The organism is Mycobacterium sp. NTMscope_MAC_269 (assembly GCF_976985695.1).
In genome coordinates this window covers 2321363-2379033 of record NZ_OZ335668.1, presented here as the reverse complement: position 1 = coordinate 2379033, position 57671 = coordinate 2321363, and the positions used below count along the sequence as shown (strand labels likewise).

Sequence of the window (57671 nt, the reverse complement as noted above, 5' to 3'; positions counted from 1 at the left end):
TCGCGAACCAACTGTGTCTGGCTGACACCGTCATTGAGATAGCGGATCGGATTGCGGTCGTCGTCGCTGCCCGGCGCGCACGGCCACTGCACCGGGGTCCGACGCAGCCGCTCGTAGCTGACCCCGCGTAGGTCGTAACCGCTCTTCGGGTTCGAGAACTGCTTGATCTCCTCGAAGACCTCTTCGGCGCAGGTGTAGCTGAACGCCTCCGAAAAGCCCATCTCGCAGGCGATCCGGGCGATGATCTGCCAGTCCGGCATCGCGTCGCCGGGGGCGGGGACCGCCGGCTGGAACAGCGTCATGTTGCGCTCGGAGTTGACCATCACCCCCTCGGACTCCGCCCACAGCGCCGCCGGCAGCAGTACGTCGGCGTATTCGTTGGTCTCCGTCTCGAGGAACGCGTCCTGGACCATCACCAGTTCGGCGCGCTCCAATCCGGCCAGCACCGTCTTGCGATTGGCGACGGAGGCAACGGGGTTGGTGCAGACGATCCAGCATGCCTTGATCTGTCCGTCGGCCATCCGGGAGAACATGTCGATGGTGCCGGTGCCGACCTCGGTGCGCAGCGTTCCGTGCGGGATACCCCACAGGTCTTCGACGAACTCGCGGTCGTCGGCCGAGGCTACCGACCGCTGGCCGGGCAGACCCGGTCCCATGTAACCCATTTCGCGGCCACCCATCGCGTTGGGCTGCCCGGTGAGAGAGAAGGGTCCGCTGCCGGGCTTGCAGATGGCCCCGGTGGCCAGATGTAGGTTGCAGATGGCGTTGGTATTCCAGGTGCCGTGTGTGCTCTGGTTGAGGCCCATCGTCCAGCAGCTCACGAAATTATCGGCCTCGCCGATCATCTGGGCCGCGGCGCGAATGTCGTCCTCGGGGAGGCCGGTCATTTCGCTGACCCTGTCGGGGGTGTACTGCTCCAGGAAGCTGGGCATCACCTCCCAGCCCTCGGTGAACTCGGCGATGAAATGCGGATCCGTTTGCCCGCTTTCGACGATCAGGTGCAAAAGGCCGTTCAGCAGCGCGAGATCCGAACCCGGGGCGATCTGCAGGAAGAGGTCGGCCTTCTCGGCGGTCGCCGTGCGGCGGGGGTCCACGACGATCAGTTTTGCGCCGGCCTTGACGCGGTCCATCATGCGCAGGAACAGGATCGGGTGGCAGTCGGCCATGTTGGCCCCGATGACGAAGAAGACGTCGGCGTGTTCGAAGTCCTGATATGAACCCGGCGGGCCGTCAGCACCCAGCGAGAGCTTGTAGCCAGAACCCGCACTGGCCATGCACAGTCGCGAGTTCGACTCGATCTGGTTGGTGCCGATGAAGCCTTTGGTCAGCTTGTTCGCCAGGTATTGCGCCTCGATGGACATCTGACCGGACACGTACATCGCGAACGCGTCCGCGCCGTGTTCGTCGATGATCGCCCGTAACCTTCTCGCGCACTGGGTGATTGCTTGATCAGTCTCGATAGGTTCCATCGGTTCACCGCGGTCGACTCGCGCGTACGCCGAGTCCATGCGGCCGGGTGCGCCGAGCATGTCCGCGGTGGTGGCGCCCTTCGTGCACAGCCGGCCGAAGTTCGCCGGATGTTCTTTATTGCCAACCGACTTGGTGACGTGAGCGCGACCCGTTTCCGGATCCGTTGTGATCTGCAACACCATGCCGCAGCCGACGCCGCAATACGCGCACATGGTGTTCACGGCGTTCTCCTCCGCCATGGACTCCGTGGCCACGCTCACGTCCCTCCGTCGATTGCGTACGGGTTAGCTCCGTATCGAGTGAGTTCATTGTGGAGCAGGCATGTTTCGGCACCGCTCCCCGAAATTTCCCCCCGTTTACTTTCTTCTCTCAACGGCCGACACGCCGGTGTGAAATTGCGGGGGTAATTCGCGGCGGGGGATCTTATTCCCGCAGGTCACCATTGACCATCCGCCCGGATCGAGGTTACGTCGTGCGCCCCGCACGACGCTGCTCAGAACGGGCTTTCCGACCAAACCAACGGAACATTCACAGTCTTCGCTAAGCTCACCGCGTGCGTCGGCTCATTGTGATCCTGCTGGTTTTGCTGGCCTGCGGTTGCGGCGGGAGGCCGACGGCGCCGCCGCAGGCCAAACCCGACACCTGCAAGGCATCCGACGGGCCGAACGCCGACACCGTGCGGCAGGCGATCACCGCGGTGCCCGTCGTGATACCCGGCACCATCTGGGTTGAGATCGGGCGCGGCCATACCCGCAACTGCCGGTTGTCCTGGGTGCAGATCATCCCGACGATCGCCAGCGAGTCGACTCCCCAGCAGCTGCTCTTCTTCGACCACAACAGGCCGCTCGGGACCGCCACCCCCAACGCCAAGCCATACATCACTGTGCTGGCGCCCTCGGATGACACCGTGACCGTTCAGTACCGGTGGCAGAAGGGAAATGATCAGCTGTGCTGCCCGAGCGGGATCGGGACGGTGAAGTTTCGCATCGGCCCGGACGGCAAGCTGCAAACCGTCGGGACGGTTCCGAATCAATAACGTTCCGCGCCAACGGTTTCAGCCTGAGGATCGTTGGGTGTCAAGCGATCGCGGCTTCGGGGAGATGGCAGCGCCCGCATGTCAGCGCAGATGAAAACCGCCGATCGCGAAGCCATTCCGGCCGGGCCGCCACGACGAAGCCTCACGGTGGCTCGTTGCCCCGGAACGCTTCATTCAGCGAAAATTCGTGCCGTGAGGTGCTTGATTCTGTGAAAAGCAATGTCATCCTGAAAGATCGGTGCCCGCTGGAGCACGTGGCCAATCCACCGCCTCATCACATCCGCGCCGAAACGTTTGAACCGGAGATTCCTGGCCATTGAGCGCGGCTGACGGCGTGGCACAGGGACAATCGGATAATCCAATACGAGGCACTCGGCGCGGAAGGCAGGTTTGATGGGGCGATCACGGCGCATCTCGCACTGGGACCCCGAAGACGACGTGGCGTGGGAAGCCGGTAACAAGGTCATCGCCCGGCGCAATCTGATCTGGTCCATTGCGACCATGCACGTTGCCTTTTCCATCTGGTACCTGTGGTCGGTGATGGTGCTGTTCATGCCGCAGTCCATCTACGGGTTTTCCACGGGCGACAAGCTGTTGGTGGGCGCCACCGCCGCATTGATGGGCGCGCTGGTGCGCATCCCGTACGCGATGGCCACGGCCAGGTTCGGCGGCCGCAATTGGGCTGTCCTGTCGTCGTTGGTGCTTGTGATTCCCACCGTGGCCGCCATCGTGTTGCTGGCGCATCCCGGTCTGCCGTTGTGGCCGTATTTGGTATGTGCGGCGCTGACGGGACTGGGCGGCGGAAACTACGCCGCGTCGCTGGCCAACGTCGAATCCTTCTTCCCTCAGCGTCGCAAGGGCTTCGCCCTGGGGCTCACCGGCGGGATCGGCAACCTGGGCGCGGCGAGCATCCAGGCGGTCGGGCTGTTCGTGTTGGCGGCGGCGGGCAACCGGGCGCCGTACTGGGTATGCGCGGTCTACCTGGTGCTGTTGGCGGTCGTTGGGGTGGGCGCTGCGGTGTTCATGGATAACCTCGACCATTTCATCGAGGTCGCTCACGTGCGTTCGGTGCTTGCGGTGCCCGACACGTGGGCAATTTCGTTTCTCTACATGTGCGCGTCGGGCTCGTTCATCGGCTTTGCGTTTGCCTTCGGCCAGGTGATTGCGCACAACTTGATGGCCGGCGGGCAGAGCCATGGGCAGGCGGCGCTGCACGCCGCGGAGATCGCCTTCACGGGTCCGCTGCTCGGATCGGTGGCGCGGGTGATCGGCGGCAGGTTGGGGGATCGTTTCGATGGTGGCCGCGTCACGCTCGCGGTGCTGATCGCTATGGTCGTCGCCGGGGGTTCGCTGGTCGCGGTGAGCACTCACGACGACCTGACTCGTGGCCATGCGGGACCGGTGTCGAGCTACACGACCATCGGCTACATCGCCGGATTCATCGCCCTGTTCATCTTTTGCGGTGTCGGTAAGGGGTCGGTGTTCAAGCTGATTCCGTCGGTTTTCGCAGAACGCAGCCGCGCGCTGAACCTGTCGGACATCGACCGGCGCCATTGGGAGCGCGCGAGGTCGGCGGCCTTGATCGGTTTCGCCGGCTCGTTCGGTGCGCTGGGCGGGGTGGTGATCACGTTGGTGCTGCGGCAGTCCTACGCCAGCACCGGCACCGAGACGCCCGCGTTCTGGGCGTTCATGATCTGGTACGTCGCGGCCGCGATCTTGACCTGGGCGAGGTACGTACGGCCACGGCGGGGCCTCCAGCCCCCGGGACGGCCGGACTGGGAGGCAATCACCGAGCTGCCGGTCAGCTCGTGACGGCCTCCGACAAGTTCTCCGGGTGCAGCATCTCGGCGTAGCGCAGCCGCTCGGGAACCCCGAAACCGTCGACCAGTGTCTCGGCGTGCGGGCGCAGCGCCCGGCAGCGGTCGTTGATTCCCCGCGTGACGGCCTTGGCCCGCTCCGTGGACAAATACCGGTGCTCGATGTACCACGCCTTGTCGTCCTCGATCACCGACAACGCGTACAGGTCGCACAGGACCCCCAGCAGGTCGCGGCCCTCCTCGTCCTCGCAGGCGTCGATCCCGGCGACGAACGCTTCGAGCACCACTCGGTCGATGTGGGCGCTCGCCGCGTGCAGCACGTGATCCTGCACCGAGTTGAACGCGTCGAATTCGGACATCTCTTTGGATTTCGCCTGCAGGCGACGCGCTACCGACGCCAGCAGATACTCCTCGCGGTCTTCGAACATCTTGATCTGCGTGCCGCGGTTGAACAGGCTGCCCTCCTCCTCGCTGTCTTGGCGGGTGTCGATGATCGTTTGGATAATCGCTTCTGCCGCAGTGCGTTTGATAACGCGTTCCCCGACGGTGTTGGCGGCGAAGCGCACCCATTCGACCGGGCTCATGCTCTTGATGTCGTCGGCGTACGCCGTCAGCAGCTCCTTGGCCACCAGCTGGGTCAGCACATGATTGTCGCCCTCGAACGTGGTGAACACGTCGGTGTCACCTCGCAGCCCGATCAACCTGTTCTCGGCCATGTATCCCGCGCCGCCGCAGGCCTCGCGGGACTCCTGGATCGCGCGGCTGGCATGCCAGGTGTTGGCGGCCTTCAGGCCGGCCGCGCGGGCTTCCAGCTCGCGCTGCTCGTCGGCGTCGGGTGCGTCCGCGCTCTGAACGTCATGGCACTTGCTGACCAGCTCGTTCTGCGCGAACTGCAGGGCGTAGGACTTCGCGATCAACGGAAACAGCCGCCGCTGGTGCACCAGGTAGTCCATGATCAGCACCTCGGAGCTATCGTCGGGTGCGTTGAACTGCCTGCGCTGCAACGCATATCGGGTTGCGATGTCCAGCGCGACCCGGCCGGCGGCGCCCGCGCTGCCGCCCACGGTGATCCGGCCGCGGACCAAGGTGCCCAGCATGGTGAAAAATCGACGGTTCGGGTTCTCGATCGGCGAGCTGTATGTTCCGTCGGGCGCGACGTCGCCGTATTTGTTCAACAGGTTGACCCGCGGAACGCGGACGTGGTCGAACACGATGCGGCCGTTGTCCACCCCGGGCAGCCCGCCCTTGTACTCGCAGTCCGACGTGGTGACGCCGGGCAGGTCGTTGCCGTCCTCGTCGCGGATGGGGACCAGCACGCAATGCACGCCGTGATTGACCGGCTTGCCGTCCTCGGTGGTGATCAGTTGCGCGAAAACCGCTGCCATGGTGGCTGTTTCGGCCGCACCTCCGATGTAATCCTTGCGCGCCGACGGGGTGGGGGAGTCGACGACGAACTCCTGCGTCTCGGCGTCGTAGGTCGCGGTGGTCTCCAGCGACTGCACGTCGCTGCCGTGCCCGGTCTCGGTCATCGCGAAACAGCCGCGCAACTCCAGGCTGATGATCTTGGGCACGTAGGTCTCGTGGTGGCGCTCGGTGCCCAGGTTCTCCACGGCGCCGCCGAAGAGCCCCCACTGAACCCCGGCCTTCACCATCAGCGACAAGTCGGACATCGCCAGCATCTCGATCATCGTGATCGCCGCGCCGACGTCGCCGGTGCCGCCGTGTTCTTTGCGGAAGCTGTCGGCGGCCGCGCCGAACGCCGCCATGATCCTCATCTGCTCCGCCACCTTGGTGCGCGCGATCACCGTGTTGGGGGTGTAGTGGGGGCGGAACAGGTCCTCGGTCAGCGTCGTCCGCATCCGGTTCCTGACATCACGCCACCGCCCGTCCAGCGCGTTGCGGAGATGTTCTGCGGTGCTTGTCTTTTCTGGCGCCATAAGCCGACAGTAATGCGCGGCTCGCGCCGCGGGGAACAAGAACGACGGTTCAGGTGGTCCGGGACGACGTGTGATGTTCTGCGGGGAGCGGCGAGCGCAGCCGGTACAGCGTGAACCCGGCAGCGACGGCACCGAACAGGCCGAGCATCGCCATGTCGAAGACCCACCAGCCGCTGTAGTGGGTCCACGTCAAGACGTTGACGGCCAGCGTGTCGATCCTGCGCAGATTCACCGTGGACGCCGAGGCCGCGAAACCCCACTGGGCCGGGACGAACCAGCTGATCTGCTGCAGAACCCACTGGTTCACCAGCTGCACCAGGCTCCCGTTGAAGAGCGCGGATGCCAGGATCACCGGGACCACCAGCGGCAGGACCTCCCGGAGCGCGTTGCCCAGCGCCGAGAGGGTCAGCCCGATCACCGCGGACACGATCGCGGTGGCCGCCACGGTGACATACAGCTCGATCGTGGCGTTGTGCAGCAATACGGCGCCGCCCTGCGGTCCGCCTCGGACGGCGACGACGATCGCGAACATGACGGCCGTCCACAGGGCGGCGGCCAAGCCGTACACCGTGAGTTTGGCGGCCAGGTAGGCCGGCGCGGACAGCCCTACCTGCTGTTCCCGGCGGAAGATGCGGTGCTCGAGAACCAGGGCGCGCATCGTCAGGGCCGTGCCCAGGATGACCGCGCCGACGTTGAGGGCGGCGAGGATTTCGATGGCTTGGTGCCCGTTGGCGCTGTTCGGCCCGGGCTGCGTCAGGCCCGCGTCGCCCGGGATCAGCAGCGTCAGCCCCGCCAGCGCGAACGGCAGGATCGCCAGGAACGCGAAATAGCTGCGATGGGCGAGGAGCAAACGGACCTCCCGTCGGGCCACCAGGCGGACCTGGCGGTGTCGGGGCAGCCCGGCCGGCGGCGTCCACGGCGCGGCGACTTCCGGCGGGGTGGTCAACGGCTGGGGCCGCCCGCGGAACGCGCGGTGCGTTCCGTCGGGGTCGGCGCCCACCCTGGCGAGGACCTGCGACCAGTCGGCGGTGCCCATGGTGGCTTCGGCCTCCACGGGCGTGCCCAGGTATGCGACCTTGCCTGGTCCCGTGAGTACCAACACCTGATCGCATGTGTTGACGTCGGTGAGCGACGCGCGAGCCGAGATCGCGGCCACGACGACGCAGCCGATATTGGCCTGGCGGCGCAGGACGGCCAAGACGTGGCGCTGTTGCGCCGGATCCAGCCCGGCCGTCGGTTCGTCGACCACGAGCAGGCTCGGCCGGGTGATCAGCTCGACCGCCAAGGTGACGCACCGGCGCACCTCGGGTGAGAGCTTGCGGATCCGGGTGGCGCGGTGTGGCGTCAGCTCGAGCTCGTCGAGCACTTGGTCGACCACCCGCTCGCGCTGGTCGGGCGTGGCCTCCGGTGGCAGGCGGAGCTCGGCGGCGTACTTCACGGCCCGCTCGACGGTGAGCTGCCGGTGCAGCTGGTCGTCACGCGCGACGATCCCGATGCGGCTGCGCATGGATTGCGGTTCGGCGTGCACGTCGTGCCCATCGACGGTCGCGCGCCCGGAGCTGGGTGCCCTGGTGCCGGCCAGCACGGCCAGCAGCGTGGAATTGCGCGCTGCGGACGGTCCGATGACGGCGGTCATGGTGCCGGGATGGGCCGTGAACGAGATGCCCGACAGCATCTGCTGCCCGTCGACGGCAAGGCCCAGCTGGTACGCCGTCACCCCGGTGGTGCGCGCCGCCGTTCGCAGCGGCAGGCGGAAGGTGGAGTTGGCTTCGTCGGTGCGGGTCGGGGGGCGCTGCGCGCGCAGCTTCGAGGTGACCATCCGCTCGATCAGGCCCGGGCCCTTTTCCGGCTCGGCGGGTGGTGCGACCGGGGGATGCGCGGGGGGCGGCGGCGTAGGTGGAGGAGGCGGTGCCGGTGGGGGCGGCGGCGCGGGTTGCTGGCCGGCTGGCGGCGGGGGCACCACCACGGGCATGCGCTGGGTGGCGCTTTGGGTGGGGACCCGCGGGTCGGGGCCGCCGGGCGGTGGGTGTCCCGGCGGGGCGGGAGCGGGCGCGACCTGGAAGACCAGGCGCGGACCGTGCCGCGGATCGCCGATGGTGATTCCCAGGCCGTCGCGGATCTCGACCGTCGGCACTCGCAGTCCGTCGAGGAAGATGCCGCGGTGGCTCAGGTCGATGGCCACCCACTGGGTCCCGGTGAACCGCAGCACCACATCAGGGTGGGGGGCGGGCGGGGCCGACGCGGCAGGGCCGAGAGGCCCCAGCGGGATGTCGCAGCCCGGGCCGTGGCCGACGAGCACGTCGCGTCCCGGGGGAAAGACATACCGGTTCGGTCCCGCCCACACGGTCAGCGGGGAGGCCGGAACGGCCGAAGCCTCGGTCGCCATGGCCGCCACCTTTCGTCACCGGTCAGCTCGATTTGGTCTCGCCGTCAGGCGCCGCACGCCCGTTCGGTTACGTGTCTACCCTCGCTCGCGGTCCGCTCACCAGGTATACGACGTTCACTGCGGGTTACGGCGGCCCGCGAGTGAGGTGGCAAGGGAGGCATCGTCGAGGAGCCGGCGCAACACGTCGACCGCCTGCACCAGCACCTGACGGTCACCGGACTCGAGCAGCGCCAACTGGGGTTCGATCGCTGCGGCACGGTCGGCCCGAACCGCGTTCAGCGTGCGCCTGCCGCTGGTGGTGATGCGGATGCGGACGGCGCGCGCGTCTCCCGGGTCAATCGTGCGGGTCACCAGGCCCGCTTCCTCGAGGCGGCGCACCTGCGTGGTCATCGTCGGTTGTGAACAGTGGTCGACGGCGGCGAGGTCACCGATCCGGGCTTCGCCGTGAACTTCGATGGTGGCCAGCAGCCTTGCCTGCGCCGCCGGTAGCGGCATCTGGATGCGCTGGGTGGCCAGGCGGTTGAGCCGCGCGACCACGGCGAGCAGATCGGCCCCGAGCCCCTGCGCTCCCTCGAGCTTTGCGGTGTCGACGACGTTGTCCATGTATCCATCGTTGCATAGCTTTGCTAAGCGAGGCCGAAACGACGACGCGTGCCGCGCGAAAACCCTTCTTCAGCGGACACCCCCTGCCGGGACTGGCAGAATCGCCAAAGTGACCTTGCTGCGTTTTCGGCAACCTGGGGAAGGGGCCCTGCGTCCGAATGAGTTAGCACAGGCCGCGGTCATGGGGGCCCTCTGTGCGGCGATCGAGATCCTCGCCGCGGTAATCCCATTCGCTCAGGGGCTGGGCGTGCTGGGCACCGTACCCATGGGGTTGCTGGCCTACCGCTACCGCCCACGGGCCCTGATGGCCGCGACGGTGGCCGGCGGCGTGATCGCCTTCTTGATCGCCGGACTGGGCAGCCTGTTCATGCTCGTCGACTGCGCCTGGGTCGGTGGATTGTGCGGAATCGTCAAGCGCAAAGGCCGCGGCACGCTGACGGTCGCCTTCTTGTCGCTGATCGCCGGCGTCCTCTGGGGCGCCGGATGGGTCGCGGTGCTGGCGGTGCTGACGCGGCTGCGGGAGCTGTTCTTCGACGTCATCACCGCCAATGCCAACGGGGTCGCGGCGTTCTTGAATTGGGTACATTTGCACGGCGTCGGCGACGCCCTGAAGCGCTACGTCGCCAACGGGATACACCACTGGCCGCTGCTGATTTTTCCGTACATGGTCTTGTTGGTCGTCGTCGTTTCGTTCATCAGCTGGTCGGCGCTGTCTCGCCTCCTGGAGCGAATGCGCAAGATCCCCGACGTGCACAAGTTGGACGTTTCCGAGGGCGCGCAGGCCGGCGGTGCTCCCGTCGGGCCGGTCCCGGTGCGGTTGGACAAGGTGGCGTTCCGGTACCCCGGCGCCGATCGGGATGCGCTGCGCGAGATCAGCCTCGATGTCCAGGCCGGCGAACACATCGCCGTGACCGGGGCCAACGGTTCGGGCAAGACCACATTGATGTTGATGCTGGCCGGGCGGGAGCCGACGTCGGGAACCATCGACCGCCCGGGCGCGGTGGGGCTGGGAGAAATGGGGGGCACCGCAATTGTCTTGCAGCACCCCAAGAGTCAAGTCCTGGGCACGCGCGTCGCCGACGACGTGGTGTGGGGATTGCCTCCGGGCGCACAGATCGATGTCAGCGGATTGCTGCACGAGGTCGGGCTCGAGGGACTTGCCGAACGCGACACCGGAAGCCTGTCCGGCGGGGAGCTGCAGCGCCTCGCGCTCGCCGCGGCGCTGGCGCGGGAGCCGGCGCTGCTGATCGCCGACGAGGTCACCACCATGGTCGACCAGCAGGGGCGAGATGCGTTGCTGGGCGTGCTCTCCGGTCTTGCGAAACGCCACCAGAGCGCCTTGGTGCACATCACTCATTACGACAACGAGGCCGCCTCCGCCGACCGCATCATCAACCTCAGCGACTCGCCGGATAACACCGTCAAGGCCGAAAGCCCGAGCGCTCCCGCACAGGCCGCTCCCGTCACACCGCGCTCGCAGGCGCCGGTACTCGAGCTCGTCGACGTCAGCCACGAATACGCCAGCGGCACACCGTGGGCCAAGGTCGCCCTGCGCGATATCAGCTTCGTGGTCGAGCAGGGCGACGGGGTGTTGATCCACGGCGGCAACGGGTCGGGCAAATCGACCTTGGCGTGGATCATGGCCGGCTTGACGACTCCGACCGGCGGCATCTGCCTGATCGACGGCGAGCCCACCCACGAGCACGTCGGGGAGGTCGCGCTGTCGTTCCAGTCGGCCCGGCTGCAGCTGATGCGCGACCACGTCGACGCCGAAGTCGCTTCGGCGGCCGGCTTTTCGCATCTCGACGAGGACCGGGTGGCCGAGGCGCTGAGGTCTGTCGGCCTGGACCCGGCGATGGGCAAGCGGCGCATCGACCAACTCAGCGGCGGCCAGATGCGCCGCGTCGTGCTGGCCGGACTGCTGGCCCGTTCCCCGCGGGCGCTGGTGCTTGACGAACCGCTGGCAGGATTGGACGTCGGCAGTCAGCGCGGGTTGCTGCGGCTGCTGGAAAACCTGCGCAGGGAACGAGGTTTGACCGTGGTGGTCATCTCCCACGACATCGTCGGGCTGGAGGAGCTTTGCCCGCGATCGCTTTATCTGCGCAACGGGGCGCTGGAAACGGCGTCGGCCGCCGCGGGGGGAATGCCGTGACCGCGGCCGCGGACGCCAAGTCGGCGACGGGAAAGACGCGGCGTACTCCCCGTCCGGTTGTCCTTCTGGTCCCGGTGCCGGGAACGTCGAAAATCCATGAACTGTGGGCCGGCACCAAACTGCTAGTGGTACTGGGCGTTTCGATACTGCTGACCTTCTACCCGGGTTGGGCGACGGTCGGGCTGATGCTGGTGTTGCTGATCACGGCGGCCCGTCTCGCCCACATTCCGCGCGGCGCGCTGCCCTCGCCGCGGCGCTGGATATGGATCGCCCTCGCGGTGGGCGGCATCACCGCTGCGCTCGGCGCCGGTAGCCCCGTGGTCTCGATCGCCGGTGTGCACATCGGGCTGGGCGGGACGCTGCACTTCGTCCGGGTCACCGCGCTGTCGATCGTGTTGATCGGGCTCGGGGCGATGCTGTCCTGGACCACCAACGTCGCCGAAATGGGGCCGGCGCTGGCCGCTTTGGGCCGCCCGCTGCGGTGGTTGCGGATCCCGAGCGACGAATGGGCGGTTGCCCTGGCGCTCGCGCTGCGCGCCTTCCCGATGTTGATCGAGGAATTCCAGGTGCTCTACGCCGCCCGGCGCCTGCGTCCCAACCAGACGCCGCGCAACCGGCGCGCCCGTCGGCGCCAGCAGGCTCGAGACATGATCGACTTACTCACCGCGGCAATCGTTGTGACACTGCGGCGCGCCGACGAAATGGGCGATGCGATCACCGCCCGAGGCGGAATCGGTCAGCTGTCGGCCGCCCCCGGGCGTCCGAAGCTCGCGGACTGGGTGACACTGGCCATCACCGCCGCCGCCGGGACCGCCGGCGTGGTCATCGACTCGATGGTGCAGCTTCATTAAGCCATCCAGTATGAGCCCGTCGCGCAGGGTGAGCAGATGACCGACATCCGGCGCACGCGAACGATTGCGGCGCCCGTCGGCGTCGTCTGGGATGTCCTGGCGGACTTCGGTTCTCTCAGTTCGTGGTCCGGCAACGTCGATCACTCGTGTGTCCTGCACGCCGGTCCCGATGGTGGCCCGGTCGGCACAGCCCGCCGAGTGCAGGTCAAGCGGAACGCGCTGGTCGAGCGCATCGCCGAATTCGACCCGGGCCGCGCGTTGGCCTACGACATCGACGGCTTGCCCCGCCGCTTGCGCCGCGTGACCAACCGCTGGACGTTGGCACCGGCGGGCGATGCATCCGTCACCCTGGTGGCCCTGACCAGCACCGTCGAAATCGGGCCCCGCGCACGTCACAAGCTGGCCGAACGCGTCGCATGCCGCGTGCTCGCACGAGAGTCCGACGCGCTGCTCGCCGGCCTGGCGAACCGATTGGAGAACGGACGTGTCTGATCGTCCCGATGTCATCGTCATCATGACGGACGAAGAACGCGCGGTGCCGCCCTACGAAGCACCCGAGGTGATGGCGTGGCGTGATCGAACGCTGGTGGGACGCAAATGGTTTGAGGATCACGGCGTCAGCTTCGCCCGCCACTACACCGGCTCGCTGGCGTGCGTGCCCAGCCGCCCGACGATTTTCACCGGGCACTACCCCGACCTGCACGGGGTCACCCAGACCGACGGCATCGGAAAATCCGCCGATGACTCCCGCATGCGCTGGCTGCGCCCGGGCGAAGTGCCGACGCTGGGCAACTGGTTCCGCGCCGCCGGATACGACACCCACTACGACGGCAAATGGCACATTTCGCACGCCGACCTCACCGACCCGGTAACCGGGCATCCGTTGGCCACCAACGACGATGACGGAATCGTCGACCCCGCCGCGGTGCGCCGCTACTTACAGGCCGATCCGCTCGGCCCATACGGCTTCTCCGGATGGGTGGGCCCGGAGCCGCATGGGGCGGCGCTGGCCAACGCGGGCATTCGTCGCGACCCGCTGATCGCCGACCGCGTCGTCGCCTGGCTCGGCGACCGCTATTCCCGCCGTCAGACCGGAGATCCGGCCGCGCTGCGACCGTTTCTTCTGGTGGCCAGCTTCGTGAATCCCCATGACATCGTGCTCTTTCCGGCATGGTCGCGGCGGGGACCGGTAAAGCCGTCGCCGCTGGACCCGCCGCCGGTCCCTCCGGCCCCGACCGCGGACGAAGACCTGTCCACCAAGCCGGCCGCGCAGATTGCCTTCCGCGAGGCCTACTACTCCGGATACGGCCCGGCGCCGGCGATCAACCGGACGTACGACCGCAACGCGCAACGCTACCGCGACCTGTACTACCGGCTGCATGCCGAGTCGGACGGTCCGATCGATCGGGTGCGGCGGGCCGTCACCGAATCCGGCTCGCAGCACGCGGTGTTGGTGCGCACGGCCGATCACGGTGATCTCCTCGGAGCTCACGGCGGGCTGCATCAAAAATGGTTCAACCTCTATGACGAGGCCACCCGCGTACCCTTCGTCATCGCGCGCATCGGTGAGCGCTCGACGCGGCGCCGGGTCGTCGCGGCGCCGACCTCGCACGTGGACCTGGTCCCGACGCTACTGGCCGCCGCCGGCGTCGACGTGGCCGCGGCGAGCGCCACGTTGGCGGAATCGTTTTCCGAAGTGCACGAGCTGCCCGGCCGCAATCTCATGCCGATCGTGGACGGCGGCGCAGCCGACGACGCCCGGGCCGTCTACCTGATGACGCGTGACAACGTGCTCGAGGGGGACAGCGGCGCGTCCGGCCTGGGACGGCAATTGAAGCAGACGGTCAATCCTCCCGCACCGCTGCGCATTCGGATCCCGGCGCACACGGCATCCAATTTCGAGGGGCTGGTTGTCCGCGTCGACGACGCGGTGGCCGCCGGTGGCGGCGGCCACTTGTGGAAGCTGGTGCGCACCTTCGACGATCCCGGCACCTGGACCGAACCCGGGGTGCGCCACCTGGCGGCCAACGGGCTCGGGGGAGAGGCGTACCGCACCTCGCCGCTCGACGACCAGTGGGAACTCTATGACCTGACCGCGGACCCGATCGAAGCCGTCAACCGTTGGGCCGACGCAGACCTGCACGAGCTGCGCCAGCACCTGCGCGCCCAGCTCAAACACGTTCGGACCCACGCAATTCCCGAACGAAACCATCCCTGGCCGTACGCTTCTCGCCGCTCAGGGCCAGCACGCCGGCAGCCCTCCCGACTGGCTCGGCTACTGCGCCGGCGCTGATCGCCGAAGCGGAAACAGGAGGCGCAATTGACAGCCACGTCGGTCGGCCTAAAGGAGCAGATGCTGCGGCGACGCCCGGTGGTGGGCGCGCACGCCGCACCCGGCGCCGCGGACCACCTCCAGCGCGGCATCGGCACCTTTCAGCTGACCATGTTCGGCGTCGGCTCGACCATCGGCACCGGCATCTTCTTCGTCATGTCTGTCGCCGTCCCCGAAGCCGGCCCGGGAGTCATCGCCTCCTTCCTGCTCGCGGGGCTCGCCGCCGGTCTCGCGGCCGTCTGCTACGCGGAATTGGCTTCGGCGGTACCGGTTTCGGGTTCGTCGTACTCGTACGCGTATACCACGCTCGGCGAGGTGGTGGCGATGGGTGTGGCCGCCTGCCTGCTGCTGGAATACGGGGTGGCTACCGCCGCGGTCGCGGTCAACTGGAGCGGTTACCTCAACCGGCTGCTGAGCAACGTCGTGGGATACCAACTGCCGCACGCCTTGTCGGCCGCTCCGTGGGACACACAACCCGGCTATGTGAACGTGCCCGCGATCATGTTGATCGGGATGTGCGCACTGCTGCTCATCCGCGGCGCCAGCGAATCGGCGAAGGTCAACGCGATCATGGTGATGATCAAGCTCGGCGTGCTCGTCGTGTTCGTGATCGTCGCCTTCACCGCGTTCGACGCGCACCATCTGCGGGACTTCGCGCCCTTCGGCGTCGCGGGCATCGGATCGGCCGCGGGAACCATCTTCTTTTCCTACATCGGTCTCGACGCCGTATCGACCGCGGGCGACGAAGTGAACGACCCGCAGAAAACCATGCCCCGCGCGCTGATCGCCGCGCTGCTGACCGTCACCGCCGTCTACGTGTTCGTTGCGGTGGCCGCGCTGGGCGCCCAGCCCTGGCAGGCCTTCGCCGGTCAGCAGGACGCCGGGCTGGCAACGATTCTCGAGAACGTCACCCACGGCCGCTGGGCCAGCGCGATCCTTGCGGCCGGCGCGGTCATTTCGATCTTCAGCGTCACGCTGGTCACCATGTACGGCCTGACGCGCATCCTCTTCGCGATGGGTCGCGACGGGCTGCTGCCCGCAAGGTTCGCGACGGTGAATCCGCGCACCATGACCCCGGTGAACAACACCGTGATCGTCGCGGTGGCGGCCTCGACGCTGGCCGCCTTCATCCCGCTGCAAAAGCTCGCCGACATGGTGTCGATCGGCACGCTGACCGCGTTCGTCGTGGTTTCGGTCGGCGTGATCGTCTTACGGGTGCGCGAGCCCGACCTGCCGCGGGGTTTCAAGGTCCCCGGTTACCCTGTCACGCCGATCCTTTCGGTGGCGGCCTGCGGATACATCCTCGCCAGCTTGCACTGGTACACCTGGGTCGCGTTCGGCGGTTGGGTGTCGCTGGCCTTGGTCTTCTATTTCGCTTGGGGCCGCCGCCACAGCGCGCTCAACGACGAGGCGTCGAGCGGCGCGCTGTGACGTGGTCACTGACGGGCCGCGGCGGCATTGGCCGCCGCCTGAGCCCGGCGTAACGTCGACGCGACATCACCACGGCCCAGGAACATCTCGTCGAAGTACGGCTGCAGGGCGTCATTGCCGGCGGCGAACCCGGCGCCCCCAGGGGCCGCGATGCGCGGGCCGTTCAGCACGGCGAAAAACGGCGTGACGTCGACACCCCGGGTGGCCCAGTAGCGAAAGTAGACCGGCTGGGCCGACGACACGGCGGGGATGGCCGCACCGTAGCGGCCCAGGTATTCGTTGCCCTGCCTGCTGCCCATCCAGGCGAGCACCTGGCGCACCGCGTCGGGATGTCGTGTCGCCGCATTGCCCGCCGCGGCAATGCCGTTGGTGACGCTGACCCGGCCCGCTGGGCCCGACGGCATCGTCGCGACACCCCAACGGAAGCGGGCGTCGCGGGCCACGGGCGCCAGGTTGTAGGTGCCCGACTGGAACAGCGCCATTCGGCCGGCCAGGAATTGGTTGCGGGAAAAGTCGCCGTTGTCATTGGTATCGGCGGCCGGCGGCGCGACGTGGTCGCGGTTGATCAGGTCGACCAGATAGTGAAAGGCGGTCACGGCCGCGGGATTGTCGAACGCAAACTCATCGCCGCGCTGGAACACGCCGCCGGCCGAGCCGATGTAGTTCAGGTAGATTCCCTGGGGGTCGTTGGCCGCGTTGTATGCCCACTGCCGCACCCGCCCGCCGTCAAAGCCCTTGGTATCGCCGCGGTTTCCGGTGGCATCGACGGTGAGCCGGGCGAGCATGGGCCGCAGCGTGTCACCCCGGTCGGCGCTCCACCGCAAGGTGTTCAGCTGGGCGGGGTCGACGCCGGCCGCGCCCAACAGATCGGCGTTGTAGTACAACGCGATCCCGGCGTCGGTGAGCTGCGGGACGCCCCAAAGGGTGCCGTTGCGGGTGAACTGCTCGACGACCGGACGCTCCCAGTCCGACGCGGCGGCGGGCCCCAGCGCCGCACCGATATCCAGCAGCCGGCCGCTGTCCGCGTAGGCCGCGAGGTAGGCGTTGGACAGCCAAAAAATGTCATCGGCGCTGCCGCCGGCCACATCGGTGCGCAGTGTGTTGAAGTACGTCGAGTACGCCACCAAGTTGACGTGCACGTCGATGTCGGGATGGGTGCGGCTGAATTCCTGGAACGATTTCCGGTAGGCCGCGCCGATCTGATCGCCCCAGATGCGCACGGTCACAATGGTCTTGCCGCCGTGGGGTTGGCCGGAATAATCCAGCAGCACCGCCGTTGCCGCCAACAACACCGCGACCAGCCCGACCGCCGTGGCGACCAGTGTGGAAAAACGGGGCCGGCTCACTTGAGCCCCGACACGACAATCGACGCGACGATGTGCCGCTGGAACGCCACGAACAGCGCGATCAGCGGGACGATCGCGACGGTGGTAGCCGCCATCACCAACGTCCATTGGGAGTTGAACCGCGACTGCAGGTCGGCGGTTGCGACGGTGAGCACCCGCCACTTGTGTCCGCTGGTGATCACCAACGGCCACATGAAATTGTTCCACTGCGACACCACGGTGATCAGCGCCAGCGCGGCCAGGACCGGGCGGCTGGACGGGATCACCACATGCACGATCACGTCCAGGGTGTTGGCGCCGTCCAGGCGAGCGGCGTTGACCAAGTCGTTTGGAATCATCCGAAAGTGCTCGCGCAGCAGGAAGATCGCGTAGGGCGAGCCGAACATGAACGGCAGCACCAACGCCCAGAACGTGTTACGCAGACCGAGCTGGGCCATCATCAGATACATCGGCACGATCGTGACCGTGGCGGGCACCATCAGCGTCGCGATATACGCCCAGAACAGCGCATCACGCCCGGGAAACTGCAGGCGCGCGAACGCGTAGGCGGCCAGCACGGAAAAGGTCAACTGCCCGACCAGAATCACGGCCGTCATCAACGCGGTGACCGCCGCGGCGCGGCCGAACCCGGCCCCGGCCAGGTTGGTGAAGTTGGCGAGCGTGGGCGGCCGCGGCGGCTGCAGCGGCGTCCCCGTGACGAATTGGTGTGCCGAGGTGAACGCGGTCATCAGCCCGAGCGCGAACGGCGCCAACGTGATCAACGCCCCCAGGGTCAGCCCGGCATAGATGACAGCACTGCTAACGCGACTAGGTGAGGTCATAGCTGATCCGCCGCCGGAAATACAGCTGCTGAAGCAACGTGACGCCGATCAGGATCACGAACAGCACCACCGCCATCACCGACGCCCGGCCGATGGCCGCCGCGCCGAAGGCCTCGGCGTAGATGCGGTGGGCGACCAGATCGGTGCTGCCCGCCGGGCCACCGCCGGTCAGCGCGTATACCGTGTCGAAAACCTGTGCGGTGCTGACGATCCCGGTCACCACGACGAAGAAGGTCGTCGGTCGCAGCATGGGCAGGGTGATGCGCCAGAATCGCTGCCACGCGTTGGCGCCGTCGGTGCGTGCGGCGGCGTGGACCTCGTCGGGGATGGCCAGCAGGCCCGCCAAAAACGACAGCGAAACGTATCCGACGTTGGTCCACACCACGACGGCCGACACGAGCGGCAGCGCGAAGCTAGGATCGGAAAGCCATTCGATGCTGTGCCCCAATACGGTGCTTACAACCCCGTCGGTGGGAGCAAGGATCCACCGCCACAACACCGCGATGGCCAGCGGCGCGCAAATCCATGGCAGCACAAACACGGTGCGAAACAGCCCGGTGCCGCGAAGCTGGCGGGCCAGCATCGACGCGGCCAGCAACCCCAATGCCGTCTGAGCCGGCACCACGATCGCCACGAAGATCGCGGTAACGATCAGCGAATTGCCGAATGCGCCGTCGGTCAGCACCGACCGCCAGTTGGCCAGGCCCACAAAGCGCAGCGGTCCCAGCAGATCCCATCGACACAGGCTCAGCCAGACGACCACCAGAATGGGTAAGAGCAGGAAGGCGAGGACACCGAACAAGCTCGGCGCCAGCAGCGCATAGCCCAGCGCCATCGATCGAGGACGACTCCTGCGTTCGGCGCTGGCCATGGGGTAATTAAAGCGGGCGCTGCCGAGGTTTGGGGTGAGCGGCCGTTACGGTGGAGCCGTGACACCGAACCGGGGGATCGATGCCGACTTCCTCGACCTGCCGCGCCACGAACTGGCCGACGCCGCGCTGTCAGCGGCCACCGCAGCCGGGGCCACGCACGCCGACCTGCGAGTTCATCGCATCACCACCGAGATCATCCAGCTGCGCGACGGCGCGCTCGAGACCTCGGTGATCAACCGCGAGGTCGGCCTGGCGGTGCGAGTGATCGTCGACGGCACCTGGGGATTCGCCTCGCACGCGGAGTTGGTGCCGTCGGTCGCCGCCGAGACCGCCCGGCGCGCGGTGCACGTCGCCACCACGCTGGCGACGCTGAGCACCGAGCGTGTCGAACTGGCGCCCGAACCCGTCTACCGCGACGCCACCTGGGTCTCGAACTACCGCATCGACCCGTTCGACGTCTCCACCACCGACAAGATCGCCGTGCTCGAGGAGTATTCGGGCCGGCTGCTCAGCGCCGACGGCATCGACCACGTGTCGGCGGTGCTGACCGCCGTCAAAGAGCAGACGTTCTACGCCGACACCTTCGGATCCTCGATCACCCAGCAGCGCGTGCGGATCCAGCCCACCCTGGACGCGGTGACCGTCGACCCCGCGGCGGGCAGCTTCGACTCGATGCGCACGCTGATCCCGCCGATGGGCCGCGGCTGGGAGGTCCTGGACGGTGACGACGTCTGGAACTGGACCGATGAGCTGGCCCAGTTGCCCGCGCTGCTGGCCGAAAAAGTCAAGGCGCCCACCGTCGTTCCGGGACGCACCGACCTGGTGATCGACCCCACGAACCTGTGGCTGACGATTCACGAATCCATCGGGCACGCAACCGAATACGACCGCGCCATCGGCTACGAGGCCGCTTACGCCGGAACATCGTTCGCCACGCCGGACAAACTGGGCACCATGCGCTACGGGTCACCGGTGATGACCGTGACCGCGGATCGGACGGACGAATTCGGTTTGGCCACCATCGGTTACGACGACGAAGGGGTGGCCGCACAGAGCTGGGACCTGGTGCGCGACGGCATCTTCACCGGCTATCAGCTCGACCGGGTGTTCGCCCGGCGCCTGGGGAAGCCACGCTCCAACGGCTGCTCGTATGCCGACTCGCCCCATCACGTGCCGATCCAACGCATGGCCAACGTGTCGCTGCAGCCCGCCTCCGAGGACATCAGCACCGACGAGTTGATCGGCCGGGTCGAGGACGGCATCTACATCGTCGGCGACAAATCATGGTCAATCGATATGCAGCGCTACAACTTTCAGTTCACCGGCCAGCGGTTCTTCCGGATACGCGACGGTCGCCTCGACGGCCAGTTGCGCGACGTCGCCTACCAGGCCACCACGACCGAGTTCTGGAATTCGATGGAGGCGGTCGGGGGCCGGTCCACGTGGCGACTGGGTGGGGCCTTCAACTGCGGCAAGGCCCAGCCCGGGCAGATCGCCGCGGTCAGCCACGGCTGTCCGTCGGCGCTGTTCCGCGGCGTCAACGTACTCAACACCCGCACCGAGGGCGGCCGATGATCCGCGCCTGTGACGATGCAGAGCGAAGCGATGCTGAGGAGTGGCGCCGATGATCCGCGCCTGTGACGATGCAGAGCGAAGCGATGCTGAGGAGTGGCGCCGATGATCACTGCGCAGCACGTCGTCAACATCGTGCTCGACGAGGCGGCCAAGCTCGGGGGTGCCGACGAGACCATGGTGCTGGTCACCGACAAGGTCGAGGCGACCCTGCGCTGGGCCGGCAATTCGATGACCACCAACGGGGTTTCGGTGGGCCGCAGCGTGTCGGTGATCTCTGTGGTGCGCCGGGGGACCAGCGCGCGAATCGGCACGGTGGTGTCCGCCGAGGCGGATCCGCGGGTGTTGCCCGGGCTGGTGGCGGTGTCACAGGACGCCGCCGGTTCGGCGCCGGAGGCCGGCGATGCCGCACCGCTGCTCGCTGATACCGGGGTGCCCGCCGATTGGGACGCACCGGTGCCGGGCACCGGGCCGCTGGTCTTCGCCGACGTGGCCGACTCGTTGAGCCGCGGCTTCCAGGGCGCGGACCGGCTCTACGGCTTTGCGCACCATAGTGTTTCGACGACGTTCCTGGCGTCGTCGACCGGATTGCGCCGCCGCTTCAGCCAGCCGACCGGGGCGGTGGAGATCAACGCCAAACGCGGCGACGCCAGCGCGTGGGCGGGCGTCGGGACACCCGACTTCGTCGATGTGCCAATCGATTCGCTGCTCGAGCAGCTGTCCACCAGGCTGGGTTGGGCGCAGCGCAGCGTCGCGCTGCCGGCGGGGCGCTACGAAACGATCATGCCGCCGTCGACGGTGGCCGACATGATGATCTACATGGCGTGGTCGATGGCCGGCCGCGGCGCGCAGGAGGGTCGGACCGCGTTCTCGGCGCCGGGCGGGGGAACCCGGGTGGGGGAGCGGCTCACCGACCTGCCGATCACGCTGTTCTCCGATCCGATCGCGCCCGGCCTCGCCTGCACGCCGTTCGTCGCGGCGAGCAGCTCCTCGGAGACGCTGTCGGTGTTCGACAACGGCATGGAGATCACCCAGGTGGACTGGATCCGCGACGGGGTGATCAACGCGTTGGCCTACCCGCGGGCCACCGCCGACAAATACGACGCCCCGGTCGCGGTCGCCGCCGACAACCTGGTGATGACCGGCGGGACGGCTAGCCAAGACGACATGATCGCCGCCACCGAACGTGGCCTGCTGCTGACCACACTGTGGTACATCCGGGTGGTCGACCCGACCACACTGCTGTTCACCGGGCTCACGCGCGACGGCGTCTACCTGATCGAAGACGGACGCGTGACGGCGGCCGTCAACAACTTCCGCTTCAACGAAAGCCCGCTGGACCTGCTGCGACGGGCCACCGAGGCCGGGGTGAGCGAGAAGACCCTGCCGCGCGAGATGGGGGATTGGGCGACCCGCGCCGCGATGCCGTCGCTGCGGATCCCGGACTTCCACATGTCCTCGGTGAGCCAGGCCCAATAGATTGATTGCCGCCGGGCACAGCGCGCTCTAGCGTGTGACGCATGGCGGCTCCGGTTTCGGTTCGAGAAGACCAGCTCACGCGCCTGGTGGCGCTGTTTCCCGGGGAGCCCGCCGAGGCTCGCCTCACGGCGTTGATCCGGCGGGTGTGCGCGCAGACGGTGTCGCTGCCGCCGCTGCCCGCGGCCGTGGAGGTGGGGGAGCCGGAATCGGACGCCGAGGCCGCCGTCGTCGAATTCGCCGAACAATTCAGCGCCGACGTCTCGTCGATCGCCGCCGAGCAACGGTCCCGGTTGTGGAAGCACCTCGGAGACCGCACCTTTGGGGTGGTCGTGCAGATGTACATCGCCGACTTCGTCCCCCGGGTGCGCGCCGGGCTCGACGCGCTCGGCGTCGGCTCGCAGTACCTGGGCTTTGCGTCCGGACCGATCCGGTGGGATCACACCACCGACCCGTCGGATCTGGTGTTCAACGACTTTTTAATCGCCGTGGCGCGAATGCGTGCGCTGGACCCGGTCACCTCAGAACTGGTGCGGTTGCGGGGCGCGGCGCAACACAATTGCCGGCTGTGCAACTCGCTTCGCGAGGGCGGCGCGCTCGACGCGGGCGGTTCGGAAACGCTGTACGGGGAGATCGAGCGCTTCGAATCGTCGGGTTTGCTCGACGACCGCGCAAAGGCAGCGCTGCGCTATGCGGATGCGTTAATTTGGACCCCTGCGCACCTCGCCGCCGACGATGCCGCCGAGGTGCACTCCCGCTTCTCCGAGGCGGAATCCGTCGAGCTCACCTTCGACATCATGCGCAATGCCAGCAACAAGGTGGCCGTGTCCCTGGGCGCCGATGCCCCGCGCGTCGAGAGCGGCACGGAGCGGTATCTGATCAACGCCGAAGGGCAAACCGTATTTAGCTGACGGCGGCCGGTGGCCCTGCGGTAGCGGGTTGGCGTCCGGCATTTAGCCCGCTGGTCCCGCAACGTTCGGGGAGGCGGCCCCCGCCGTGCTGCACGGCGGCGTGACTGGCGGGTGAGCCGTGAGCCCTTCCGGGTGCGAGGGCACGAAATGTTAACCATTCGTACATCGACGCGCAAGCGTGCGTTTTCGCTGTGTGTGGGGGTCGTTGGATAACTTAAGCCCCGTCGCCGACACTGAAATGACCACTAAGACGTGACGGTAGCGAAATGGCAGTGTGGCCCCCGCCGGGTAGCCATGGGACGTACGTCATTAGCCGCCATGCCCATAGATTTCCCGGTTCGTTGATTGCAGCATTCGTAGCTTGGGTTTGCGTCGGAGCCAATTGTGTTCCTGCGCAGAGGGAGGTTCGAACATGACAAGCACCCGTACACGCTCGCGCATGCGGGTGTCGTCGGCATGGGCTGCCGGTGTCGCGCTGGGGGCCTCGATGTTCGGCGGCGCGGTGCTTTCTGCCCCGCTGGCGTCGGCGACATGCCAATTGAGCCCCGCGGATGACCAATACATCAACCTGCTGGCACAGAACAGCATGGTGCACACCGCCGAGTACAGCGATTGCCATGAGGCCGCCGAGGGCCGGTGGTTCGCCAACCAGGTGAAGAGCTCACCCAACCCGTTCGGCCGGGCCAAAGAACTGGTCAACATGGTGACCAACACGACCCCGCTGAAGGCCGACAAGGCCGAATGGGAGGTCGAGTCGGCGATCTACGTTTACGCTCCGGAACTGATCCCGACGATCAAGGATCAGGCCGCCAAGCAGAACTGGCCGACTGAGTCCTAAGCCCGGCGTGCGCGGTTCTGCGCCGAATATTAAACGGCCGCAACGGCTTTAGCTCTGATGCGTTGCGTGTTGAAATTGTCAGCTAATTGAATCGCGAGACATTGAATCGCTGACGACGATGACGCAAGCCGTCGTCCCGGTTGAGGGGCTCGCCGATCCCTGAGCGGGCGTTCGCTCAAATAGCCTCTCGCGCTGCTGTTTTCAATCGGCTTAGTTCACCCCTCGTTTCGATTCCCGCCTTTTGTCGTGTGCTCTGTCCGTGTACCCATTGGTGTGCGACAGGTGGATCAGCAAATTTTCCTAAGCGAAGGAGTTCGAAAGATGACGGTCAGACGTACACGCTCGCGCGGGCAGCTGCTGGCGTTGGGGGCTGCCGGCGCCGTGGTGGCGACGTCGATGCTGGGCGAAGCGCTGCTGTCGGCGCCGCAAGCGGCGGCATCCTGCAACATGACGCCGAAGGACGACCAGTACATCAACCTGCTCGCGCAGAACAAGATGATCCACTCCGCCGAATTCAACGACTGCAACATGACCGCAGAGGGCCGCTGGTTCGCCGACCAGGTCCGCAGCGCCGACAATCCGTTGGCCGCCGGGAAGCGACTCGTGAACATGGTGACCAGCACGACCCCCCTGAAGCCCGAACAGGCTGAGTGGGAGGTCGAGTCCGCAATCTTCGTCTACGCGCCGGAAATGATCCCCGCGATCAAGGGTCAGGTCGCGCAGGGACCGTCCGCGGCCTGAGCGGGTGCTGGCCATGGGCGTCGCCACGGTGCGGCGCCCATCGCGTGTGCCGCCCGACCGACGCTGACTTCGGTCTTCGGCTACGGTTTCCTACGGACAACCCCGTCGGGGGCGGTAGCTCAGTTGGTTAGAGCCGCGGACTCATAATCCGTTGGTCGCGGGTTCGAGCCCCGCCCGCCCCACCGTATTTCGCCTGGTAGAGGTTATTCTCGACCGCCAGATTGGTTCGATCGGGTCTCCCGTCGCGGCGTTGTCGCGGCGCGCGGCGGGAGCGCGGCGGCGAGATCGGCGCGCTAGCTAACTGAGCGTCTACGCCCTCTTGTTCACTACCACCAACCACCGCGCCGACGCGACGGCGGCGCTGGCAGCGATGTAGACGCGGACGTATACCGGAAATGTTGTGGCGCTGTGGAGTTAGGCCTTGCCTTCGGCGATCTGTTCCCAGAAATGCGGGCAGAATTGGGAGAGCTGGCTTTCCGCCGGGGCGCCGTCTTGGATGGCCGAACGGCACTGGCGCGTGATTTCTTGCCGATGAAGGTCGATCTGCGGCACCAAGGTGTAGATGTCGGACATATCGATTACATACGTCCGGAACTGACCGACGTCGAACGGCAACGGGTCGGACGACCGCGTGATCTGCACCATAGGTTTACGCACCGCCTGGCGAAGCGCGACCTCGTAGTAGACGTTGGGATTCGCGAAGCTCAGATCGGCGATGACAAGGGCCGCCCGCGCTACATGGTCGATGACCTGAGCGGTGATTAGGCCGGGGCTACCGATCTGGTCCGCGCGCACGGCGGTTAGCCCAAGGTCGGCAAGCGCCGGTTCGATCAATGCGGTGAGCACAAGGTCGGCGTGCTTACGCTCCACAGAATCTGTTGAGCCGATAGGCGAGACGACGAAACAGACCTTGGATAGGTCGGTTCGACTCGCCTGAGTGGCCGTGGTCGCTGCTTGCGATCCGGACAACGAGTTGATCTGGACAACATTTCCCAACGATTGGACCGACACCCCCGGCTTGTTAACGGCGGGGTCGGGTACCGGCTCGGGAGCGATCGCGTCGATCACCGCGTCGACCGACACCAGGTGCTCCGAGCCGCTGATGGTCCGTACCAGTTCGAGTTCGCGTGCATTTGCCAGGAATACCTCGACGGCCTCGTTGACACGGTCACCGTCGACGCCCGCCTCAAGGAAGGCGTCACGAAGCACTTCGATGGTGGGGAGCCTGCCGCCCTTGTACTTCTCGTAGACCGCGTTGAAGCTATCGATTTTGATGATCGCGAGGTTGATCTGAGCACGCCGCTTCTCGCGTACGGGGGCCGAGGGATCAGATGCGATGCGCCCCTCTTCCGTCAGGTCGAGGAATTCGGCTTGGTAACTGCCGGTCGTAAGCCCGTATTGACCGCTGGCTGTGATGAGCTTTCGCGTCGGCCCGCTGTCCGGTGAGCGCTGGAGCGCTTCGAATAAGGTGAGACGGCGAATCCTCTGTCCGGAGCCATGCCGCTGGATGGCGTCCGCGAGGAACAGCGCTTCGCTGAAAGACGTGTTCGGGAATGACCGGGGCTTGCGCGTACGCTTTGCGGGCTTGCCTTGCGGCTTTCCATCCGTTTCGGCTTCTTCACTCATGACTACTCCTGTATGTGCACGGCCCCTTCCTCTTGAACGGAACCAACATCGGCCAGGGTACGCGAACACGCGTTCGATAAAATCCGACACGCCGTCTGCGGGGTAGGGGTGAGTGATATCGGCGCAACTTTAGTCCCAGGAGCCTCACCAACAACAATCGGCAGCGAAGCCACACCCTATACGTGTGGTTCGGGTACGGCGCGAGTCTGGCGAACAACCCCTCAGCGGCTCTACTCTGGTCGCGTCGGAGCGGGCGACGGGAATCGAACCCGCGCCGTCCATCTCGTCGCGGCGTCAACGCGGCGTCCGAGGGCGATTTTAGGGCGAATCTAGCCCGAACTGGAGCCGTACCAGCAACGCCCAAAAGCCGTGCAGTGCAACCGATATGCCCCGATTGGCTAACCCATTTCGCCTAGTCGCGAACGCGGCGAAAAGGGACTCATAATCCGTTGGTCGCGGGTTCGAGCCCCGCCCGCCCCACTTATATCAGCTGGTAGGCGCATTTTCGTCAGCTACCAGGCGCTTCGGCAGGCTCGTATACCGGCGCCGCACCGGCGTTTGGCGCGATACGTGCGGAGCTAGCTCACGTGCGCAGGTTTGCGGGCCGAGGAACGGGCAGAGTTAGAGGTTGGCGATCTCGTCTTCGCGCCGGGGCTCACGTTGCACCGTGCAAGTGCACCGCACCAAGGCTGCCTCCAATGTGGTGCCGTTACTTGGTCGAATCGGTTTTGTTGGCACGGATGATCGCGGCATGCATTCCATCGGCAACTTCGTGGGTGAACGTAACTGAGGCATCGATGAATCCGGCTGCCGCCAAGCCGTCGAGGTATTCCTGCTTGGACAGCGCTCCGGCGATGCAACCAACGTGAGAGCCGCGTTCGGCCCGGTCGGTGGGAGTGAGATGGTCCTCGGCCACGACGTCAGAAATTCCAATTCGACCGCCAGGGGCGAGGACACGGAAGATCTCGGTGAGCACCTTTGGCTTGTCGACCGAGAGGTTGACCACGCAGTTGGAGATCACCACATCGACGGCGGCGTCGGGGAGTGGGATGTCTTCGATTGTGCCCTTGCGAAACTCGACGTTGGTGGCACCGGCTTTGGCCTTATTCGCCTCGGCCAGCGCAAGCATCTCGTCGGTCATGTCGACGCCGTAGGCAAACCCGTCCGGTCCCACCCGACGAGCCGAGAGCAAGACGTCGATCCCGCCGCCGGAGCCCAAGTCCAAGACGCGTTCGCCGGGGTGAAGGTCGGCAACCGCAATGGGGTTGCCGCAACCCAGGCTCGCCGCAACGGCTTCCGCGGGTAGTTCGGAATGCTCGTCAACGCCATATAGACCGGCACCAAAGATTGTGCCTACGCCAACGGAATCGCTTGACCCGCAGCAGCTCGCGGCCGTGAGCACGTCGCTGTTGGTGGCACCGCCGATGATCGCGGTAGCGGCCTCACCATAGCGGGCACGAACTTGGTCGCGCAGTTCGCCGTCTGCAATCTCGGCCATTCTGATACTCCCTTCCCATCGACAAGCATCTATGCGACAAGAGTGCAGTACGTATCGACAATTGTCAATGCGTTTATGGCATACTGTCTTGATGGCCGCCACGACCGCGTCCTCAACACAAGGTGCCGGCTCATTGCTGGCGGGCGATCTTTCGTTGTGTTGCAGGCCAATTACCGGCGCGGTCTTGGACGCGGCAACCGCCGAGAGATTGGCCGGGGTGCTCAAGGCGCTGGGAGAGCCGACCCGACTGCGGTTGGTGTCGCTGATCGCGGGTCATGAAGGTGGCGAGGCGTGCGTGTGTGATCTGACCGCGCCCGTCGGGCTGTCGCAGCCGACGGTGTCGCATCACTTGAAGGTTCTCGTTGACGCCGGTCTGCTCGAACGGTCGCAGCGTGGCAAATGGGCTTACTACCGGATTGTGCCGGCCGCCCTCGATGCATTGGCAGGCGTTTTCGCTCGCGCCGCACGCCCTAGCTAGAAAGCCCGTATCAGCGAGATACCGGCGGCCGAGGGGCGGTTAGTAGCCCTACCGACGGCGTACCGCAAACGTACTCGCAACGTCCTAAAGCGCTGCGGCGCAGGCGATAAGCTGACTTCAGCTGGCCGGCACCCGCGGGAATGAGTGGCCGCGGGTTTGGGCCCGGCCCGCCCCGCGCAGTACTATTCGTGGAGCTCCGGCCGAATCCGGGTGTTCTGCCGGATCAGCGATCGCGCCTGATGCAGGTGCTTGGCCGCCCATCGGCGATACGTTCGTCGCGCCCAGGACATCCGTTCCTGCGAATGCTCCGTACTGCGCACCAGTTCGAGATCGACGTGGTCGAGCTCCTCGGGTCCGATGTCGACTCGGTCTCGGCCGTGAATGAACTCCAATACCAGCGCATCGGAGTCCAGCAGTTCGCGCTCCCACGCCTCGTGGTCATCGAAGTCCGCGATGCCCATGGCGTCGGCGGCGTCGCGAAGCACCTCACCCAGTTCGCCGTCGAGCAGTTGGCGAAACGCGTCGGCGCCCTGGCGCGGATTGGCGATCATCCACGAGTGGTACGCGTCGGGCACCTTGTACAGCGTGGCGTCGGCCTCGTCGGCGATGTCGCGCGCGTGCGGGAACGGAACGATCATGTCTTTTTCGGCGTGCACCACCATCGTGGGCATCCCCTCGTCGCGCATGGTGCGCAGCATCGGCGTGTAGTCACCGGACTCGATGATGGCCCTGATCGTCCGGACGGCCGCGAGTGGATAACGCAGGTTGGGCACCGCCACCGCGGCCAGCACGCGGAAGTATCCGAGTTGCTCGCCGGGCGAGAGCTGCGTCGGGTCGCCCAAAGTGTCGCGGACCGCGGTGTAGGCCGCGCCCAACGCCTTGGTCGGGGACCTCACGAGTTTGGGGATGGTTGTGTCGAACTTCGCCCCGGCGGCCGGGTCGAACAGCACGGCGGCGAGTACCCGCTCAGGCGCGCGTGCGGCCAGCTGGATGGTCATCCGCCCGCCCATCGAATGGCCGACGAACAACGCCTGCCCGATGCCGAGCGCGTCCAGAGTGCGCAACACCGAATCGGCGCGATCGGTGAAGCCGCACGCGTCGCTGGGCAGTCGCCCGGTGTCTCCGTGACCGGCGGCATCGACGGCGACGACCAGAAATCCCATTCCGGCGATCCGGCTGAGCATCCGTAGATATGCCCTACGGCTCAGCAGGAGCCCGTGCATGAACAACAACGGCACTCCGCGGCCGCCGACTGAAAGTCCGATCCGGCGCCCGTCATCGAGTTCCACCACGTGATGGCTCAAGCGGATGCGGGTTGGTGATGTCTCCGTCATGGCCAGGGCGGAATTCCCGGCCGGCCAGGCGTTGAAACGGTGTCGAGCACCAGTCATCGCGCTTGTGCGGCGGCAACCGGGGGTATTCGGCTGAGCAAGATGACGCAAATGTCCTACCCGAGCACGGACGAAATCGACCCTTGCGTGCGTGTTTACGGGGCGCGGGTCCACAACCTGCGGGGCGTCGACGTCGTAGCGCCGCGGGATGCGCTGGTCGCGTTCACCGGAATCTCGGGATCGGGCAAATCGTCGCTGGCCTTCGGGACCATCTACGCCGAGGCCCAGCGCCGCTATTTCGAGTCGGTGGCTCCGTACGCCCGTCGGCTGCTATTGCCAACCGGCGCACCAAAGGTGGATGACATCACCGGGCTACCGCCTGCCGTCGCACTGCAGCAGCGCCGGGGTTCGGCGACGTCGCGGTCGACGGTCGGCACCGTCACCACCCTGTCGAACCTGCTCAGGATGCTGTTCTCCCGCGCCGGCACCTACCCGCGGGGCGCCACGGAACGACTGGACTCCGATGCGTTCTCGCCGAACACCGCGGTGGGAGCATGCCCCGAATGCCACGGGCTGGGACGAATCCATCGGGTGACCGAAGAGACGCTGGTGCCCGACCCGTCGCTGACCATCCGCGAAGGCGCCGTTGCGGCATGGCCGGGCGCGTGGCAGGGGCAAAACCTGCGCGACATCCTCGTCACGCTCGGCTACGACATCGACAAGCCATGGCGTAAACTCCCTAAGCGGCAACGCAATTGGATTCTGTTCACCGACGAGCAACCGACAGTCGAAATCGATCCGGGCCAGCATCCCGTGCAGGCCGATTATTACTACAACGGCACGTTTTCCAGCGCCGAACGACATGTCCGCCACACGTTGGCCAACTCCCACAGCACGATGATGCGCCGCCGCGTACTGCAATTCGTCGACAGTGTCGAGTGCCCGGTATGCGACGGCTCCGGGCTGCGGCCGGAGGCGCTCAAGGTGACATTCGCCGGGCGCACCATCGCCGACTACACCGCGATGCCGTTGGCCGACCTCGCTGATACGTTGCGCCCAACGGCTTCTCGGACCGATGCCGCCGCCGCTTACGAGTCCACGAAATCCGGTGAGCTGACGGAAGTGGCGACCATGATCGCGGCCGACCTCGTCGCACGCCTGCAGGTACTCATCGATCTCGGCCTCGGCTATCTCACGCTGAGTCGCCGCACTCCGACGGTGTCACCCGGCGAACTGCAGCGGTTGCGGTTGGCCACCCAACTGCGCGCCGGCCTGTTCGGCGTGCTCTACGTGTTGGACGAGCCTTCGGCCGGTCTGCACCCCGCCGATGCCGAACCGCTACTCGAGGTGCTCGATCGCCTGCGGCGCGCGGGCAATTCGTTGTTCGTGGTCGAGCACGACATGGACGTGGTACGCCGTGCCGACTGGATCGTCGACGTGGGACCCGGGGCCGGAGAGCTCGGCGGGGGTGTGCTCTACAGCGGGCCGGTGCCGGGTCTCGCCGACATCGACGGGTCGGTCACTCGTCGGTACCTTTTCGATGAGACCGGCCCGCCGTCACGTCAACCGCGCACGCAGTCCGGGTGGCTGCGCCTGCGCGGGATCTGCTTCCACAATTTGAGAGACCTCGACGTGGATCTGCCACTAGGCGTGTACACCGCGGTCACCGGTGTGTCCGGTTCGGGCAAGTCGACACTCGTCGTCAAGGTCCTCGGCGATGTAGTGCACAGCCATCTCGGCACCGGACGAGCAGTCGAGCCGGCCGAATCCGATGACGACGAAACCGACAGCGGGGTCGTCGATCTCGATCACGATGCCAGTGTCGGTGTGACGGCCGAGGGGGCCGAGCAGATCAACCGGCTGGTATCCGTCGACCAGCGCCCGATCGGACGCACGCCGCGCTCGACGCTCGCGACCTACACCGGGCTGTTCGATGCTGTGCGCCGTGAATTCGCCGCGACCCCAAAGGCGCGTCGCCGCGGGTGGACAGCGGGCAGGTTCTCGTTCAACGTGGCCGAAGGCCGATGCGCCACCTGTCAGGGAGAAGGGTTCGTCTCAGTCGAATTATTATTCCTACCAGGCACATACGCCACATGCCCGGCGTGTCAGGGAGCGCGTTACTCCGACGAGACACTCGAAGTGCGCTATCGCGACCGTACGATCGCCGACGTGCTCGCGATGACCGTCGATGAGGCCGCGGAGTTTTTAACCGACATCGCCAGCGCAGCGCGGAGTCTGACCACACTGCAAGAGGTCGGACTCGGGTATCTGCGTCTCGGACAGCCCGCGACCGAGCTGTCGGGCGGCGAGGCGCAGCGGATCAAGCTCGCCGCCGAATTGCAGCGACCCCGGCGAGGGCACACCCTTTACGTCCTCGACGAGCCGACCACCGGGCTCCATCCCGCCGATGTGGACCTGCTCGACCGCCAACTGCACCGCCTGGTCGACGCGGGCAATACCGTCGTGGTGGCCGAACACGACATGCGGATGGTCGCGGGGGCGGACTGGGTGATCGACCTGGGACCGGGAGCCGGCAGCGACGGCGGACGGGTCGTAGCGGCCGGGCCGCCGACGAAGGTGGCACGTGCGAAACACAGCCGCACGGCGCCGTATCTGGCGAAGCGGTTGGCACGGGTAGAAGTTAAGGATTTGATGCCCATGACGCCATTCATCGCTCACGATCGGCATCTTCACTAATTGGGCCCAATCGAATCCCCTGCTACACGAATAATCTGACGCCACCGACGGCTCCATGCGCTCAACCTCCTCGCCGGAAGACGCGGCATGATTATCGGCAGCGTAAAGGCTTGGCACGTCATTCACGATGGATTGTGAAATCCCAATCGGCACCGGTCGGTTGATCCTTGACACCCCTAGCGGTGGCGCGTCGCGGCGACCAGCGTCACCATCCCGAACTGTTCGGTCCAGGAGGTCGCCCACCCGGGAGTGGATGCACCGTCAAGCGCTGACGTCACCAACCTTGGGAGCAGTCGGAAGCCATTACTGCCCTTGACTGTTTGACTAGGGTTTTCCATTCATGCTCGACGTGCTGGATGTTCAGTGGTGGTTGTAGTCGGGCAAGCACCGACTTCTCAACGTCCTTCAGTGCAATCGCGACGCTCGGCATCTCCCAGTATGTCGCGAGCAGATTCTGACGCATCCAAATGCTGAGTTCCCTGTCTTGTTCGTGGGACAGGCCGAAATTGGCTGGCTTCTCTGGCCTAGCGGAATTGCGGTATCGCCCCCTGAAGCCGAGAGGCGTCCGCAGCAGTGCCGCAAGGGAGCGCCGAAGTGTCGATGACCCGGTGATGCTGCTGCCACCTCCAACGGCAAACCCAAAGCGTGCCGACATCTCGGCTTGACAACGACCGCTCAGCCTTGCCCACGTAGAGCGGTCGTGCGTCAGGAGGATCACCGAGTTTCAGCGTTCGCCACACTTGAGCGGTGCCGTAGACCGCATACAGCCCCGGTCTGGACGGCCAAGAGCCGACCGATTCCGCCGCGACCGGGGTCTGCTCGATCCCGAGCCGCTCGACGGCTTGCGCGCCAAGGGCGGCAACGCTCGTCATGAAATTCGACCCTTAGCCACGTCGGACGTTTCTGCCGGGCCGTGTCGCATCCAGATGCACGCGGTGACCAACACCGGCTAGCCCCAATGCGGCGGCACTTCGCTACCCGGACAATCCCCGTAGCGGCAGTTGACGTCCCGGACCCGCCTGCCGGTGACTTTGCCGTCGCTGTCGTAGCTGTATTCGACCGTGGCCTCGGCCGCCCGCCGGCAGTGCGGGCAGGCTTCCATTTCGGTTTTGAAGCGCGGCATGACGTCCTCCCGGTCGCCATGCTAGTGAAACGCGCCTCGACCACACGCGGCGAGCGTAACGCCACTGCGAAAAATCAGCCCGACTTTCGCAGTGGCGTTACGCTCGCGGCGCTCGATCAAGCACTGAAGTGATTTGCTCGGCAATCTCGGGTGGAATAGGGCTAGGGGAACCAGCGGAGGTAGCGTCAATAGCTGGTCGAAGCACAAACGGGCGGTGCGATGCAGCTGAACTGGTTGAACGTCGCCGATCTGATCGCCCAGGCTGGCGGCGATCCGTGGGCGGTCAACAAGAGTTTGCAGGCCGGAAATCCATTCCAGATCTCCCAGTTGGCGGAGGCCTTTCATGCCGCGGGCCGATGCTCCACCGCGGCCCAAGAGGAGTTCGAGCAGGCCCGCAAGCGCTTCGATGAGGCCTGGAACCACCAGAACGGCGATCACCCCATCAACGGCTCCGCCGAAGTGCAGCGGCTGACGAAATCGCTTCGTCTGCAGACCGACCAGTTGCCCAAGGTCGCTGCCGATCTGGAAAACATCGCCGCCATGCTGGCCGCCGCGCAAAAAGAGGGCTCCGCAGAGATCGCCACGTTGGAACGCCAACTGCAACTGCTCGACAAACTGATCGGCGCGGCCACCAAAGATCTGCAGGACCCCACCCTCGACGCGACCAGCCGCCGGGCGCTCGAGACCCTGATCAAGGACGCGAAAGCCGACGCCGCCGACGACACGCGGGACGCGCTCAAGCAAATGACCTCAATTCGCGACACCTACACGAAATCGTTGCGTCAAGCGCAGGCCAACGGGCACCTCACCCCCCAGGACGCTGCCGCGGTCGCCGAGTTCAAGCCTGCGGGCTTTGGGGACGGACAAGACGCCCCGCCGAGTGACCCCAGGATCACCGGGCCTGCCGGCCCGCCCCAGCACGAGCAGAACACCTACGACCTGCAAGACCAGTTCCAAGATGGCCAGGGCCCAACCTTCGGGGGCGATCCCCGAGATGGCTTCCCCCGCAGCCCCGCATCGGAGTTGGCGCAGGGACCACCGGGGACTCGTCCGCTGCCCACGGGGACTGCGCTGGGGCCCGACGGTCATCGCTATGCCTTTTTCAGCCACCCGGATGGGTCCGTGACCCCCGGGTTCAACGAATTCGCCACCAACGGGTCGGTATGGGATTACACCGACCCCACCCATCCCGTGAAAGTCGGTGAGCTGCCTGGGATTTACCAGGCCAGCGGCGTCTACGATCCCGCTACCAATCAGATGGTGATCGTCGGCAACACCAGCAACCGGGTAGGCGATACCACCCGAGGATTGTGGGTGTCGGGGCCCATCGATCCCGGCAAGCCCAACAGCTGGGTCAATAACTTGCAGCGCGTCGGCACCGTCAGCCTCCCCGGTGATCGGGAAAGCCAACTGGTCTCGCTCAAAGGTGGTGGATTCATGCTCGTCGGCGCGACCAACGGCGGGCCTGTGCAAGGCATCACCGCCGCCACACCGCAAGGCCTGACGGGGGCGACCCCCCAAACGCTGATGGAGCCCAATCAGCTTCCGACCGTCTACGGTCCCACCATCACGGGCACGACGCTGGATCCGGCGACTGGGCTTGAGACGGTTCAGCTTCGAGTGAGCACCTGGCCGCCTGGGCCGACCTATGATCCCAACACGTGGACGACCACCTTCGGCGTCCAACACTAGGAGGCGGGACATCGCATGCTGAGCAGGGTGGTTTTCGCGGTGATAACCGGGACGGTTGCGGTTCTGGGTCTGGGGTGTTCCCGTGCCGCCCCCGGCGTGGCCACCGCCACGCCGCCGAAGTTCCCCGACCTGAACGCATTTCAAGCGGTCGATGCCGCGCCTTATACCGCCGCCGCCCGCGCCGGTGGCGCAGCGTATTTCGCGACACCTGACGGACTCCAGTGCGTCCTGCCCAACCCGCCCAAGCCAGGCGATCACGTCAGCGCCAGCTGCGACGGGCCCCTGCCCGGGCTGCCGGACAACGCCCCGGTCGGCAGCGACGGGTGCTCGGTGGTGGGATCGCCGACATCGCTTCCCACGGACCTGGGCGCCTACGGCTTTCAGAAGGGCACCGGCTGCCCGGTGATCACGTCGCCGCTGCTCAACGTCGGCCAGAAGATATCCAAAGGGGACATCACGTGCGTCGTGGGCGCCGACCGGCTGACCGCCTGCATCGATCCGATTCTGAACCGTGGCTTCGTACTTCAGACCGCCGGCTCGTGGACTTTCTAGCCGGCCGCGATTCGGTAAGATTGCCTGCGTGAGTCGCATTCGCGGGATGACGTTGGCAGCGGTGATGAGCGCCGCGGCCGTTGTCTTCGCGCCGGTAGCGGCGGCCGACCCCGGGTCAGCGTCGTACAACCAAGGCAAACAAGCCATCGATGAGCAGGTTCAGCACTATCACGTGCAGTTAAGTGCTGACACCGATTGGAACCAGTACTGCCAGCGGGTCCTTCAGAGCGACCTCAAAAGCGGGAAGATCGCCCAAGTGGACTCCGGTCCCGACTTTATCGCCGGCTGCACCGACGAGGGCCGTGCTCTCGTCGCGTCTCACTGAAAGTTATTGCGGCCCCAAGTCTACGGCTTGCGCCGCGTGTAACGGCACGGCGAAAAATCAGCGCTTCTTTCGCCGTGGGGTTACGAGCGCGGCACGAAGGCCCGGTCATAGACCGATGTAGACAGCCTTGGTGTTGAAATAGGCCTCAATACCCTTGCGGCCGCGCTCGCCGCCCCAACCGGACTGCTTGTGTCCGCTGATCGGCATCGACGGGTCGGCCGCGAGCGAGGAGTTCACCCAAACCTGGCCTGCGCGAAGCTCATTCGCCATGCGATGCGCGCGCGAGAGGTTCTCGGTCCAGATGGAGCCGGCCAGCCCGTAGTGCGTGTCGTTGGCGGCGGCGATCACCTCGTCCTCGTCGTCGAACGGGATCACGCACCCGACGGGCCCGAAGATCTCCTCCTTGATCAGCCGCATGTCGGGCGTGGTGTTGGTGACGATCGTCGCCTCGTAGAAGTAGCCCTTGCGGTCCATCGGCTTGCCGCCCGTGATGATCTCCGCGCCGCCGGCCACGCCGTCGTTCACGATGCCTTCCACCCGCTTGCGCTGCTTATCGCTGATCAGCGGCCCCAATACGGAGTCGGGATCTTCGCTGCCGCCCATCGGCAACATCTGGGCGAACTCGGCGAGGCGCTGCACGACGTTGTCGTAGATGCCGCGCTGGACGTAGATGCGCGACGTGCACGAGCAGTTCTGCCCCGAACCGGCCAGCAGTCCCATGCCCGCGCCCAAGATCGCCTTGTCGAGGTTGGCGTCGTCGAACATGATCAGCGGGGACTTGCCGCCGAGCTCGAGCGTCAGGCGCTTGAGGTTGCCCGCGGCCGCCTTGACGATCAGCCGTCCGACCTCCGTCGACCCGGTGAACGAGATCTTGTCGACGTCCGGGTGCGCGGTGAGCGCGGCGCCCGTGGTCTCGCCGTAGCCGGTGATGACGTTCAGGACACCGTCGGGCAGGCCCGCCTCGCGGAAGATCTCCTCGAGCTTCAGCGCGGTCAGCGGCGTCTCCTCGGCGGGCTTGAGAACCGCGCTGCACCCCGCCGCGAGGGCCGGCGCGACCTTGAGCATCGCGACGAAAAACGGCCCGTTCCAGGGGATGATGAGGCCGACGACGCCGACGGGCTCGAGCTGGGTGAAGGTGTGGTAGGTCTCCCAGGTGCCCAGCAGGCCGTCGGACACCAGGTTGGCCGACTCGCCGTGGATCTTGCCGACCCAGCCGGCGTAGTACTTCAACATGTCGACCGACACCGGGATGATGTGCTTGGCGGCCGTCAGGTTCATGCCATTGTCTTGGCCCTCGAGCGCGGCGAGCTCGTCGGCGCGCTCCTCGATGATGCGGGCGGCGCGGAAGAGCACGTTCGCGCGGTGCGACGCGGGCGCCTTGCGCCACACGCCGGACTCGAAGGTCTCGCGGGCCCGGGCCACCGCCGCGTCGACGGCCGCCTGGTCGGAGTCGGGGACCTCGGTGATCAGCTCCTCGGTGGACGGGTTGAAGACCTCAATGGCGTTACTCACGGTTCTTCGTGGCCTTTCGCTCGCGAGAATGCTGTCGTTGCGCGACAGAGGTTACGCGCGTAACCACTGGGTGTCCAGTGCGTGGGGGAGTCGTGCCGCACGTGAGTATCAGGCGGATTCTGCTGGTCGCCGACATGCGGAAAAGCCGTGGACCGCGGGTGCGCCAGCCTCCTGACCCAACGCGAAGGGGCGGCTAAGTTACCTGTATGCGGGTTGTTCGCCTTTTCGGTGCCGTCCTGACGATCCTCACCGCGGGGTTGCTGCTGGCCCGCCCCACCGGCGCGCAGCCGCCCTCCCCGCTGAGGGATCACATCACCGACAACACCGGGGCGCTGACCGATTCCGGTCACGCGGCGGTCAGCTCGGCGATCGACCGGCTGTACCGCGACCGGCACATTCAACTGTGGGTGGTCTACGTCGACAACTTCTCCCGGTTCAAGCCCGACAACTGGGCCGACCGCACCCGCAGCGCCAGCGGTCTGGGCGGCCACGACGCGTTGCTGGCCATCGCCACCAACACCAAGGCGTACACGTTCAGCGTGCCGCCGCAGGTGCAGGGCCCGACCGCCGCCAGCCTGAACAGTCTGCGGCGCAACCAAATTGAGCCCGTGGTGGGCGCCAAAGACTGGAGCGGTGCGGCGGTCGCCGCGGCCGACGGGCTGGACAAACTGGCGAGTTCGGCCAAGCCGGCGAGCTCATCGAAGCCGATCTGGCCGCTGGTCGCGATCGGCGTCCTCGTCGTGCTGGTGATCGTGCTGCTTTTCGTGCTCTATCGCGCACGACGGCGCCGCCGCGCCCGTCGTAGTGGCGGGCAGGGAAGCATTGAAAGCCACGACGGTTCGTTGCCGCAGGCGTTGTCCACCGCGGACACCAGGCTGCGGCAGATCTCCGACTACGTCGCCCGGCATCGCGACAGCGTCGGCGCCGAGGCCCAGGCCCGGCTCGACGAGGCCAAACGGCACTTGGCGGCGGCGCACGGCAAGGAATCCGCCAACGACGCCGAGGCGATCGCGCACGCCAACCGGGCATCGACGCTGGCCGCTCAGGCCCAGACGCTGGCCAACGCCGACGTGGCGGGACCGCACCGCGCGCGACGGGGTCGCGCTCGCTAGCGGTAGGAAGCCCGCAGCAGCGCCAGCGCCTGCTCGACGGTCTCCTCGCTGTCGCGCGTCGCGTCGACCCGCAACACCGACGGCAGCTCGTCGGGAGGCGCGAACGCGGCACGCAGCTCGGGCCATAACTCGATCCGCGCATCCGAGACAACACCCTTCTCCGTGGCGCGCCGCTCGAGCCGCGCGATCAGCGTCGCGTCGTCGGCGTCGCACAGCACGACGCGGAGGTCGGCCCCGAGGCGGTGCGCCAGCTGCAGGATCTGGGCCCGTTCGCGCGGATTGCCGAACGTCGCGTCGACGGCCACGCCGCGGCCCCGGCGCAACCAGCGTGCGGCGTCGCGCCGCAGCGCGGCATAGGTGCTCCGCGTCATCGCGGGATCGTAGAGGCCCGAACCGAATTCGTCGCCGCCGCGCTGGGTCGGCTCCATGCCCGCCATCCTCTTGCGCGCCACATCCGAGGACAGGTGCACCAGCCCGAGCCGGCCGGCGAGAGCTCGCGCCAGCGTGGTCTTGCCGCTCGCCGGCAGACCCATGGTGACCACGATCGGCGCACGGGGCAGGCCGCCCGCGTGCGCCCATGCCTGATCGAAATACGCCCGCGCCTCGGCGACAAGTTGGCGGGCTTCACCGCCGGATACCTTTTCGGCCTGGGCCAGACGCAGGCTGCGGACCTTGCCGCGCACGTAGGCGCGATAGCAGATATAGAAGTCGAGCAGGTCGAGCAGCCCGTCGTCGCCGCTGGCGCGTATGTAGGAGTCGACGAACGCCCACGCCAGGTCTGCGCGACCGTGGTACTCCAAATCCATTGCCAGGAAAGCCACTTCGGAGGCAAGGTCGGCGCACCGATAGCGCGGCGCGAACTGCAGGCTGTCGAAGAGCAGAATCTGGCCCTCGTCGATGCAGATGCTGGCGGCGTGCAGGTCACCGTGGCCGTCCCGCACATGCCCGTCTGCCACGCGCCGCTCGAGTAATGCCGCCTGGTTCCACACGAATTGGTCGACGTAGGTTCGGATCTCGTCGTTGACGTCGCGCGCAATGGTTCGACCGACGAACGAAGCCATCTGGTCGAAGTTCTCCCGCCAGTTCGCGATCACACTGGACGGGGCTCCGTACGCGTCGATGTCGGGTCCGCTTTCGGCCCCGCCGTGCAGCCTGGCCAGAGTGCGACCGATTCGTCGTGCCAGTCGCGTGTCGACGTCGCCGCGCGCGAGCTTGGCCGGCAGCATGCCGTCTTCCGGCAGCCGGCGCATCCACACCGCAGGCTCGCCGGACCCGGTCTTGCCACCGACGCGGTAGTGGCCGTCCTGGTCGGTGACTTCGACGACGCCCAGGTACATCTGCGGACTGAACCGCCGGTTGAGGCGGAGCTCCTCGTCGCAGTCGGCCCGGCGCCGCTCGATGCTGGTGAAGTCGAGGAAGCCGAGGTCCACCGGCTTTTTGAGCTTGTAGGCGTACGGTCCGGCGAGCAGGACCCACGAGCTGTGCGTCTCGTGAAGACGGACGTCGTGGGCCGGGGGGTCATAGGCGTCGGGCCGCAGCAGGTCGGCGACAATCCGCGGGTGGCCGTCGGGTCCGATTGGGTCGAAGGCGTGTGTCATGGTCTCGCCGAACGATTACAGGTGGTCTGGGTGGGCGTCAAGGCGCTTCAGGCGCGTGCCGTCGAAGGCGAAGGTATGCGCGGGAAGGCGCAGAGACTCGATGGTGGCATCGGGGTGCACGACGACTCCGCCGCCCGAAGGGATGCCGAGCCCGGTCGCCTCTCCGTTCAGCGACTGCATCGTGCGCTGTAGCCGCGCCCAGTCATTTTGCTCGTCGTGCACATCGATCACAATGGGGACGAGATTGAACAGGTCGAACACGTGGGTCCCGAGCGACTCCGGTGTCTCGACGAGTCCACCGCGGCCGAGCTGGACCGCGCCGGCCGAAATGCCCACCAGGACGGCTCCTTTGGCGTACCGGTCCAGGATCACCTCCTTCATGCCGGTGACCTCGAAGGTGTTCCAGCCGCGACGCACATCGCCGCCGGCGAGGACGATCAACTGGGCACGCTCAAGGAAGGCGCGGTCGGCCCGGTCGAACGACGACTCAATCATGCGGCGGTTGGTGATCCCGACGGTATCCATTGCGGCTTCGAAGATTTCGTAGAACTCTGGCTGGTCCCCATTGGAGGCGCCGATGTAGGCCGCGCTCAGCGGCTTGTCTCGAGCCAATCCATCGAGGATTGTGTCCAACAGCGATCGGCCATCACCCATCTCGAAGAGCAGCTGACTGTCCGCCAGCAGGTAGAGCGGTTGGAGTTGTTGTGCCATTCGGTCGAATTATCTTTCGAGTTCCTCGAAGCGGGCGAGCGCAGCATCGACATCTGCCTCGTCGAAGACTTCGACGCGGTTTATGAGGTCACCGACGACCGTGCCAGTGTTGATCGTCCGCCACTCGGCAGCAAAGCCCTCGCGTGTGGTTCCACGGGCAGCATGGGTGAAGACCGCTCCTCGGTCGCTCAGCCGGTGCACCGCCTCGATGTGGACGATGACGTCGGGCATGAGATCCCACATGCCGCAATGATATGCGGCCAGATCCTCCGCCTCGGTCGTCACGACCGGCCGACGATCGACGAGAACCGAATCCGGTGTCATGCCAGGAAGTTCGTGCCGGTTGAATCCGGAGTAAGCCCGCGCGATCACCGTCCACGTTCGCGCGTAAGCCGCCGCTTCGTCGGCACGGTACCGCGCATCGAGCTCCTCGAAAGCAGCGTCGATGTCGTCGGCATCGAAAAAGACATGGGCCGCGATCCGCCCGTCGGTGTCGATTTCGGCGATTCCCAGCAACTCGATGGCGAATTCCCCGCGCCGCGAGTCCGGATTGAAGGAGCGGATGCGGGCGAGCGAAAGTCGTTGCCCGCGAGTTGCGATCACGGCCAACGATACCTGCGCGAGGCCTTCGGCCAACGCTCGCATATTTGCCATCACGGCGTCGCGGCCGTCCCAGAAGCCGACATTTACCACCCGACGCCGGTCTTCGACGTAACTATCGGCGGCCAGGATCTCGGTTATCGCCGCCCAATCGTGAGTGGCCGAGCAGTCAAAGAGTCGTTGTTCTGCCCGGCTCGCCGCGTTCTCCAGGCGCCGCGTCTGGCGTTGCAGTTCGTCAAACTTGGCGAGCGCCGCGTCCAGATCTGCCTCGTCGAACAGCTCACTGCGATTGATCAGGTCGCCTTCGACAGTCAGAAGATTGATTTCGAGCCATTCGGCGTCGAAGCTGTCTGGCGACTTGCCGCGCAACACCTGGGTAATGACCGCTCCGAGATTGGTCAGCCGGTGCACTTTCTCGACATAGATCTTGGCTTGAGGCGCGAGTTCCCATGCGGCACGGATATATGGGACCAGGTCGCCGGGGGAGAAGGCTGGTCCGTGGCGGTGGTCAACGTTCACCCAGTCCGGAGTTGTCGCAGGGAACTCGTGTGCGTTGAACGCGTCGAAAGCACGCAAGATTACTGACCACGTCTGCGCGTGGGCGGCTCCTTCGCCTGCGAGATAACGGTTTTCGAGTTCGGTGAAGGCGACGTCGATGTCGTCGGGGTCGAACGCGATCCGCGCGACGATCTGCTCGTCGGCGGTGACCTCAACAACGTTGAGAAGCTCGATATGGAATGCGCCGGGTTCTTGGTCTTCGCCCGAGATACTGGTCCGGCAGAGGACAAGGCGTTGGCCTCGAGTCGCGATGACCGTCGCGGTACTTGTCTTGGCCCCAATGTCGGCGAAAGCCTGCATGTTCGCGATTTCGACATCCCGACCGCGCCTGTTCTCGGCGTTGACGACCCGTCGGTGGTCATCGACAGATGTATCGGCGATGAGTAGATCCGCCATCGCGGCCCAGTCGCGTGCCGCGAAGTACGTCCGGAAGCGCTCGTACGTTTGGCTTGCCACGTTTTGCAGCCGTGATACCTGCCGGTGCAGCTCTTCGAAGCGGGCCAGCGCGGCGTCTAAGTCTGTCTCGTCAAAAAGCTCGGAGCGGTTGATCCCATCGCCTTGCACCGTCGAAAGGCCGATTTCCCGCCACTCGGCATCGAAGCCTGAGTGGGAGGACCCGCGCACCACTCGCGTGACGACTGCTCCGAGGGCGCTGAGCCGATGTACGGTCTCGATGTAGGCATTCGGTGTCAGCACGTCCCATGTGGCGCGGAGGTACGGCTCGAGATCACCGGGCGCGAAAGATATTGCCCGCCGGTGGTCGACGGTGACCCAGTCTTGCGCCGTCGTTGGTAGCTCCTGACGGTTAACCGCCGCATACGCCTGTGTGATGACCGACCACGTCTGTGAATAGGCGGCACCCTCGCCGGCGAGGAAGCGGGCGTCGAGTTCCTCTATGGCGGCGTCGATGTCGTCGGGGTCGAATATGACGCGTGCCGTGACGTGTTCGTCTGCGGCGATTTCGACAACGTCAAGGAGATCGGTTCGGAACGCATCGGGTCGATGGGCTCCTGCCGTGGCGCGACCACGTGTCAAAACGAGGCGTTCTCCACGAGTCGCAATGATGTGTGATTCAAGTTTTGTAATTCCGAGCTCGGCGATTCCTGCGATTTCTGCGATTACGGCGTCTCGGCCATGTCGAAGGCCGGCATTGACCACCCGACGACGATCCTCGGTGGAAACGTCTTCGGCCAGGATTTGTCTTATCGCGGTCCAGTCACCAACACTGAAGTGCGCCAGGATGCGCTCGTACACCCGCTTGGCGGCGTTTTCCGGTATCCGCGTCTGCGAGTGCAGTTCCCCAAACCTGGCGATCGCGGCGTCGAGGTCCGCTTCGTCGAAGACCTCGACGCGGCGGTAAAGGTCGCCTTCCGTTATGCCAACGACAATAGCCCGCCATTCGGCATCAAAGCCCTCCTGCGAAGTGCCACGCGCAGCATGGGTGATGACCGCTCCCAGGTCACTTAGCCGATGTACCGCCTCGATGTCTGCGCTGACGTCCGGCATGAGGACCCACAAGGCGGGGAGATATCCCACCAGATCCTCTCGTTCGGTCGTTAAGACCGCTCGATGGTCGATGTACACCGAATCCGGTGCCATATTGGGAAGTTCGTGCCGATTGACCGCCGCATAGCCTCGTGTGATCACTGACCACGTCTGCGCGTGAGCGGCCGCTTCGCCTGCGAGGTAACGCTTGTCGAGTTCTTCGAAGGCGGCGTCGATGTCCTCGGGGTCGTAGGTGACCACGGTCGAGACCCGATGATCGGCGTCGATCTCGACGATGTTGAGCGCATCGTTCTGTACCGCGTCGGGGTCGCGGCCCGAGGCGCGAACTCGTGCGAGGACCAGGCGTTCTCCGCGGATCGCAATGGCGCTCACCATCGAGATCGTGAAGCCGACTTCGGCGGCCGCCTGCAGGTCTTTGATCACGTCATGCCGACTGTGTTGGGTCTCGGCGCTCACGACTCGTCGGTGATCGATGCCGACGTAGTTGTCGGCCACCGTTTTGGCCATGGCGTCCCAGTCGCGAGTCGCGAAGTGCGACCAGACGTGCTCGAAGACGATTGCTGCCCTGTTTTGTAGCCGGGATGGCCGCGGGCTGAGCTGTTCGAACCGTGCGATGGCGGCATCCAGGTCCGCTTCGTCGAATAGCTCGCAGCGATTCACCAGGTCGCCTTCGATCGTGGCCAGAATTACCTCGCGCCATTCGGCCTCGAACCCCTCGCGCGACCATCCACTGACCACATGGCTGACGACAGCGCCGCCGTTGCTCAGCCGGTGGACGGCGTCGACGTACCCCCAGACGTTGCGCGCCAGTTTCCAGGTGGCGTGCATGTATGCGCTCAGCTCACCTGACGCGAACGCCCTCACGTGTCGATGATCGATGCTCACGCAGTCGGGTGTTATTCGGAGTTGCTGCATATTCGACGCGGCATACGTCTGCACCACAACCGACCACGCATGCGAATAGACCGCCGCTTCACCGGCAATGTATCGGGCATCGAGCTCGGCGATGGCGTCGTCGATGTCGTGGGCGTCGAACGTGACGTAGGCTGCAATCTGGTTATCGCAGTTGATCTCTACGACCCCGATTTCCTCAGTAAGGATGCCGTCGGGCGCTTGGTCTGGGCCCGAGGAACGGGTATGGACGAGGGCCAGACGTGCGCCGCGAGTCGCAATGACCTTCGGCGAAAAATTCGTGATCCCGACCTCAGAGATAGCCTGCAGGTTCGCAATTTGGGCATCTCGGCCGTGTAGGACTCCAGCGTTCACCACGCGACGGCGATCGTCGTGCGTAACATCGTCGGCCAGTAGCGTTGCCACGGAGTCCCAATCGCGGCCGGCGAAATGCGCAAAGAAGCGCTCGGCTACCTGGCTCGCAGCGTTTTCCCGCCGCGGTGCCGGCCGACTGAGCTCATCGAATCGCGCGATCGCGGCGTCGACGTCTGCCTCGTCGAAGATTTCGCAACGGGTACCCAGGTCGCCTCGGACCGTCAGAAGCGTGATCTGTCGCCACTGTGCTTCAAAGTTTTCTTGTGACGTGCCGCGCGATGCGTGGGTCGCGACGACTCCCAGATCGCTAAGCCGATGTACCGACTCGATGAACGTCGTGAGATCTGGCGTGAGGTCCCACGAGGTGCGCAGGTACGCGGTCAGGCCATCCGCGTCCAACGTCGCGCGTACTCGGTGGTCGATCGTTGAAAAGTCCGGTGTTATCGGCAATTCGTCGTGCCGGTTGAACGCCGTATTGGCCCGAGCGATGACTGCCCACGTGCGCGCGTACGGTGCAGCCTCGCCCGCAAGGTAGCGGGTCTCGAGTTCGCCTATGGCACTGTCGAAGTCGTCCAGGTCGAAGATAACGATCGACGCGATTTGCTCGTTAGCGTCGATTTCGATGAGATTGAAGGCATCGTTTTGAATCGTCTCCGGGTCGCGCCCCGACGCGCGAACCTGGGTGAGGGCGAGGCTTTTGCCGCGGATCGCCACGACGTCCGCCATCCCTATCGTGAAACCGAGGTCGGCGGCTACCTGCAAATCCTGGATCACGGATTCTCGACTTCCTCGGTCCCCGGCATTCACGACGCGTCGGTGATCAGCGCCGGAAAGGCTTTGGGAGACAATCGCTTGTACGGCGTCCCAGTCGCGTTCGGCGAAGTACGACCAGAAGCGTTCGTACGCGCGCGTAGCCGCGTTGTCGAGTGTCCGCAAACGTTTATGCTCTGCCTCGAACCGGCCATGCACAGCATCGAGTTCGGCCATCGCGGCGTCGATATCTTCGAGGTCAAACCACACCTGCAGGGAGATCTGGCCATCGTCATCGATGCCATAAAGCAGGAGGAATTCGTCGTGGGGTGCGCCAGGGCTGACGTCGGCCGCGCCTATCATCAATCGAGCGAGCGCAAAACGCTCGCCTCGTACGGCGATGACGATTTGGCTGACCCGCATTGGGATTTTCTCCAAAACGCGCCTGTTCAGCTGTGGAAACTCGCCCGATGGGACGTCGATCTGACCGAACCCGACAACCTTGCGGCGGCTCTCGATGAATCCATCCGGCGCCATAAGCCGCTCGAACTCGTCCCACGCCTCACGATTGATCGCCGACGTCACGCGTTCGCCCGCACGCACACACGCATTCTTCAGCTCGACACTTGGCGCTTCTGGTCGCGCGGGTGCGCTCGGCTTGACTCGCTCGCCGAGCAGGACGCGCGCCATCTCGGCAAGCGCCACAGCGCCTTTGTGTTCGTACAGCTCGACCGCTTGCTCGGCGGCGCGGCGTGCAGCCACGACGTCGCCGGCACCGTTCAAAACCGCGGCCAGTGTTAGGCACGCGTCGCCGTGATCAACCAACGCATCGGTACGTTCCGCCAACGCGACGGCTGCCTCGGCAACCTGCCGAGCCGCATCGTGATCACCGCCGCGCGCCAGCAAGTGCGCCCGAAGCGTGCGCCAGGCGATCGAGGCCTTCAGCGCGTGCCCGGCGAGACGCTCGCTCTCCGAACACAATTCGCCGGCCTCGGATTCGCGGTCGAGGGCAAGATATGCGCGGCCCAACAGCGCGGCCGTCTCGGCGGTATCGGCGTCCAGGCCCATGCGACGAAAACCGTTGTAGGCCTTCTGCAGATGCGGTTCGGCCGCCGCGGGATCATCGAGGATGAGTTCCACGATGCCGGCGAATTGCTCAACTTCCAGCAGCGCGTGCCGCAGGCCAAGCTCGGTCACCGTGCGCCGAGCGGACTCGATCATCCGACGCGCCGCGGCACCACGTCCGCGAAAGGCCTCCAACACGGCCTGGCATCGCGTCGAGGTGGCTTCCACCGCGGGCGAGTCGGTCGTGATCCGCAGCAGCCGCACCACGTCGAGACACCGCCCACCCGCGCGCGGAACCGGGTTGGGACCCCACAACGCCGCGAGCGGCGCGCCCGCCAAAACCGCGTTCACTCGGCGGTGTTCACGCGCTCGCCGTGCCGCGTTCAGCGCGTCGTCCAGGGCGACTTCGCAGTCGGCGATCCGCCCGAGACGGGCGAGGCACCCCGCCCTGCCGGTGTGCGCCGTGGCTTCTCCGGCGGCGTCGTCTTGTTCGGCGAGTTTGGCGGCGGCCGCACCCAGCGCGGCCTCGACCTCGTCCAACCGTTCGGGGTGGATCAGCATCGACAGTTGTCCGTCGAAACAGGTCGCCCACGCCGCGAGCCGAACAGAATCCACTGTTGCAGACCGCAATTGGGAGACAGCGCCCGCCGCCGAAGCCACGTCGCCCGCGGCCAACAAAGCCTCGCAACGCGCGACCAACAGCTCCGCGGTCTGGTCGTCGCGGTCGGGCAGTTCGTCGTCCAGCTCCTCCAGCGCGTGCAGGGCGTGGTGGTACAAATCGGCGGCGCCCTCGTAGGCCAGCCGCGCCATGGCCTGGTCCGCGGCGCGCCGGCAGTAGAAGACCGCCTTGGCTGCGTTTCCCGCCCAAGCGCATTCGAAGAAGTGGTGTGCCAGCTCGGCAAGCAGTTCGTCGTCGGCGCCGGGCAGCGTCTCCAGGGTCGTGGCGATGCGCTGGTGCAATCGCATGCGCCGCACGGAGGCCAATTCGGCCAATAGCGACTGTCGGACCAGGGCGTGGTTGAACCGGTAGTGGCCGCCGGGTTCTTCGATGACGATGCCCGCTTTGCGCGCTTCGTCAAAGGCGTCGATGAGGTCGTGGCCGACCACCTGCTCGACCAGCTCCACGGCGAACCGGCTGCCGACGACCGCGGCGGCGGCGAGCGCCTTGTTGGTCTCGGTAGGCAGCCGGGAAAGCCTGCGGCTCACGGCTTCTCGCACGCCCTGCGGCAGCGTGCTCTGATCCCACACGCCGCCGCTCTCGTCGACATGGCGCAGGGCCTCGATGAGGAAGAAGGGGTTGCCACCGGTGACCGACGCCAGCGCGTGGGCGAGTTCTTCGTCGTCGTAGCCTGCTTCGGCGACGTAGGCCGTCACGTCGTTCTCGTCGAGGCCGCTCAGGTTGAGTCGATGTGCGGTACCGTCGCGGTGCAGGTCGGCGAGCATCGCCGCCAGGGGATGGGAGCGATCGAGGTCGGTGCTTCGGTAGGTGCCGACGATCTGCACCCGGGCGTGGTCGCCGAAGCGCAGCAGATGCCGTAACAGCAGCAGTGTTGGTTTGGCCGCCCAGTGCAGGTCGTCGAGGATCAGCAGCACAGGTGCGCTGCCGGACGCGTTTTCCAGCAGCGCGACGACGGCATCGAACAGTGCGTACCGTTCGGTGTCGGGATCGGCGTGCGCCGGAGCAGCCAGATCGGGCACCACATCAATGAGTCCGGGCACCAGGGGCAGCAACGCTTCGACACCGCGCATGTCGCGCAGCCGGCCGGCGCCCATGCACGGCACGATCGAACGCAGCGCCTCGGCGAACGGCTGATACGGGGCACCGAGGTCCTCGTCGCATCGGCCGTACAGCACGACAGCTCCTTGCTCATAGGCTCGCTGCGACCATTCACCGGCGAGGCGCGTCTTGCCGACGCCCGGCTCGCCGGCGATCAGCACCGTGCGCACACCGCCGGTCAGCGCGGCCTGCCACGCGGACAGCAGCCCGTCGAGTTCGCGGCCACGCCCGACGAACGGCCCAGGGCCGATGAGGACCGCCGGAAGTGCGGGGCGCTCCAGCGGCGTTTCGGGCGCTGACGGCTCGGGACGCTGCTCGCCCGTCTCTAGTCGCAGCTGGAAGACATGCTCCGGCCGCGCGAGGTTCCGCAGCTGGCGCATTCCGAGGTCGGTGAGCACCACGTCGTCGGCCAGGGAATCGATGACGAGCTCGGCGGTCGCACCCGAGCACAGGATCTGGCCGCCCTCGGCCAACGACCGCAGGCGGGCAACCCGGTTGACCGCCCGACCGAAGTAGTCACCGTCGCGCAGCTCGACTTCACCGGTATGAAGCGCCATCCGCACGCGCAAGGGGTCCCGCAACGTCCAGGGCTCGTGAGTGATCGCGTCCTGCAATTCAATTGCGGCCGAGGCGGCCGCGGACGGCCGGTCGAAGACCGAGAACGTGGCATCGCCCTCGCCGCGTGTCTTGATCAGCCGCCCGCCACGCGACGTGACGACCTGCTCGACCAGCTCGTCATGGCGGGCGAGCGCCACCGCCATGGCCGCGGCATCCGCCTCCCAGGCGGCGGTCGACCCCTCGATGTCGGTGAGCAGAAATGTCACTGCGCGTGTCACTGATGTAACCCGCTGTGTTACAGCGATATCCAGCGACGCATCCTGCGCGACAATCGCGGCCTCGAGCCGGCGAAGTTCCGGGCTGGGATCGACCCCCAGCTCGTCGGCGAGCAGCGACCGTGCCCGCTGAAACGCACCGAGGGCTTCACCCTGCCGGCCGGCGCGGTAGAGGGCAAGCATCAGCTGGCCCCATCGCCTTTCCCGCAGCGGGGCGTCGGCCACCGCGGCCTCGAGATCGCCGACGACTTCCGCGGCGCGCCCGGTCGCCAGCAACGCGTCCGCTCGGTCCTCCACGAGCGCGGCATGGCCCTCGATCCATCGCGTCTTCTCCGACGTTCCCCGCCGACCATCGGGAAGATTGGGGATCCCGCGCCACAGGGCAAGGGCCTCCTCGAAGCGGGCCACGGCCTGGCCGATGTCGCCCGCCGCGGCGGCCTCGCGGCCAAGTCGGGTAGCGCGTTTGTAACGCGAGGCATCAACGTCGCTGTCGGCGAGAACCCAACCCGTTCCCTGCGTCAAAACAAAGCCGTCGCCCAAGGCGCGACGCAGCGAAGAGATGTGGGTCTGCAATGCTTTGGCGGCGGTGCGCGGCGGATCCTCGCCCCAGAGCAACTCGACGAGCAAGTCGGCCGATACCACGGAGCCGTCGTGCAGCCCCAGCATCGCGAGGACGGCGCGAGGTTTGGCGCCCGGGACAGCGACGGGCGCCCCGTCCTGCCGGACCTGGAGAGGGCCTAAAACCCCCAGTTCCACCGGTAAAAGGGTACTCACCTCAGCAATCGTCGGCGGGGCAATTCAATACGCGGTCAAGATTTAGTAAAGCCGCAGCGCCCACGCACCGGCAAACATCACCCGTTACCTTGGTCCCTATGGACAGCGACCGGGGGGACTCCGCCTATACCTGGCAGGGCCGGCGCGAACTGGTGAGCCGCATGCACGACCAGCTCGACGACCTGGTGGCGGCCCGCGACCAGATGGAACAACTGGTACGCGTCATCGTCGAGCTCGGCTCCGATCTGGACCTGGACGTGACCCTGCATCGGGTCCTCAAAGCGGCCATGGAACTGACCGGCGCCCGCTACGCCGCCCTGGGTATCCGCGCACTCGACGGCGCGCTCGTTTCCTTCGTGCACGCGGGGATCGACGCCGACACCGCGCGACGGTTTGGTGACCTTGCGGTCGGTGACGGGCTGCGCGTCGACGATCTGAGTGCCGATCCGCAGACGGCGGTCCTGCCCGCGCACGACCCGCCGATGCGAGCTTTCCTCGGAATCCCAATTACCGTGCGGGCGGCTAATTTCGGCAGTCTTTACCTGGCCGACGACCGGCCCGGCCGCGTCTTCACCGACATCCAGGAGGGCGCCGTCCGCGCGATGGCCACGGCTGCTGCCGCCGCCATCGATAACGCGCGGCTGTTCCAGCGTGAGCGCGAATCGGCCAAATGGACGAAGGCCAGCCGCGAGATCACGACCGCGCTGCTGTCCGGCGACCCGCAGACGGGACCGCTGCAGCTCATCGTCAACCGGGCGCTGGAGCTGGCCGGCGCGGAACAGGCGATCTTGCTGGTGCCCCGGGAGGCCGAAGCGCCCGTCGACGAGGTCGACACCCTGGTGGTGGCCGCGACGGCGGGCCGCTATTCCTCGGAGGTGATCGGTCGGCAGGTCCCGATGGACGGCTCGACCACCGGCGGTGTCGCGCGCCGCGGTCTACCGCTGATCACCGATTCCTTCCAGTACCCGATCGAGGGATTCACCGATGTCGGTGAACGCCCGGCAATCGTCATCCCGCTGATCGCCGACGGCGCGGTGCTCGGTGTCATCGCCGTCGCGCGCGACCCGCACCAGCCCCCGTTCGGCAACGACTACCTCGATCTCGTCAGCGACTTCGCCCGCCACGCCGCGATCGCGTTGGCGCTGGCGGCGGGCCGCGAACACGCGCTCAACCAGGAGTTGGCCCAATCCGACACCGTCGAGGACGCGGTGCACGCCGCCGCCGAAGAATTGCGCCGGCTGTGGCGGGCGCGCCGCGTGCTGGCTGTCACCTTCCCGACCTTCAGCTCGTCGACGGAGACGGCCTTCGGCGCACCTCAGGTGGTATCGGTGGGTGAACCCACGCAGTGGGCCGACCTGCCGTCCCACACACAAGAGGCGCTCAGCTCCTTGCGCGACGGCGACTTCCTCACCCCGACCGCACCTCAGCCGGGGGCCGCGGGCATCGCGCTGCAGCATCCCGAGGGCGTGCTCGTCGTCTGGATCGACCTCACTGAGCAACGCCCCTTCACCCTGGAGGACCAGACCTTGCTCACCGTGCTGGCCGGTCGCCTCGGCCAGGGTCTGCAACGGGTGCACCAAGTCGACCAGCAGCGCGAGACCGCCCTGGCCCTCCAGCACGCCATCCTCGGGCCGGCGGATCTGCCCAACGGGTTCGCGGTGCGCTATCAGGCCGCCACCCGGCCGCTGCAGGTGGGCGGTGACTGGTACGACATCGTCGACCTCGAGGACGGGCGCATCGCGTTGGTCGTCGGCGACTGTGTCGGCCATGGCCTGGCCGCGGCCGCCGTGATGGGCCAGGTGCGCAGCGCCTGCCGTGCGCTGCTGTTCGAAAACCCAAGCCCCGCTGCGGCTCTCGCGGGAATGGATCGCTTCGCGGCGCGGCTTCCCGGCGCCCAGTGCACCACCGCCGTCTGCGCGGTGCTCACCCCCGACACCGGCGAACTCGTCTACTCCAGCGCCGGGCATCCGCCGCCCATCCTGGTGCACGGCGACGGCAGCACCCAGATACTTGACGACGGTCACACCATCGCCTTGGGAATACGCGGCGACTGGTCGCGCCCGGAGGCCCGCGTGACCGTACCGGCCCGCTCGACCCTGCTGCTCTACACCGACGGGCTGGTCGAGCGTCGCCGCAGTCCGCTGGATCGGGGCATCTCTCGCGTCGCCGGCGTCGCGCAGGACGGCCGAGCGCTGGGCCTGGAGGATCTGGCCAACCAGGTCATGACCCGTGTCGCGCCACAGGGCGGGTACCAGGACGATGTCGTCCTGCTGCTCTACCGCCATCCGGCCCCGCTGGAGCTGAACTTCCCCGCCGATGTCAGCCAACTCGCACCCACCCGCAACGCCTTGCGCAACTGGTTGGCCCGGGTGCGCGTGGGCCCCGAGGAGACCCTGAACGTTTTGGTGGCCGCCGGGGAAGCCGTCGCCAACGCGATCGAGCACGGCCACCGCCACCGACCCGAGGGCCTCATCCGACTGGGCGCGATCGCGGTGGGCGACGAGGTGAAGTTGACGATCACCGACACCGGCACGTGGAAGGCTCCGCAGCCGGCCGCCCATCACCGTCGCGGCCGGGGGATCCCGCTGATGCGAAGCCTGATGCACGACGTGGACATCCGGCCCGACGACGACGGAACCACCGTCCACTTGTCCGCGAGAATCACCTGATGATGACCCCGCTCACGCTCGACACCGCGCGCGGCGGCGACGGGAAGCTCGTGCTGGTCGCGGCGGGGGAGATCGACCTGAGCAACATCGAAGCCTTCACCCTGGCGTTGTCCACCGCGACCACCGGCAGCGACGGGGCGCTGCTTGTCGATCTCAGCGCCGTGGAGTACCTGGACAGCGCCGCCATCAACGCCTTGGCCATCCACGCCGACCGCATCGAGCTGGTCGCGCACCCGATCCTGATGCCCGTCCTCACGGTCAGCGGTCTGACCGAGCTGACCGCGATCGTGCCCGCGCCGCCGACCAGGAAGCGCTGACGCAGCTACCCGGCGCCGAATTTTCTTGCGGCGCAACATAAAACCTGTTCTTGCTGGCCCATGCTGCTTTCGCATGCCACGATGGCGTAATGGCTGACGACGCGCTGAGCTCGGAACGTGAATTCAACGAGAACAACATCGAAGAGTTCCGCCGCAACGGCGGCAAGGTCGGGGGACAGTTCGAGGGCTTCCCGCTGCTGTTGCTGACGTCAGAGGGTGCCCGCAGCGGCGCCCAACGCGTCAACCCGGTCGCCTACTTCGACATCGACGGCAAAATCTATATCGTCGGCTCGGCGGCGGGCCGCGACAAACATCCCGCGTGGGTGCACAACATCCGCGCCATTCCCGACGTGTCCGTCGAGATCGGCTCCGAGGCTCCCAAGTCGGCGACCGCGCGCGAATTGCCGCGCGAGGAAAGGGATTCGATCTATTCCGTCATCGTCGAGCGCGCGCCCGGCTTCGGCGAGTACCAGCAACGCACCGATCGCGTCATCCCGGTCTTCGAATTGATGACTGACTGAAGACCCGCGCTGCCAACAACATTCAAGCTCGCCAATTTGGCACGAAAACGCGTCGCCTGCCGCACAATGAAGTGCGCGGGTGTGGCTTGATGCGACGAGACATCCCCGCCCGCACTGCTTAAGGACAAGGTGAGGTCGGCGATGAGACGCTATCTGCGGCGCTCCATGATCGGCGTGTTCGCCCTCGCGCTGGCCGGGCTGCCGGTGACGGTGCTCGGGACACCTCCGACCGCCCGCGCCGACGGGGAATGCGCCCCGGGGTGGGGCTGGAGCGTCGAGCTGAACGAGTGCGTGTTCTTGCTGCCGGCCGCAAACGGGCCGGGCGGCCCCGGCGGACCGGGTGGGCCCGGTGGGCCCGGCGGACCGGGTGGGCCCGGCGGCCCCGGTGGACCCGGTGGACCCGGCGGACCCGGCGGACCCGGCGCGCCCGGCCACCCCGGAGCGCACTAAAACCCTGGCTCAGCTGCGGCAACGCGACACTCGGGTCGGCGCCATCGCCGGATGGCCGACGGGTGGGAACTCTACCCGCCCCTCGGTCGTTATACCGGCTAAGTAACCGGTGCTTCCGAGGGGGACAACAGCCGCATGCCACGCACAGACAACGACACCTGGGACCTTGCGACCAGTGTGGGCGCCACCGCCACCATGGTGGCAGCCGCGCGGGCGATCGCGACCAACGCCGACAACCCGCTGATCGAGGACCGATTCGCCGAGCCCCTGGTTCGTGCGGTCGGGGTGGATTTTTTCACGCGTTGGATCTCCGGCGACCTGGTCGCCGCCGAGGTCGACGACCACGAATCGGGCTGGAAGCTCGAACACATGCCCGCCGCGATGGCGGCCCGGACGCGTTTCTTCGACTCCTTCTTCCAGGGCGCGACGCATGCCGGGATCCGGCAGGCCGTGATCTTGGCGTCCGGCCTCGATGCGCGGGCCTACCGGCTGGGCTGGCCGGCCGATATGACCGTGTTCGAGATCGACCAGCCGCAGGTGATCGAGTTCAAGGCCACTACTCTGGCGGGCCTGGGCGCCGCCCCGCAGGCGGAGCTGCGAACGGTCTCCGTCGATCTGCGCAACGACTGGCCAAAGGCCTTGGTGGAGGCGGGTTTTGACAAGAGCCGGCCGACGGCATGGATCGCGGAGGGACTCTTCGGGTATCTGCCGCCCGAAGCACAAGACCGCCTGCTGGACAACATCACCGCACTCAGCGCCGAGGGCAGCCGGCTGGCGTGCGAAGCTATTCCGGACATGTCCGAGGTAGACACGGAGAAGGCTCAGGAAATGATGCGCAGGGCCACCGCGAAATGGCGTGAGCACGGGTTCGACCTGGAATTCGGCGATCTCGGCTACCAAGGTGAGCGCAACGACGTCGCCGTCTATCTCGACAACCTGGGCTGGCGGTCGGTCGGTGTCCGGATGAGTCAGCTGTTGGCCGACTTCGGCCTCGACTCGATCCCGCAGACCAACGACTCCGTCTCGGTGGCCGACACCGTCTACTTCAACTCGGTGCTGGCCAAGTGACCGCACCGCAGCGCCGCGCACTCAACGAAGCGGTCACCCGGATGTGGACCTTCCTGGCGCCGGCCTATGACCTGCCGTTCCTGCAGCAATGGGTGTACCGCCCGCCGCACAACGAGGTGATCGCACAGCTGCGCAATCACGGAGCCCGAAAGATCGCGGATATCGCTTGCGGCACAGGGATTCTCAGCGACCGGATCCAGCGTGAACTGAATCCCGACGAGATCTACGGTGTCGACATGTCCGACGGCATGCTCAACCAGGCCCGCGCCAGGTCGGATCGGGTGCAGTGGTTGCGCGGTCCGGCAGAACAGCTTCCGTTCGACGACGGTGCGCTCGACGCCGTCGTGACGACATCGGCGTTCCACTTCTTCGACCAGCCCGCGGCGTTGCGCGAATTCCATCGCGTGCTCGCGCCCGGTGGAATGGTGGCCGTGTCGGCCTTGAGCACGCGGCAACCGCGCCTGCAGTCATCCGCGCAGAACCGGTGGAAGCCACAACACAACACCTCGGCGCCCGAGATGCGGACGCTGTTCGAAAACGCCGGGTTCGTGATCGGCGATCAGCACCGGATCCCGCGTCCGGTCTGGACGCGCCTCGTCTCCGACCTGTTAACCGTGGGCACCAAAAGCTGAACGCGCGTCGCGCACGGAAAGCGTTCGCCGCCAACGTAATAAACGACGATGCCCGCCTCGCCAACCGGCGAGGCGGGCATCGCGTTCAGCGTTCTTTACAGCGGAATCCAGACCCCGAAGAAGTCAAATCCCCACTGGTTGAAACGGGGGTTCCAGTACGGCGTTTCCTGGTAGCCCCAGTAGTTGATCGGGCCATAACCCCACTGGCCGCCGGGCGGGGGGAGCGGTCGATCCCAGGCCGGCCGCGGCGGTGCGCCCGGACCCCACGGGCCGGGCCCCTCGCCCCATGGGGCGCCGTGGAAGTAGCCTCGCTGGTCATCGCCGTGCCACGGGCCACCCGGGCCACCGGGCCCTCCCGGCCCACCGGGGCCGCCGGCACCACCGGGCCCGCCGGGGTGATCGGGTCCCGGGCCGCCAGGGCCAACTGGTCCGCCCGGTCCGCCGGGGTGGTCGGGTCCGGGACCGCCGGGCCCACCCGGGCCACCGGGATGATCCGGCCCTCCCGGACCGCCGGGTCCACCGGGACCGCCTGGGCCACCAGGACCGCCGGGATCATTCGGGCCGGTAGGGGCGTGAAAGCCGCCGGGGTTCGGTGCGCCATGACCACCCGGACCCGACGGCGGACCGCCCGGCGCGGCGTTGGCTAACCCGGCGCCCATTCCCAAGGCCGCCGCGCTGAGCGCTCCGGCGATGGTCACCCCTCCGACAAGTTGCTTCAACTTCATGATGCTTCACCTATCCACTAGGGACTTCTTCAACTAGGGATGTGTTCGGAACCTCCCCCTGACACAATCCAGACGCTAGATAGCTTTCCTATGGACCAGCTGTGTCTGGCCCATGCAATCCTTGGGCCGGCCGCATGACCGCTGGTTTGGCAAGGCTAGGTTGGCTAGTCGGCCAGAGTTTTCCTCTATATCGTTGCCGCCGTGTCGAGTACGTCACATCCGGCCGAACCCCATGTCGGGTCGGTGTCGTCGAAGCTGAATTGGCTGCGCGCGGGCGTGCTGGGCGCCAACGACGGAATCGTCTCCACCGCGGGCATCGTTGTAGGCGTCGCGGCGGCCACCACCCTGCGGGCCCCGATCTTGACCGCCGGCAGCGCCGGACTGGTCGCGGGAGCGGTGTCGATGGCGCTGGGCGAATACGTATCCGTCAGCACCCAGCGCGACACGGAAAAGGCGCTGCTGCACCAGGAGCGCCGCGAATTGCGCGACGACCCGGCCGCCGAACTCGACGAGCTTGCCGAACTCTATGAAGCGAAAGGCCTGACGCCGGCCACCGCGCGCACCGTGGCGGAGGAACTCACGGATCAAAATCCGCTGCTGGCCCATGCCGAGGTCGAACTCGGCATCAATCCCGAGGAGCTGACGAATCCGTGGCAGGCGGCATCGTCGTCGGCCCTGTCGTTCGCGATCGGCGCCCTGCTGCCGTTGATCGCCATCCTGGCCCCGCCGACCACGTGGCGAATCCCCGTGACCATTGCGGCGGTGCTCGTGGCTTTGGTGGTCACCGGCGCGGTCTCGGCCGGCCTGGGCGGGGCGCCGAAGCTTCGCGCGGTGCTTCGCAACGTCATCGGGGGCAGCCTCGCGCTGACGATCACCTACGTGATCGGTCACCTGGTGGGCGCCGCCATCGACTGACCGGCGCGGTGCGCATACAGCGACTGGAAGCGCAACTGTAACATTCACGGTTGCGGGTCTCAGCAGGGTTCCGCTACTCCCTCACGCGAAGGGTCATGCAGTGGCCGAGCCCGATATCGTTCCGGATGAAGCGCGCTGGGCGGAACCAGCGCCGTACTTCGTGCGCGACGAAAAGTACTTTGTACCAACCGGAATCGCGCGCGGTGGATGGGGTCCATCGCTCAGCGGTCACGTCGTCGGCGGGCTGCTGGCGTGGGCGGTCGAGCGTGAAGCGCAGGACGCACATCTGCAACCGGCGCGGCTGACCGTCGACCTGCCCCGGCCGACGGCGCTCAAACCACTCGAGGTGCACACCGAGGTGCGCCAGGACCGACGGCGAGTGCGGCTGGTCGAGGCCG

The 57671-nt window shown here is 66.5% G+C and carries 43 protein-coding genes and 1 tRNA gene (2 of these 44 running past the window's edge); 27 read left to right on the top strand and 17 right to left on the bottom strand.

Annotated elements, in window-relative coordinates; all coding sequences use genetic code 11:
- Nucleotides 1-1709 carry the 5' end (the start) of a molybdopterin-dependent oxidoreductase gene (locus tag ACZ50Z_RS11150; protein WP_464486187.1) on the bottom strand. It extends 2533 nt beyond the left edge of the window, so 1709 of the gene's 4242 nt are visible here — the first part of the coding sequence; its start codon is at nt 1707-1709; its stop codon lies beyond the left edge, outside the window.
- Between the two features lie 329 nt (nt 1710-2038).
- Between ACZ50Z_RS11150 and ACZ50Z_RS11145 the strand changes: the two genes are divergently transcribed.
- Complete coding sequence (locus ACZ50Z_RS11145; RefSeq protein WP_464486186.1) at nt 2039-2506, top strand: LppP/LprE family lipoprotein; 468 nt, start codon at nt 2039-2041, stop codon at nt 2504-2506.
- A gap of 393 nt (nt 2507-2899) precedes the next feature.
- A complete protein-coding gene (locus tag ACZ50Z_RS11140) occupies nt 2900-4318 on the top strand; it encodes a nitrate/nitrite transporter (RefSeq protein WP_464483601.1) in 1419 nt (472 codons plus the stop codon).
- Here ACZ50Z_RS11140 and ACZ50Z_RS11135 read toward each other — a convergent pair.
- From ACZ50Z_RS11135 to ACZ50Z_RS11125, 3 genes are all read right to left on the bottom strand, one after another.
- The gene (locus ACZ50Z_RS11135; protein WP_464483600.1) at nt 4308-6260 is read right to left on the bottom strand and encodes an acyl-CoA dehydrogenase family protein; all 1953 of its coding nucleotides are present in this window, start codon (nt 6258-6260) and stop codon (nt 4308-4310) included. The genes ACZ50Z_RS11140 and ACZ50Z_RS11135 overlap by 11 nt on opposite strands.
- Before the next feature lie 49 nt (nt 6261-6309).
- The gene (locus ACZ50Z_RS11130) at nt 6310-8646 is read right to left on the bottom strand and encodes an ATP-binding cassette domain-containing protein (RefSeq protein WP_464483599.1); all 2337 of its coding nucleotides are present in this window, start codon (nt 8644-8646) and stop codon (nt 6310-6312) included.
- A gap of 114 nt (nt 8647-8760) precedes the next feature.
- A complete protein-coding gene (locus ACZ50Z_RS11125; protein WP_464483598.1) occupies nt 8761-9249 on the bottom strand; it encodes a MarR family winged helix-turn-helix transcriptional regulator in 489 nt (162 codons plus the stop codon).
- Nucleotides 9250-9430: 181 nt separating this feature from the next.
- Here ACZ50Z_RS11125 and ACZ50Z_RS11120 point away from each other — a divergent pair, with 181 nt between their 5' ends.
- Genes ACZ50Z_RS11120 through ACZ50Z_RS11100 form a run of 5 tightly spaced genes read left to right on the top strand, consistent with a single transcriptional unit; the run spans nt 9431 to nt 16015 of the window.
- Nucleotides 9431-11401: an ATP-binding cassette domain-containing protein gene (locus ACZ50Z_RS11120; RefSeq protein WP_464483597.1), complete on the top strand. Its 1971-nt coding sequence runs from the start codon at nt 9431-9433 to the stop codon at nt 11399-11401.
- Nucleotides 11398-12252, top strand: a complete 855-nt coding sequence (locus tag ACZ50Z_RS11115; RefSeq protein ID WP_464483596.1) for a CbiQ family ECF transporter T component — start codon at nt 11398-11400, stop codon at nt 12250-12252. Before ACZ50Z_RS11120 ends, ACZ50Z_RS11115 begins: the two co-directional genes overlap by 4 nt.
- A 36-nt stretch (nt 12253-12288) precedes the next feature.
- The gene (locus tag ACZ50Z_RS11110; protein ID WP_464483595.1) at nt 12289-12744 is read left to right on the top strand and encodes an SRPBCC family protein; all 456 of its coding nucleotides are present in this window, start codon (nt 12289-12291) and stop codon (nt 12742-12744) included.
- Nucleotides 12737-14545 (top strand): sulfatase-like hydrolase/transferase, encoded by a 1809-nt coding sequence (locus ACZ50Z_RS11105; protein ID WP_464483594.1) that lies wholly within the window; start codon nt 12737-12739, stop codon nt 14543-14545. Before ACZ50Z_RS11110 ends, ACZ50Z_RS11105 begins: the two co-directional genes overlap by 8 nt.
- A 60-nt stretch (nt 14546-14605) precedes the next feature.
- Nucleotides 14606-16015, top strand: a complete 1410-nt coding sequence (locus tag ACZ50Z_RS11100; protein ID WP_464486185.1) for an amino acid permease — start codon at nt 14606-14608, stop codon at nt 16013-16015.
- A gap of 5 nt (nt 16016-16020) precedes the next feature.
- Here ACZ50Z_RS11100 and ACZ50Z_RS11095 read toward each other — a convergent pair whose 3' ends face one another.
- From ACZ50Z_RS11095 to ACZ50Z_RS11085, 3 genes are read right to left on the bottom strand one after another with little or no spacing between them, the layout of a single operon-like run.
- Nucleotides 16021-17361 carry an extracellular solute-binding protein gene (locus ACZ50Z_RS11095; protein WP_464483593.1) on the bottom strand — a complete coding sequence of 447 codons (1341 nt, stop codon included), beginning with the start codon at nt 17359-17361 and terminating at the stop codon, nt 16021-16023.
- Nucleotides 17358-18182, bottom strand: a complete 825-nt coding sequence (locus tag ACZ50Z_RS11090; RefSeq protein ID WP_464483592.1) for a carbohydrate ABC transporter permease — start codon at nt 18180-18182, stop codon at nt 17358-17360. Before ACZ50Z_RS11090 ends, ACZ50Z_RS11095 begins: the two co-directional genes overlap by 4 nt.
- Nucleotides 18169-19053, bottom strand: a complete 885-nt coding sequence (locus ACZ50Z_RS11085; RefSeq protein ID WP_464483591.1) for a carbohydrate ABC transporter permease — start codon at nt 19051-19053, stop codon at nt 18169-18171. Before ACZ50Z_RS11085 ends, ACZ50Z_RS11090 begins: the two co-directional genes overlap by 14 nt.
- Before the next feature lie 58 nt (nt 19054-19111).
- Here ACZ50Z_RS11085 and ACZ50Z_RS11080 point away from each other — a divergent pair, with 58 nt between their 5' ends.
- The 6 genes from ACZ50Z_RS11080 (at nt 19112) to ACZ50Z_RS11055 (ending at nt 24774) form a co-directional block, all read left to right on the top strand.
- Nucleotides 19112-20629: a TldD/PmbA family protein gene (locus ACZ50Z_RS11080; protein ID WP_464483590.1), complete on the top strand. Its 1518-nt coding sequence runs from the start codon at nt 19112-19114 to the stop codon at nt 20627-20629.
- Between the two features lie 102 nt (nt 20630-20731).
- A complete protein-coding gene (locus tag ACZ50Z_RS11075; RefSeq protein WP_464483589.1) occupies nt 20732-22105 on the top strand; it encodes a metallopeptidase TldD-related protein in 1374 nt (457 codons plus the stop codon).
- A gap of 41 nt (nt 22106-22146) precedes the next feature.
- Nucleotides 22147-23013 carry a carboxymuconolactone decarboxylase family protein gene (locus tag ACZ50Z_RS11070; protein WP_464483588.1) on the top strand — a complete coding sequence of 289 codons (867 nt, stop codon included), beginning with the start codon at nt 22147-22149 and terminating at the stop codon, nt 23011-23013.
- A 439-nt stretch (nt 23014-23452) separates the two neighbouring features.
- Nucleotides 23453-23851 carry a hypothetical protein gene (locus ACZ50Z_RS11065; RefSeq protein ID WP_464486184.1) on the top strand — a complete coding sequence of 133 codons (399 nt, stop codon included), beginning with the start codon at nt 23453-23455 and terminating at the stop codon, nt 23849-23851.
- 321 nt (nt 23852-24172) lie between these two features.
- A complete protein-coding gene (locus tag ACZ50Z_RS11060) occupies nt 24173-24592 on the top strand; it encodes a hypothetical protein (protein WP_464483587.1) in 420 nt (139 codons plus the stop codon).
- A gap of 108 nt (nt 24593-24700) precedes the next feature.
- Nucleotides 24701-24774: transfer RNA gene (locus ACZ50Z_RS11055), tRNA-Ile, on the top strand.
- A gap of 232 nt (nt 24775-25006) precedes the next feature.
- On the opposite strand, the gene ACZ50Z_RS11050 is transcribed toward ACZ50Z_RS11055, so the two are convergent.
- Both ACZ50Z_RS11050 and arsM read right to left on the bottom strand, forming a co-directional pair.
- Nucleotides 25007-26218 (bottom strand): hypothetical protein, encoded by a 1212-nt coding sequence (locus ACZ50Z_RS11050; protein ID WP_464483586.1) that lies wholly within the window; start codon nt 26216-26218, stop codon nt 25007-25009.
- 709 nt (nt 26219-26927) lie between these two features.
- On the bottom strand, nt 26928-27818 hold the full coding sequence (gene arsM / locus ACZ50Z_RS11045) for an arsenite methyltransferase (protein ID WP_464483585.1): 891 nt from the start codon (nt 27816-27818) through the stop codon (nt 26928-26930).
- Between arsM and ACZ50Z_RS11040 the strand changes: the two genes are divergently transcribed.
- Nucleotides 27808-28194, top strand: coding sequence for an ArsR/SmtB family transcription factor (locus ACZ50Z_RS11040; protein ID WP_464483584.1), 387 nt, complete (start codon nt 27808-27810; stop codon nt 28192-28194). The two genes, arsM and ACZ50Z_RS11040, sit on opposite strands and share 11 nt — an antisense overlap.
- Nucleotides 28195-28376: 182 nt before the next feature.
- Here ACZ50Z_RS11040 and ACZ50Z_RS11035 read toward each other — a convergent pair whose 3' ends face one another.
- Nucleotides 28377-29528, bottom strand: a complete 1152-nt coding sequence (locus ACZ50Z_RS11035) for an alpha/beta fold hydrolase (RefSeq protein ID WP_464483583.1) — start codon at nt 29526-29528, stop codon at nt 28377-28379.
- A gap of 99 nt (nt 29529-29627) precedes the next feature.
- Between ACZ50Z_RS11035 and ACZ50Z_RS11030 the strand changes: the two genes are divergently transcribed.
- Nucleotides 29628-32222 carry an excinuclease ABC subunit UvrA gene (locus ACZ50Z_RS11030; protein WP_464483582.1) on the top strand — a complete coding sequence of 865 codons (2595 nt, stop codon included), beginning with the start codon at nt 29628-29630 and terminating at the stop codon, nt 32220-32222.
- 274 nt (nt 32223-32496) lie between these two features.
- On the opposite strand, the gene ACZ50Z_RS11025 is transcribed toward ACZ50Z_RS11030, so the two are convergent.
- Nucleotides 32497-32877 (bottom strand): GIY-YIG nuclease family protein, encoded by a 381-nt coding sequence (locus ACZ50Z_RS11025; protein WP_464486183.1) that lies wholly within the window; start codon nt 32875-32877, stop codon nt 32497-32499.
- Between the two features lie 294 nt (nt 32878-33171).
- Nucleotides 33172-33345: a 5'-phosphate oxidase gene (locus ACZ50Z_RS11020; RefSeq protein WP_464483581.1), complete on the bottom strand. Its 174-nt coding sequence runs from the start codon at nt 33343-33345 to the stop codon at nt 33172-33174.
- 219 nt (nt 33346-33564) lie between these two features.
- Here ACZ50Z_RS11020 and ACZ50Z_RS11015 point away from each other — a divergent pair, with 219 nt between their 5' ends.
- The 3 genes from ACZ50Z_RS11015 to ACZ50Z_RS11005 are packed head-to-tail and all read left to right on the top strand — an operon-like array spanning nt 33565 to nt 35914.
- The gene (locus ACZ50Z_RS11015; protein ID WP_464483580.1) at nt 33565-35037 is read left to right on the top strand and encodes a putative alpha/beta hydrolase; all 1473 of its coding nucleotides are present in this window, start codon (nt 33565-33567) and stop codon (nt 35035-35037) included.
- Between the two features lie 15 nt (nt 35038-35052).
- Nucleotides 35053-35589 (top strand): hypothetical protein, encoded by a 537-nt coding sequence (locus tag ACZ50Z_RS11010; protein WP_464483579.1) that lies wholly within the window; start codon nt 35053-35055, stop codon nt 35587-35589.
- 46 nt (nt 35590-35635) lie between these two features.
- Nucleotides 35636-35914, top strand: coding sequence for a hypothetical protein (locus ACZ50Z_RS11005; protein WP_464483578.1), 279 nt, complete (start codon nt 35636-35638; stop codon nt 35912-35914).
- 105 nt (nt 35915-36019) lie between these two features.
- On the opposite strand, the gene ACZ50Z_RS11000 is transcribed toward ACZ50Z_RS11005, so the two are convergent.
- The gene (locus ACZ50Z_RS11000; protein ID WP_464483577.1) at nt 36020-37426 is read right to left on the bottom strand and encodes an aldehyde dehydrogenase family protein; all 1407 of its coding nucleotides are present in this window, start codon (nt 37424-37426) and stop codon (nt 36020-36022) included.
- Nucleotides 37427-37632: 206 nt separating this feature from the next.
- Here ACZ50Z_RS11000 and ACZ50Z_RS10995 point away from each other — a divergent pair, with 206 nt between their 5' ends.
- Nucleotides 37633-38538: a TPM domain-containing protein gene (locus tag ACZ50Z_RS10995; protein WP_464483576.1), complete on the top strand. Its 906-nt coding sequence runs from the start codon at nt 37633-37635 to the stop codon at nt 38536-38538.
- On the opposite strand, the gene ACZ50Z_RS10990 is transcribed toward ACZ50Z_RS10995, so the two are convergent.
- Genes ACZ50Z_RS10990 through ACZ50Z_RS10980 form a run of 3 tightly spaced genes read right to left on the bottom strand, consistent with a single transcriptional unit; the run spans nt 38535 to nt 49958 of the window.
- Nucleotides 38535-40136, bottom strand: coding sequence for a bifunctional aminoglycoside phosphotransferase/ATP-binding protein (locus ACZ50Z_RS10990; RefSeq protein WP_464483575.1), 1602 nt, complete (start codon nt 40134-40136; stop codon nt 38535-38537). The two genes, ACZ50Z_RS10995 and ACZ50Z_RS10990, sit on opposite strands and share 4 nt — an antisense overlap.
- A 15-nt stretch (nt 40137-40151) precedes the next feature.
- Nucleotides 40152-40847, bottom strand: a complete 696-nt coding sequence (locus ACZ50Z_RS10985) for a Type 1 glutamine amidotransferase-like domain-containing protein (protein ID WP_464483574.1) — start codon at nt 40845-40847, stop codon at nt 40152-40154.
- A 9-nt stretch (nt 40848-40856) separates the two neighbouring features.
- Nucleotides 40857-49958, bottom strand: a complete 9102-nt coding sequence (locus ACZ50Z_RS10980) for a BTAD domain-containing putative transcriptional regulator (protein ID WP_464483573.1) — start codon at nt 49956-49958, stop codon at nt 40857-40859.
- 116 nt (nt 49959-50074) lie between these two features.
- Between ACZ50Z_RS10980 and ACZ50Z_RS10975 the strand changes: the two genes are divergently transcribed.
- From ACZ50Z_RS10975 to ACZ50Z_RS10950, 6 genes are all read left to right on the top strand, one after another.
- Nucleotides 50075-52645 carry a SpoIIE family protein phosphatase gene (locus ACZ50Z_RS10975; protein ID WP_464483572.1) on the top strand — a complete coding sequence of 857 codons (2571 nt, stop codon included), beginning with the start codon at nt 50075-50077 and terminating at the stop codon, nt 52643-52645.
- Complete coding sequence (locus ACZ50Z_RS10970) at nt 52645-52962, top strand: STAS domain-containing protein (RefSeq protein ID WP_464483571.1); 318 nt, start codon at nt 52645-52647, stop codon at nt 52960-52962. The genes ACZ50Z_RS10975 and ACZ50Z_RS10970 overlap by 1 nt, the downstream gene beginning before the upstream one ends.
- 89 nt (nt 52963-53051) lie before the next feature.
- The gene (locus ACZ50Z_RS10965; RefSeq protein ID WP_464483570.1) at nt 53052-53483 is read left to right on the top strand and encodes a nitroreductase family deazaflavin-dependent oxidoreductase; all 432 of its coding nucleotides are present in this window, start codon (nt 53052-53054) and stop codon (nt 53481-53483) included.
- A 141-nt stretch (nt 53484-53624) separates the two neighbouring features.
- Nucleotides 53625-53933, top strand: a complete 309-nt coding sequence (locus ACZ50Z_RS10960; RefSeq protein WP_464483569.1) for a hypothetical protein — start codon at nt 53625-53627, stop codon at nt 53931-53933.
- A gap of 135 nt (nt 53934-54068) precedes the next feature.
- Entirely contained in the window at nt 54069-55001 is a 933-nt protein-coding gene (locus tag ACZ50Z_RS10955) for an SAM-dependent methyltransferase (protein WP_464483568.1), read from the top strand.
- Nucleotides 54998-55633, top strand: a complete 636-nt coding sequence (locus ACZ50Z_RS10950; protein ID WP_464483567.1) for a class I SAM-dependent methyltransferase — start codon at nt 54998-55000, stop codon at nt 55631-55633. Before ACZ50Z_RS10955 ends, ACZ50Z_RS10950 begins: the two co-directional genes overlap by 4 nt.
- Before the next feature lie 95 nt (nt 55634-55728).
- On the opposite strand, the gene ACZ50Z_RS10945 is transcribed toward ACZ50Z_RS10950, so the two are convergent.
- On the bottom strand, nt 55729-56358 hold the full coding sequence (locus ACZ50Z_RS10945; protein ID WP_464483566.1) for a chitin-binding protein: 630 nt from the start codon (nt 56356-56358) through the stop codon (nt 55729-55731).
- 201 nt (nt 56359-56559) lie between these two features.
- On the opposite strand from ACZ50Z_RS10945, the gene ACZ50Z_RS10940 reads away from it, so the two are divergent.
- Both ACZ50Z_RS10940 and ACZ50Z_RS10935 read left to right on the top strand, forming a co-directional pair.
- Nucleotides 56560-57273: a VIT1/CCC1 transporter family protein gene (locus ACZ50Z_RS10940; RefSeq protein WP_464483565.1), complete on the top strand. Its 714-nt coding sequence runs from the start codon at nt 56560-56562 to the stop codon at nt 57271-57273.
- A gap of 100 nt (nt 57274-57373) precedes the next feature.
- Nucleotides 57374-57671 carry the beginning of a thioesterase family protein gene (locus tag ACZ50Z_RS10935; protein WP_464483564.1) on the top strand. The gene runs 545 nt beyond the window's last position, so 298 of the gene's 843 nt are visible here — the first part of the coding sequence; the start codon lies at nt 57374-57376; its stop codon lies off the right edge, out of view.

Coding starts and splice junctions, on each gene's coding strand:
- ACZ50Z_RS11140 (WP_464483601.1), top strand. CDS start 2,900: ATGGGGCGATCACGGCGCATCTCGCACTGGGACCCCGAAGACGACGTG.
- ACZ50Z_RS11135 (WP_464483600.1), bottom strand. CDS start 6,260: ATGGCGCCAGAAAAGACAAGCACCGCAGAACATCTCCGCAACGCGCTG.
- ACZ50Z_RS11130 (WP_464483599.1), bottom strand. CDS start 8,646: ATGGCGACCGAGGCTTCGGCCGTTCCGGCCTCCCCGCTGACCGTGTGG.
- ACZ50Z_RS11125 (WP_464483598.1), bottom strand. CDS start 9,249: ATGGACAACGTCGTCGACACCGCAAAGCTCGAGGGAGCGCAGGGGCTC.
- ACZ50Z_RS11120 (WP_464483597.1), top strand. CDS start 9,431: ATGGGGGCCCTCTGTGCGGCGATCGAGATCCTCGCCGCGGTAATCCCA.
- ACZ50Z_RS11110 (WP_464483595.1), top strand. CDS start 12,289: ATGACCGACATCCGGCGCACGCGAACGATTGCGGCGCCCGTCGGCGTC.
- ACZ50Z_RS11100 (WP_464486185.1), top strand. CDS start 14,606: ATGCTGCGGCGACGCCCGGTGGTGGGCGCGCACGCCGCACCCGGCGCC.
- ACZ50Z_RS11090 (WP_464483592.1), bottom strand. CDS start 18,182: ATGACCTCACCTAGTCGCGTTAGCAGTGCTGTCATCTATGCCGGGCTG.
- ACZ50Z_RS11085 (WP_464483591.1), bottom strand. CDS start 19,053: ATGGCCAGCGCCGAACGCAGGAGTCGTCCTCGATCGATGGCGCTGGGC.
- ACZ50Z_RS11075 (WP_464483589.1), top strand. CDS start 20,732: ATGATCACTGCGCAGCACGTCGTCAACATCGTGCTCGACGAGGCGGCC.
- ACZ50Z_RS11070 (WP_464483588.1), top strand. CDS start 22,147: ATGGCGGCTCCGGTTTCGGTTCGAGAAGACCAGCTCACGCGCCTGGTG.
- ACZ50Z_RS11065 (WP_464486184.1), top strand. CDS start 23,453: ATGCGGGTGTCGTCGGCATGGGCTGCCGGTGTCGCGCTGGGGGCCTCG.
- ACZ50Z_RS11060 (WP_464483587.1), top strand. CDS start 24,173: ATGACGGTCAGACGTACACGCTCGCGCGGGCAGCTGCTGGCGTTGGGG.
- ACZ50Z_RS11050 (WP_464483586.1), bottom strand. CDS start 26,218: ATGAGTGAAGAAGCCGAAACGGATGGAAAGCCGCAAGGCAAGCCCGCA.
- ACZ50Z_RS11040 (WP_464483584.1), top strand. CDS start 27,808: ATGGCCGCCACGACCGCGTCCTCAACACAAGGTGCCGGCTCATTGCTG.
- ACZ50Z_RS11035 (WP_464483583.1), bottom strand. CDS start 29,528: ATGACGGAGACATCACCAACCCGCATCCGCTTGAGCCATCACGTGGTG.
- ACZ50Z_RS11030 (WP_464483582.1), top strand. CDS start 29,628: ATGACGCAAATGTCCTACCCGAGCACGGACGAAATCGACCCTTGCGTG.
- ACZ50Z_RS11025 (WP_464486183.1), bottom strand. CDS start 32,877: ATGTCGGCACGCTTTGGGTTTGCCGTTGGAGGTGGCAGCAGCATCACC.
- ACZ50Z_RS11020 (WP_464483581.1), bottom strand. CDS start 33,345: ATGCCGCGCTTCAAAACCGAAATGGAAGCCTGCCCGCACTGCCGGCGG.
- ACZ50Z_RS11015 (WP_464483580.1), top strand. CDS start 33,565: ATGCAGCTGAACTGGTTGAACGTCGCCGATCTGATCGCCCAGGCTGGC.
- ACZ50Z_RS11010 (WP_464483579.1), top strand. CDS start 35,053: ATGCTGAGCAGGGTGGTTTTCGCGGTGATAACCGGGACGGTTGCGGTT.
- ACZ50Z_RS11005 (WP_464483578.1), top strand. CDS start 35,636: ATGACGTTGGCAGCGGTGATGAGCGCCGCGGCCGTTGTCTTCGCGCCG.
- ACZ50Z_RS10995 (WP_464483576.1), top strand. CDS start 37,633: ATGCGGGTTGTTCGCCTTTTCGGTGCCGTCCTGACGATCCTCACCGCG.
- ACZ50Z_RS10990 (WP_464483575.1), bottom strand. CDS start 40,136: ATGACACACGCCTTCGACCCAATCGGACCCGACGGCCACCCGCGGATT.
- ACZ50Z_RS10985 (WP_464483574.1), bottom strand. CDS start 40,847: ATGGCACAACAACTCCAACCGCTCTACCTGCTGGCGGACAGTCAGCTG.
- ACZ50Z_RS10975 (WP_464483572.1), top strand. CDS start 50,075: ATGGACAGCGACCGGGGGGACTCCGCCTATACCTGGCAGGGCCGGCGC.
- ACZ50Z_RS10970 (WP_464483571.1), top strand. CDS start 52,645: ATGATGACCCCGCTCACGCTCGACACCGCGCGCGGCGGCGACGGGAAG.
- ACZ50Z_RS10965 (WP_464483570.1), top strand. CDS start 53,052: ATGGCTGACGACGCGCTGAGCTCGGAACGTGAATTCAACGAGAACAAC.
- ACZ50Z_RS10960 (WP_464483569.1), top strand. CDS start 53,625: ATGAGACGCTATCTGCGGCGCTCCATGATCGGCGTGTTCGCCCTCGCG.
- ACZ50Z_RS10955 (WP_464483568.1), top strand. CDS start 54,069: ATGCCACGCACAGACAACGACACCTGGGACCTTGCGACCAGTGTGGGC.
- ACZ50Z_RS10945 (WP_464483566.1), bottom strand. CDS start 56,358: ATGAAGTTGAAGCAACTTGTCGGAGGGGTGACCATCGCCGGAGCGCTC.